Genomic DNA, 57671 nt, shown 5'->3' with positions numbered 1-57671 from the left:
TTTCGATACCAATCTGCTGGTGTGCCATTTCACGCCCACGGAAACGCAGGGTGATTTTAGCTTTATCGCCATCTTCCAGAAAACGAATCAGGTTGCGTAGTTTGACCTGATAGTCGCCTTCATCTGTACCAGGACGGAATTTAATTTCCTTAACCTGAATAACCTTTTGTTTCTTTTTCTGTTCTTTGACTGACTTACTCTTCTCATAGAGGAACTTGCCGTAATCCATAATACGACAAACCGGCGGTTCGGCATTTGGGCTGATTTCAACTAAATCAACACCAGCTTCCTCAGCTTTCTCAAGAGCTTCTCTCAGATTGACAATACCAATCTGCTCGCCATCTAATCCAGTTAAACGAACTTCAGAGGCGCGAATCTCTTCATTAATGCGATTTGGGCGCGCCGGTTGAATTCTTTTTCCGCCTTTAATACCTTATTCCTCCAATTGATGAAGATTACGATTGCGTATTTCTGTCAGCAGTTTTTCTGTAAATTCACTGACATTAATGCTACCTAAATCTTTGCCGCGGCGAGTACGAACAGATACTTTTCCTGATTCGACTTCTTTATCACCACAAACAAGCATGTAAGGTACACGACGCAGAGTGTGTTCACGGATTTTAAAACCAATCTTCTCATTTCTCAAGTCTGCTTTTGCACGAATACCTGCATCTTGAAGTTTTTTAACCAATTCCTGTACATAATCTGACTGACCGTCAGTGATATTCATGACAACTACCTGCTGAGGAGCCAACCATGTTGGGAAAAACCCAGCGTATTCTTCTGTCAGAATACCGATAAACCGCTCCAAAGAACCTAGAACAGCACGGTGAATCATTACAGGAACCTTACGTTCATTATTTTCACCTACATATGACGCATTCAGACGTGCTGGCAGTGAAAAATCGAGTTGCACAGTACCACATTGCCACGCACGATCCAAACAATCATACAGAGTAAATTCAATTTTAGGGCCATAAAATGCCCCTTCACCCGGTTGGTATTCAAATTCAATACTATTTTGGTTCAATGCTTCAGCAAGATCTGCTTCTGCTTTATCCCATTGTTTTTCCGTACCAATGCGTTTTTCTGGACGAGTTGATAATTTAACAACAATCTTCTCAAAGCCGAATGTGCCATACACATCATAAATCATTTTGATGCAGCTACTGACTTCTTGAAGAATCTGATCTTCAGTACAGAAGATATGTGCATCATCTTGAGTAAAGCCACGTACACGCATCAAACCATGTAAAGCACCAGATGGTTCATTACGGTGGCAGCTACCAAATTCAGCCATACGCAAAGGTAAGTCACGGTAGGATTTCAACCCTTGGTTGAAGATCTGGACATGGCCCGGACAGTTCATCGGTTTTACACAATATTCACGACTTTCCGATGAAGTTGTAAACATATGCTCTTTATAGTTTTCCCAATGCCCTGTTTTTTCCCACAGGATACGGTCCATCATGAATGGGCCTTTTACTTCCTGATATTGGTATTCTTTGAGCTTCATACGGGCAAAAGTTTCCAACTCGCGGAAAATTGTCCAGCCATCATTATGCCAAAACGCCATGCCTGGCGCTTCTTCCTGCATATGGTACAGGTCAAGCTGCTTACCAATTTTACGGTGATCGCGTTTCGCAGCTTCTTCCAAACGTTGTAAATAGGCATTAAGCTGCTTTTTATCAGCCCACGCAGTACCATAAATACGCTGCAACATTTTGTTGTCGCTATTGCCGCGCCAGTATGCACCGGCAACTTTTTGCAGTTTAAAGTGATGGCAAAAGCGCATGTTAGGGACATGTGGCCCACGGCACATATCAACATATTCTTCATGGTGGTACAGGCCTGGACGATCATCATGGCTGATATTTTCATCCAAAATCTGAATCTTATACTCTTCGCCACGAGTCGCAAATGCGTCGCGTGCTTCCTGCCAGCTGACTTTTTTCTTTATGACATCGTAATCTTTTTTGGCAAGTTCTAACATGCGTTTTTCAAGTAGCTCGATATCTTCCTGCGTCAAAGAGCGATCCAAATCGACATCGTAATAGAAACCATTGTCAATGATAGGGCCGATAGCCATTTTCGTATCAGGCCACAACTGCTTAATTGCATGACCCAATAAATGTGCACATGAATGACGGATAATTTCCAAGCCTTCTTCATTCTTGCTGGTAATAATAGCAAGATTGGCATCGGTTTCTATTAATTCACAGGCGTCAACTAATTCACCATTAACACGACCAGCAATACATGCTTTTGCCAAACCAGCACCGATATCACTAGCTACATCCATTACGGAAACAGCATGGTCAAATTGACGTTGACTACCGTCAGGAAGAGTAATTACAGGCATTTAAAATCCTTATATACAGTGGTGACCCACACGAAAGATCACTTGCATTAAATCAAATTAATTATTAGCACGTTAGAAACAAATTCTTGCTTCACTCCGCAAGATGTGTACACATTTAAGGACACAATTTCAAAAGCATCCGGTACATTTGCCCTAACTCGCCCGACATACTATCACACAGATTAGGTGTTAAAATAGTTCATCTTGACATTAAATCAGCTTCATCAATTGCTTGATGATTATTCTGCTGCGAAATCAAAAATTATATTTTCGAAATGTATACCATCAGGAAATAAGAAAAATCTGTAGATACAGCGATATGCCCAATGGATTTCAAGATACGTCGCGGCGGCAAGGAAGCAAATCCCGGGGAGCATAAATAACTATATGGCTGAGGTGAGTGCAGCCAACAAAGAGGTAATTTGAAAGACGAAGGGTATAGTTCTGGATATTTATAGAAAATATAAACATCAGTCACTATGTAATTTTCAGCTAGTCAATAATAGCTAAAGAACGGTAAGCATTTTTCACTTTCCATAAATAACGCGGAGCCTGTGGTGCAGGATGGTTATTTTGAACATATTGATAAAACTCATTTGACGTCATTCGATTGATTTTATTAATTGCCAAAGCCCGGTTTGAATCAAACGTTCGCAATAAGGCTCCTGTGCCATTTACATAAGCAACTATTGTTGCATAGTACAACGTTTCTGGATTGGAAATACCTTCCAAATGCTGTTTTTTCAGGATACTGATATAAGCAGTTCCAAGATCAATGTTAGTTTCAGGATCTTTTAACTCACGCATCGTTGGCTGCCCTGATTTTCCTTTCATTCTATAAGCATCTCGCCCAGCTGTAGATGCTTTAATTTGCATTAAGCCAACCGCATTAGATTTACTAACAATCTCTGGACGAAATCCAGATTCCACCTGAATAATTGCTTTGATAAGTGTTACATCAACACCATAACGTTTTGCCGCTCGTTCAATAAAACTATCAAACGGTGTGGGAACAGATCTATTGGTTAATTTGTGGAAAGCAGAATCAGGCTTGTTGTTATTAAGAATACGTTTTGCCACTGTTTGTCTATTGATGTCTGATTGATGTACTTGTTGGCCTGCACACCCTGTCAACAATAATATGAACGCAATGTAGCCGAGTTTAAATTTCACGCTGCTTCCTCTAAATAAAATAAACCCTATAAAGAATATATAATTTTACCGATAAGCCAAAAATATTTTTCTATTATTTATCAAAATAAATTTCTTAATTGATCAGAGTTAACTCTGGACAAGATGCTGTTTTTTTGTTCGCATGAAGTTTATCACTACTATCTCAAGCAACAGAAACTTAAGGAGTGGTTATCAAGTCTATTGTCAATTTCATTCGTTATCATCTTGACTTTACCAAGGTGATACTGATAATCATTATCAATAATCATATATAACAAGTAAGGTTTATCATAATGAACAAAAAACGTTTGCTTTATGCTTTTCCGATATTCAATCTGGTGATTGCCTTATTCACAATAACGCTATTCAGTCAACAAGCTCACGCTGACAAAAAATTTAAGGTAGTTACGACATTTACTATTATTCAAGATATGGCTCAAAATGTCGCAGGGGATGTTGCAATTGTAGAATCAATCACAAAGCCAGGTGCAGAAATCCACGATTATCAACCAACTCCCAAAGATATCATCAAAGCACAGCGTGCAGAGCTTATCCTCTGGAATGGCTTAAATTTAGAACGCTGGTTCGAGCGCTTTTTTGAAAATATGAAAGACATACCTGCTGCTATTATAACCGAAGGTATTATTCCTTTACCTATTCGTGAAGGACGTTACGATAAAAATTCTAATCCCCATGCTTGGATGTCACCCAAAAATGCACTGATTTATATCGAAAATATCCGTAAAGCTTTTGTCAAATACGATCCAGAGAATGCCGAAGTTTACAATCGCAATGCCAAAGCTTACGCAGAAAAAATAGCTCAACTGGATGGACCTCTCAGAGAACGTCTTTCTCGTATTCCAGAAGAGCAACGCTGGCTGGTAACCAGTGAAGGAGCTTTCAGCTATCTCACACAAGATTATGGTTTCAAAGAAGTATACTTATGGCCAATCAATGCTGAGGAACAAGGTTCACCTCAACAGGTTCGCCGTGTTATTGATACAGTAAGGGCTAATAAAATCCCAGTTGTCTTCAGTGAAAGTACTGTTTCAGATAAGCCAGCAAAACAAGTCAGTAAAGAAACAGGAGCCCGTTACGGCGGAGTGCTTTATGTAGATTCTCTTTCCGTTCAAAAAGGGCCAGTACCAACTTATATTGATCTACTGAATACCACTGTAGAAACGATTGCAAAAGGATTTAATCAATGAATCGCTCATCATTAAACCGACAACCATTATTTGAGCAACCTCATTTAATTGTGGATAACGCCACCGTCACTTACAACAACGGGCACACTGCTATTTATGACGCCAGTTTTGATATTACCGGCGGCACAATTTGCGCGCTAGTTGGCATGAACGGCAGCGGAAAATCCACATTATTCAAAACAATCATGGGATTAGTAATACCTTCACAAGGAAAAGTTACCCTCAACGATCAACCTATCAAAGCCGCATTAAAGCAAAATATCATCGCATATGTTCCTCAAACCGAAGATGTAGATTGGAATTTTCCAGTTTTGGTTTCCGATGTCGTAATGATGGGGCGCTATGGAAAAATGGGGTTCTTGCGCCGTCCCAGCAAGCGTGATTACGAAATCGCCAATGAAGCACTTGAACGTGTCGGGTTAGCAGGATTACGTGATCGCCAAATCGGTGAACTTTCAGGTGGCCAGAAAAAACGAGCATTTCTAGCTCGTGCATTGGCTCAGGAAGGGAAAGTTTTGCTGCTGGATGAACCTTTTACCGGAGTAGATGTTAAAACAGAAAATGCCATTGTTGATTTACTCCGTAATTTACGTGACGAAGGACATTTGATCTTAGTATCAACCCATAACCTCGGCAGTGTCCCTGAATTTTGTGATCATGTTATTTTGATCAACCGCACTGTGCTCGCAAGTGGTCAAACAGAAAATACTTTTACTCAAAAAAATCTGGAAATCACCTTCGGTGGTATCTTACGCCATATTAATCTTTCCGGCTCTGAATTACATAAAGATGATGATCCACGCTCACTAACAGTCATTACTGATGACGAACGTGCTGCCGTCTTTTACGGACATGATCATCATGTTCCACCGCGACAAAGCCCGAAACAAAAGGACAATCAACCATGATGGAACTACTTTTACAACCATTCAGTTACAACTACATGGTAAAAGCCATGTGGGTAAGTGCCATTGTTGGGGCTGTTTGTGCTTTCTTATCCGCTTACCTGATGCTAAAAGGTTGGTCGTTGATGGGGGATGCCCTCTCTCACTCTGTTGTACCTGGCGTGGCAGGAGCTTATGCTCTTGGTTTACCTTATGCTGGCGGCGCTTTTTTTACGGGGATGCTCGCCGCACTATCAATGACACTGGTTCGTCATATCACTCGGTTACGTGAAGATGCGGTGATCGGTTTTATCTTCTCTACTTTTTTTGCCGTCGGGTTATTGATCGTTTCTTTAAACCCTACATCCGTAAATGTACAAACTATTATTATGGGCAATATTCTGGGAATCGCCGATGAAGATGTTTTACAGGTTGAAATTATTATCGCAATTTCCTTTATTATCTTAATGGTACTTTGGAAAGATTTATTGGTTGTTTTCTTTGATGAAACTCATGCACGCTCTATCGGATTATCACCGTTACGATTAAAAATCATTTTCTTCACTTTATTAAGCGCCTGTACAGTTGCTGCATTACAAACAGTAGGTGCTATTTTAGTTATCGCAATGGTAGTAACTCCGGGTGCAACAGCTTATTTATTAACAGATAGGTTTAAGCACTTGTTGATCATTGCTGTCACCATCGGTTCATTCACAAGTGGTATAGGCACATATCTGAGTTATTTCCTCAATGGAGCAACCGGAGGAGTCATTGTCACAATGCAAACAGTGATTTTCTTACTCACATTCTTCTTTGCCCCAAAACATGGCATGTTGGCCTCCCGCAGACGAGCTAAAAAAGAATCTCTGTCATTGATTCAGGAACGACGCTCATGAACACATTTATTGAATTAATTACTGAACCCTTCATGCATGAGTTTATGCGACGAGCCATCTTTGCTGCCATCATTATGGGAGCTGTCTGTGCGGTGCTTTCCTGTTTTTTGGTTTTAAAAGGCTGGTCATTGATGGGAGATGCTATTTCCCATGCTGTTTTGCCAGGTATCGTACTTGCTTTTGTCGCAGGCATACCACTTGCAGTAGGTGCGTTCCTCTCCGGTATATTTTGTGCATTTACCACTGGGTATCTCAAAGAACACAGCAGAATCAAAGAAGATACTGTTATGGGTATTGTTTTCTCAGGCATGTTTGCATTTGGGTTGGTGCTGTTTACTCGTATAGGTACGGATCAACACCTGACACACATTCTATTCGGCAGCATACTTGGCATTACCCAGCATGAATTAATTCAAACTCTGTGCTTTGCAGGGATCACTCTGGCTATTGTGTTGCTAAAGAGAAAAGATTTCATGCTCTACTGCTTCGATCCTAATCAGGCACGAGTGGTTGGTCTTCCTGTGAAATTACTTCATTATGGATTGTTATCTCTGTTGGCCTTAACAATTGTCGCATCCTTGCAGGCCGTTGGCATCATCCTAGTCATTGCAATGTTAATCTCACCGGGCATTATTGCTTTTATGCTTTGCCGGAGTTTTGATCATATGCTCATTGTAGCAATGATAACTTCTGTATCATCCAGCGTACTTGGAACAATCATCAGCTTCCATATTGATGCCGAAACAGGCCCCTGTATCGTAATCATTCAAGCCATTTTCTTCACTATTGCACTTATTTATGACCAAATAAAATTGACCCGTAAAAAAGCAAATAAAGGAACATTTGAAAAAATGCCATCTCGAGTATCATCAACTCCCGAAAAATCAAATTAAAAAATAGAGCGCCATATCAAATTTGAGATATGGCCTTATTAATTTCCATTAAAATCCCTTTTAACCTGTTCAAATGTTACATCTGTCTGTAATATAAGCATAGCAATTGTCAACTTAATGAGGTGAACCATGTGGCAAGCAGTGAACCATCTATTAAGTGAGCATTTTGGTGACGCTGAAATTCACAATAAAATGGAATTGGCAGGAGGAGATATCCACCGTGCCTGGTACATTGAATATGGTGAACAACATATCTTTATCAAATCCAACGTGAAAGAAATGTTGCCAATTTTTAAAGCAGAGGCCGAACAACTGGAGTTGTTAGCTCGCAGCAAAACAACCCATGTTCCCGATGTTTATGGTGTCGGTCACGACCGAAACTATAGCTTCCTGTTGCTGGAACATTTGCCTATAAAACCATTTAACGCGCATAGCGCATATCTTTTTGGTCAACACCTTGCAAAGCTGCATCAATGGAGTGAACAACCTAAATTTGGTTTTGATTTTGATAACATGCTGGCGACTACCATACAACCAAACGGGTGGCAAAAGCGCTGGAATCATTTTTATGCCGAAAAACGCATCGGGTGGCAATTGCAACTTGCCGCAGATAACGGAATGATATTTGGAGATATTAACCAAATTGTCCAAATAATCAGTGAGAAATTACATAATCATCACCCTCAACCCTCTCTTCTGCATGGCGATCTATGGCCTATGAACTGTGCCTCATTGAACAATGATTGTGCAGTTATTTTTGATCCTGCTTGCTATTGGGGAGATCGTGAATGTGATCTGGCAATGCTGCCACTTTACCCGGAGCTTCCTTTGCAAGTATTTGATGGTTACCAAAGTGTCTGGCCATTACCTCAAGATTTCCTTGAGCGCCAATCTATTTACCAACTCTATTATCTGTTAAATAGATGCAATCTTTTCGGAGGAGATAATTTTATTGTAGTACAAAATATGATTGATAAGCTTTTATCTGAATAGACATGAAAAAACTTTATTAAACTATCTTTGAAAAAGAAAAATATTATCTTTGAAATTAATAATTATTATTGTTGTTAGCTCTGAGTTCTATTCATTAACTCTGAGTTAACACTTTACTTTTTAACAAAATAGATATTATCTTGGTATTAAAAATATTAATTTACTTTAACAAAAATACTGAACGGAGCATCCTTGCACAGTGATTAACTATTATTTAATTACATTGTCATTCCAAAAAGTTACATAAAAAATTAGGCAATTATACCAATAATGATTGGTAATATATAAAGGATAAAAATCTGACTGAATTAAGGAATGACGGGGAAATTTAATTTTGGCCTCTAATTGTTCTTTGGTTCTTTCACTTTCCTTTGCATGTTCAAGGATCATTTGATCTTCAATGCGTTCTTTGATGAATCTAAATTGACGATACATTCTTAAATCCGACGCATTCATTGCCAGACCAACAAACATCAAAATATAAATTACCAGAAAACTAATATTTCCCCCCTGTAATTCCAACAATATGATCAGGGGTTGGAGAATGCTTCCAAAAAAATCCAAAAATGGTGTATTAAATTTAATCATTTCTGTCATCATCTTGAGAAAATCATTCAATACCGCGTTAATACTATCACATTTAACACCACCACCTTTAACACCATGTTGCCATGCTAGATTAATAACGGAGGCAAACGTTGACAAAAAGGCCGATACAAAAATAATCCAGCCCAAGATTCGTTTAGCAAGAGCTACATATCCGGCTTGTTGATACGTCATTACACTCTCCATTAATATAAATCATTTTATTTTTACTCAATAATAGCTCATAAGGAACCAACTTTAACCCTATTTTTAGGGTAATTATCTTATTTTTCCTATAAAACTATTTCTTTCTTTGTTATTACTCATAATGAGATTTAATTTATTGGAATTGTTACAATCAAAGCTCATTAATCATTATTATCATTGCGGAGAGATATGAAATGTCATTTTGTTTACCTATAGAAGCCGCCATTTTTGATATGGATGGTTTGCTGATTGATTCTGAACCTTACTGGGAACAAGGCGAAAAAAGTGTATTCAGTGAATTAGGGCTAGATTTGAATTTGGCGGCAGTATTACCTGATACATTGGGATTACGAATCGATCACGTTGTTGAACTATGGTATCAAGCATCACCTTGGCAAGGTGTCTCCAAAAGTGAAGTTGAGCAACGCATCATCAATTACGTTGTTCAGTCAGTTAAAGAAAACCGTCCTTTACTACCTGGGGTAGAATATGCGTTAAATCTCTGCCGCGAACGTGGATTGAAAATCGGTCTGGCCTCTGCCTCACCCTATAAGATGCTCGAACAAGTCCTCGAATTATTTAACCTCCGACATTACTTTGATACTGTAGTTTCTGCCGCACACTTACCTTACAGCAAACCACATCCCGAAGTGTATTTGTTGGCAGCTAGTCAACTTGGAGTCAACCCAATTAACTGTCTCATATTAGAAGATTCATTTAACGGCATGATAGCAACCAAAGCAGCAAGAATGCGCTCGATTGTCGTTCCTGCTGCCAGCCATTTCGATGATCCCCGTTGGTCAATAGCTGATATTAAGCTGAATTCACTGGAAAAATTAACAATAGAAGATATTACTTAATAACCACCGCGCTGCCATTATCCAATATCTATTTCTCTGTATCTGGCAGCGCAAATATTAACCTCTTAAAAAATAAAGGGGATATATTAATAAATAAAATATTTTTCTTATTTACCCTCTATTATCCTTATGAAAAACCCTCTATACTGCTTCACTGTATGTTTAAACAGCAATCAGCATAAATAATTAGTATAAATCGTTATGACAGCAGAAGGACATCTTCTTTTTTCCGTTGCCAGCCTTGTATTGGCTCACCAGCTAGAAATCACACCAGAAATAGCACAGGGAGACTGGTTACATATGCTTCCCGGTGTGCTTCTGGCTTCATTGTTACCAGATATCGACCACCCAAGCTCAACTTTAGGTAGACTATTCCGCTTTATATCCATTCCAATTGCGCGTTTATGTGGACATCGTGGATTTACACATAGTTTATTAGCGCTGCTCGTAGGGGTTACGTTATTCCAGACTGAAATCCCTTCTGATTGGCCTATTCCGACTGACTTTGTCCATGCAATGATTATCGGTTACATCAGCCATCTTATTGCTGATATGCTTACTCCTGCCGGTATCCCACTCTTATGGCCTCTGAGAATACGTTTTTGTATTCCTATTCTCAGAGGTAAGGAGCGCAAAAAAGCTGAACGCTTCATTGCTGTATTGGTAGTAGTGATCGCGATTATCCTTCCACAACATATCAATTTTTCATTTTCTCACTATTTTGACAAAGTGCAATTTGACAAAATACAGCTCGATAAATTGCATGATAAGCTACAGAATTTCTACAAGTAGCTAATCAATCCATAACAAACTATCGTAACCCCCATTTAAAAGTGGGGTTACCTGAAAAAATAAATAATTCTTCTTAGTTACCTCTTGTTTTTTCCCTAAAGAACTCTTAACTCACCTAACTATAACGTTAACGATCTAGCGAGAACAAAAAAACAAACAACCATACATTAATATATATAACCAATTAAACTAGTTAGTAAAAAATAATTATATTACATTCCATTTAATTATAAGTAAGAGACTTCTGATACTGATAACATTCTACCTTCAGCATTTCATGGTATGTATTCGATAGATTTCAAATTGAGATACAGTTTATAAATCAACAGATTGGGAAAAGATATAGAGTATTTTTCTCATCATCCAGAACGATTATATATCATGCAAAAAATATATATCATATACAGATACACTTATATCCATATATTGCAAGCTGCATACTGCAACTCGAAATATAAAGAGTATATAAGTTTTGGAGACTAGGGATGAATTTACCACTCATCATTAACGTGCTCGTTTTTGTAGCACTACTTATTTTATTAGCAAAAACGAGTTCAAATAATTGGAGCTTGTCCAAAAAAGTTCTTGTGGCTCTAGTCGTAGGTGTTGTTTTTGGGCTGGCATTAAACATCATTTATGGAACAGACAATATTACCGTGAAAGAATCAATTAAATGGTTCAATATCGTCGGTAATGGTTATGTACAATTACTACAAATGGTTATCATGCCGTTGGTTTTTGCTTCTATCCTAAGTGCCGTTGCGCGCTTACATAAAGCATCCTCCTTAGGAAAAATCAGCTTTTTTACCATTGGCACTTTGCTGTTCACTACAGCGATTTCCGCTCTAATCGGCATTGTAATCGCCAATTTATTTGGCTTAAGTGCAGCCGGGCTAATTCAAGGCACTCAAGAAACTGCTCGTTTATCAGCAATTGAAAGCAATTATATTGGCAAAGTTTCAGATATGAGTGTACCTCAGATTATTCTTTCTTTTATCCCTAAAAATCCCTTTGCTGATCTGACGGGTGCACGCCCAACCTCTATTATTAGCGTTGTAATTTTTGCGGCATTTTTAGGCGTCGCTGCACTACAAATGCTTAAAGATGATCATGAACGTGGTGAACGAGCTCTCTCTGCCATTGATACTATGCAAGCATGGGCAATGAAACTGGTTAGATTGGTTATGCGCCTTACCCCATACGGCGTAATGGCTTTAATGACTAAAGTTGTTGCCAGTTCCAATATTCATGATATCACTCAATTAGGCAATTTTGTCGTTGCTTCCTATATCGCCCTTGGCCTGATGTTTGTAGTACATGGCGGACTTTTGGCATTGACTGGGATTAATCCCCTGAAATTCTTTAAAAAAGCAGGCCCTGTATTGACATTTGCATTTACCAGTCGTTCAAGCGCTGCGAGTATTCCCTTGAATGTTGAAACACAAACTCGTCGCCTCGGTGTTCCTGAGTCTATCGCCAGCTTCTCTGCTTCTTTTGGCGCGACTATTGGGCAAAATGGCTGTGCTGGTATCTATCCAGCCATGTTGGCAGTGATGGTTGCTCCAACCGTTGGTATTAATCCTTTTGATCCATTGTGGATTGCAACTCTTGTGGGAATTGTGACTATCAGTTCTGCTGGTGTCGCTGGCGTTGGTGGTGGAGCAACATTTGCAGCATTAATTGTTTTACCTGCTATGGGGCTACCCGTCACTTTAGTAGCACTGCTGATTTCTGTTGAGCCTCTTATTGATATGGGACGCACAGCATTAAATGTTAATGGCGCTATGGCTGCTGGTACAATCACAAGCCAATTGATGAGAAAAACCAACAAAGAAGTGTTTGAGCAAGACGAAGAAGCGACGTTAAGCCAATTTTAATTCTAATCCAATTAAATAGAATTTAAATTTAGGCTAGATAAAACTTAGCCCCTTTTGAGCATTACAGCCAAAGGGGGCATTTTTACAATTTTCTTCCCTCTTGTTTACACCTTTTTCCCTTTAATTCCCACTGAGAAGCATACTGTCATGTCACCAAAATACATTTTCTCTCCGGAGAAAAGAGACTAAAAAGAAAATTAAAAAAAGCCAAGCTTCATCATGACGCTCGGCTTTGTGGCTACTAACCTACTAAATATTTGCTATAGATTAAGTATCTTTCTTATTCATACCAAGAAAAAACTTATCGTATTATTTTATATATTCACCGCTACGAAGAGCTTCAATACGCTTATCCAACGGAGGATGGGACAAGAACAACTCACTGAAACTCTTAGATTTACCATTAATACAGAATGCCTTCATAGACCCCTCTTCCTGAGGTTCATAGCTGGTCTTCAGACGTTGCAATGCAGCAATCATCTTTTCACGTCCAACCAATTTCGCTGATCCTGCATCCGCATGGAATTCACGATAACGGGAGAACCACATAGTAATAATACTTGCCAGAATACCAAATACGATCTCCAACACCATGGAAATCACCATGTAGACGATTGGATTGCCATTACTGCTGCTTTCACTTTCATCATCATTACTAGAAAGGAAGCTCGCAGCTGCTTGTGCAATAATACGTGAGATAAAGATAACGAATGTATTCACAATACCTTGCAACAATGTCATCGTCACCATGTCACCATTAGCAATATGGCTAATCTCATGTGCAATGACGGCTTCAGCTTCATCACGGCTCATGTTGTCCAGTAACCCTGTACTAACAGCAACCAGAGAAGCATTACGGCGCGCTCCTGTAGCAAATGCGTTAATATCTAAAGCATCATAAATAGCCACTTGTGGCATAGTAATTCCAACCTGATTTGCTTGACGACGCACAGTTTCCATCAACCAAGCTTCAGTTTCGTTGGAAGGTTTTTCAATAATCTGACCACCAACAGAACGCAGAGCCATCCATTTCGATATTAACAATGAAATAAATGCACCACCAAAGCCAAATAAACCAGCCATAATCATGAGACCAGAAACACTACTCCGCTGAATTCCAGTAAGTGAAAGTATTATCCCAAACACCATCATCACAGCGAGGTTCGTGAGAAGGAACAAGACTATTCTCATCATATAAATTTGCTTCCTTTAATTATCAAACAGTTCAACTAAGAGCTAAGCTATTAAGATGGGGGCTTCCCCGTATTATTCAAATTTTTTCAAATGCTAATCGATAGAAACAACATAACTTTACAATATAATAAAAAGGCCAGCTATCAAGCCGACCTTTTATTTATAACGAATTTTAAATTACTCGTTACAGCTACTTCAAAGGCTGGTGCGCCAAATCCAGTGCAATTTTTACAGATTCATCTAAGTAAGGATCTGGCCCTTCATAATCTTTTGGTAAATCATCAAGTGATTTAAGCGGTTTTTTACCTTCTCGTTTAAAGCGTTCATTAATACGATTCAACTTGTTTGTTTCGTATTCCTTGTTTTCTTTCTCTCTTTGAGCATAGTTCAAGGAATAAACACCATTACGTTCTTTGATGACTTTGTAGTAAGCAATGTCCTGTTTGATATATCTAAATTCAGGATCATTAGCAATCCGTCGGTTATGCAGTTTAGTCAGTAGCGGCGTTAACTCTGAAATTACTTTTGAGGAAATATAATGTGCGGGCGGGATACTATCCCAAGGTAACGCATTGTCCTCTTTGCTTTCCCCTATATCAGAAGGTTCTTCCCCAGTTGGCATAATTAAATCAGGTGTTACACCTTTAAGCTGAGTACTACCGCCATTTATCCGATAAAATTTCTGGATCGTGTATTGTACGGAGCCAATCTCTGGCCACTCAGGTCGTAGCATCTGGTCATAAATACGATTCAAAGGACGGTATTGCTGAACAGTTCCTTTACCAAAAGTAGGCTCTCCTACAATTAATCCACGCCCATAATCTTGTATCGCGGCCGCGAAAATTTCAGACGCAGAAGCACTTCTATTGTCAATAAGAACAACCAGCGGGCCTTTATAATATATTGCCTCATCCATATCTGATTCTTCTTTAATTCGACCTGTGTTATCCCGAATCTGAACCACAGGGCCAGTAGAAATAAACAAACCAGATAACGATACAGCTTCTGTCAATGCGCCACCACCATTGCCACGCAAATCAATTATGATTGAGGAAGCACCCTCTTTAGTGAGCTTCTGCAACTGTACTTTTACATCATGAGTCAAGCCGACATAGAAACTTGGTATATCCAAAACACCAACTTTCTCCTTTCCTACCGTTTTCATCGACATCTTGACAGCATTATCTTCAAGACGGATATTTTCACGAGTCAAGGTAACAATGTGGTTTTTTGCCCCCTTTGCACTTGGAGTGATTTCAAGGCGGACTTTACTCCCCTTCGGCCCTTTGATAAGGGCAACAACATCTTCCAGACGCCATCCAACAACATCTACAATAGGCTTGCCAACCGGCCCAACACCAATAATTTTATCCCCAATTTTCAATGAATTACTTTTAGCCGCAGGGCCTCCAGCAAGTAATGAACGAATGGAAATATATTCATCGTCATATTGTAAAACAGCACCGATGCCTTCAAGAGATAAACTCATCTCTGAATTAAACTGTTCTGTATCACGAGGTGAAAGATAACTAGTATGTGGATCTATTTCACGGGCAAAAGCCATCATGATATTTTGAAAAACATCTTCACTCTTGGTTTGTGTGAGGCGTTTCAACAACGTCCGATAACGTTTGGTCAGAGTTTCTTTGATTTCTTTATCATTTTTGCCGGATAATTTAAGATTTATCCAATCAAATTTGATTTTATCATCCCAAAGTTTATTCAGTTCCTCAACACTCTTTGGCCACAGAGCTTTAGTTCGGTCAGTTTCAATTTTATCATGACCGTTTAAATCAATAGGCTGCTCTAAACGAGAGAGCACATATTGATAGCGTTCAAAGCGGCGCTTTTGCATCAGATTAAATAGGTCATAAGGAAGTTTTAGCTCTCCCTTTTCGAGTTCTTCCCCTAATTTTCCCTTTTGAGTCGCAAACTGCGTGATATCAGATACCAAAAAAACATTGTGCCAATAATCCAGTTGATTCAGGTAACGATCAAAAATTTTTCCTGAAAAATCCGCATCCAAATAAAATTGGCGATAATGAGAGCGAAGAAAGCGGGTAACAATCCGCGAGCTTACCGTAAGATGCTGCGGTTCCGGTTTTAAATCCGGCAACTGACTCAGACTAATAACAGCTGTGTTGTGACTATTAATGACATTGGCGTTGGTAGCATTGCCACCATTAGTCGCATTGCCATTAGTAGTATCTGCATAACCTATACTAAAAAATGATAGACCTAAAACGAAAGCCAAAGTAATGAGTTTGTTCATGCCCAAGTTGGCCTCCGTATCAGAACTTTAAGTGTTCTGCGCGTACAATCATTGCTAAACCTGTAGGTAACTGCACTCTTACACCATCTTTTGCAATTTCAAGCACAGATGCATCCACTAAACTTGTTCCTACATTTATTTTGATTGTCTGCCCGACTTTCAAAGAGGATACATCAGTAACTGAGATCAACTCTGGTTGTGCAATTTTCTTTGTGGTTTTATCTGCAGGTTTACGCGATTGCTGCATACGATTTTGCGAACGGGCCGGACGTTTTTCACCATCACCCAATGTCTTCTGACGGCGAGAAGCCGGCTTTTTATTCACAGGGCGTTCACTTTTCTTATCAGATACATTTTCAGTTTCACGTTTCTTGGCGCGCTGTTCAGCACGTTGAGCTTGTACTCGCGCTTTCGCTTCTATCAGTTGCTGATGCGCATGTTCAATATGTTCAACTTCCAACTCACCACACGCATTCCCATCAAGATCAACACGTTGAACCCCCTCTTTAACACCATATAAATAGCGCCAACTGGAAGTATACAAACGCAGAGCAGAACGGAGCTGTGTTTTACTTAAACACTCTTCGCCCTGAATACGTTCAACAATGTCCTGAAAGATCCCGATCTTCAAGGGACGTGCTTCACCTTCTGCCACGAAACAAAGCGGGAAACGCTCAGCCAAGAAAACAATGACTTCTTTACTACTATTCAACTTAGGTTGCTTTTCCATGAAATTTCCTGATTACAACGGTTTTGCCAACCAGCGCAGGCACGAACAGGCGACATTATAATGGCGTTGCTGATAAATGCTAGGTGATACATATGTTAAGTTAGGCTCTGTTGTAGATATTTTGAAACAATACATTGTTCCAAATGCTCACAAAGCCTGATAACTAAAGCTTTCAAGCCATTTTCATCATTCTCGTCAAACTGACCAAAAACCGTGCTATCAATATCCAAAACTCCAATAATTTGTCCATTGATTTCTAAAGGAAGTACAATTTCAGCATTACTGGCGACATCACAGGCTATATGGCCAGGGAAAGCATGCACATCAGAAATACGCTGTATGCTCTTATTCGCTACAGCCGTTCCGCATACCCCCTTTCCTATAGGGATGCGAACACAGGCATTTTTGCCCTGAAATGGCCCTAATACTAGGGTATCACCATCCACTAAATAAAAGCCAACCCAATTAACATTATCCAAACGTTCGTATAACAATGCGCTTGTGTTAGCAAGAGAAGCGATAAAGTCGTACTCACCAGATAGCAGTGCTATCAAACCATCTGCTAACTCTTGATAAAATTCATTCCTATCCATAAGCTCCCATACAACCGATAAATATTTAACAAAATGAACACAATAATTTCATGTAAGATTTTTACCATATTTAATAGGCTATTTCTAAGAATAAACTATCTCTATAACTTTAAATTTTTTCAAAATGCCACCTGTCTTACTAAATTTAAATTTCCTTTAATTATTTTTACCAGCATTCACTTATAAAATTTAGGGATATATCACAGCTTATATTAAAAGATAAGCTGACTTGCATTCAGAACCGTGCTCTTATTCATATTCTTATTATAAAACACGCTGCCATTACTATAAGTAGTTGTTTTATTATAATTTATTTATTATACATATAATAAAATAAGATAATTTATTGAAAAGAGAGTAAAAATACTCACTCTTTATGATAAACAAAAAAAGGCCGAGTTTACTCCTCTACTCGGCCTAGGAAAAATGGCTCTGTTAAAGAGCCTTGCACAAAAGTTGCCATTGAGACGTAGAACAACTTATCATCTAAAGCGTAGTTGACATGCAATAATTTACCAAATTTTAATCATTATCGGTTAGATGAAGTGATGGTTTTTTCCGAAAACATCAATTAGCCATTACCTTACTTTTTATCACCTATTTATCACCTGAATGATCACATAAAGCCAACGCCGCTTTCTGGAATGGCTCAATGCTCATTTTTTGGTTGGGATGTTCAGGATTATTTAAGAGGATCATATCTAATGATGATGCAATAACTTTATTAGATTTCATAAGTTGTGTTGCATGTTCGTTCAACGGATACTGCATCAATGTGCTGGGATTTATCACAAATAACGCGCCGCCTGATCGACAATCAAGCATAACTTCTTCGCGAGTAAATGCCCATTGTTTACCAAACTGTAGCTTGCTAATGGTTTTTATCGGTGCTGCTGTCCCCTGAAAAGAAAGAAGCAAAAAAGGCAAAGCCCAGAATAGTCGTTTCATTATCATTCTCCTGATAGATACATATCATGATTTTATGGCTAATTTTTCTATTTATGTACCTGTTATGTACCTGGATTTGCACCCATCATTCAAGAATCATGCAGGAGGTTGTGTTGTAAAAATAGCCACACATAACAGTGCAGTTGTACCCAGAATAATTTCCAGCCAACTATTGATTATCAATTGTTGATAGCATCTTTTCTGTTTTAATTTTGGAACTAAAATATAACGATTTATCAAGGCCAAAAGTACCATTCCAATAACCAGAACTATTTTTAGCCATAGCATGGATTGATATTCAGAAAGAGCTTGACTGAAAATGGGCCAACCCGGAATCAGAATTACACTACTTACAATTCCCGTCACAATTACCAGAAAAACAGCAAAATGCCCATAAAGAGAAAATTTTCTCATGGCTGATACGCTGTCTGAATATAGATTAATCGCAATATTTTCACTATTATCCAGATTGTTACTTATATCATTGTTTGTTTTCCCCCCCATATTTTTTGCATATACTCCATTACCTAAACATACATTATTAGGGGATAAATTTATTTCTGATGTTCGCCTTAAACGCAGAAATTGTAGACACAGTAAAAATGGCCACAATCCCCCAAACCAATAACCTGCGCTCAGTAAATGAATAACCTGATTGGCTTGAAGTAATAGCCCTATGCTTCCTTCATGCATGGCCGCATGTCCAATGAAAGCATGACTGGAGAGTAAAATGATTGAGCAACCCAATAACAGAAAATTCCTGACTCTAACGTTGGGAAGGAACAAACCACCAACAGCAAGAGCAGCAATCAATAACTGCCATTTCCATACTTGCCCAAATGAGGTTCCCAACACAGCTAGCCAGATATCTGGCGCATAAACATCGTACCAGCCATCCCCCATTAATCCAGCTTGTACGATGAACCAGACTATCGAGGTTATAAAAGCCAGTACAGTACTAATTAAAATTCCAACTCTCAACCGTTCTCTCATTAGTATCGATAACGGACCAGAAATCAGCATTACCGTGAATAAGCTAAGGCCGAACATCAACATAACGACCACAAAATGAGAGAAACGACAGAATACGTATAGTGCCTCTAGAGAGATCATTATCTTACAGTAAAGCTATAAACGCCTTTTGTCTTATGACCGTCGACAGAGAGTACACTCCAGTCAACACTGTATTTACCCGCAGCAAGCAGTCCTTCAACTGGCAGGATTAACTTAGTTTTAGTTTCAGGATCGAGTTCCAACTTACCAGTTTTAATCGCAGTCTTTTCTGGGCCAATCAATTTTACCTTACTGAATCCAAGTTCAATGCGTTCTGAAAAGATCAGAGTAATGGCTTGTGGGGCAGCTTCAACTGTTGTGTTTTCTGTAGGAGTCTGATCTTTCAAATGTGCATGCGCCAAAGCCTGCTGACAAGACATACCAACAAACAGAACCACAAGAGTAGATAATTTGGTCCAGAATGAACGTATGTTAAGAATAAACATATAGATAACCCTTTAATATGCAGTTGAATTTTTTATGACTGAGCGAGGATTCTATATCAAAAAATTTGTTTAATCTGCGGCAATCGGCAAGTAATGTCTGGACCTGTGAAGTACTACGCAAAAATGAAGATAAAAAAAAGAACCGTAACTCCGATTTCACAATACATGAAAAAAACACGTGAAAAACAGGAAGTACGGTGGAAAAACAGATCAAATTGGTCTATCTGGCTATCTCTACCCTGTCGATTCCAAGTAGCAGAGTAGCCAGCAAAACAGCAAATTGAAAGATGAAGAATATATATCAGGCGTGTGCTGGTGCCATAGACAGTCCCTTAAGTTCTTTATCCAACAAGAACAGCGCTTTTCCACTTTCACCCACCATACCCAATTTATCCAGAATAGATTTGAACAGTTTTTCTTCTTCATGCTGTTCAGCAACATACCACTGCAAGAAATTAAAAGTAGAGTAGTCTTGTGTCGTCATCGCTACATGAGCAAGTTTGTTGATCTCTTCTGTGATCAATTTTTCATGCTCATAAGTCTGATTAAACACATCAGAAATAGAATTGAACTTAACAGGAGGAGCCTGAATAGCACCCAATACAGGCATTGAACCAGTATCACCCAAATAATCAAACAGGCGTTGCATATGCTGCATTTCTTCCTGCGAATGCGTTCTCAAAAATGCTGCTGCGCCTTCATAACCGTTATCACTACACCATGCACTCATCTGCAGGTATAAATTCGCAGAATAAAACTCTAAATTTAATTGCTCATTTAATTTTTTGATCATTTCTTGTTTTAACATCGGCCAACTCTCCTAATAATTCATTAAACTCAGCGTATTATGCCAATTAAAATCACATAAAACAAAAATAAAATTAAAATAATTAACCAATTGATAAATAATCATTTATTTACATTAGTCAACAAGAATAAATCTCATTAAATATAAGAAAATAAGAATCAATTTTATTTAATTATATTTTTATTCAAAAAACACTTTTAATATAAATGAGAATTGATATTATTTATATTTACAGGGCGTTTTTTTGACCTTATTTAAACAATTTGATAAACAAAAAAGAATCGATTAATTTTCTTACCAGAGAAATAAAAAATAAATTTTCAGAGAGGTCGTAATGGAACATAACTTAGCCAAATTATCTAAAGATGAGATGGATAAGATCAATGTTGATTTAGCAGCATCCGGTGTTGCTTTTAAAGAGCGCTATAATATGCCTGTCATTCCTGACACCATTGAGCAAGTACAACCACCACATCTACGAGAATATTTCCAACAACGCTTGCACCACTACCGCCAGCAATCAAGATTTCTGTCACGTTTACCTTACGAGCCAAAAAGTCGTTAAGAGGATGATAAAAGGATAACCACCTCTTTGCGGGTGGTTATCTCAGCTATTTTCCAACAAACTTATCAGTCGCTTTGATTAGCTGGTGCAAAATACCCGCCTCATCAAAAGAGTGGCCAGCGCCTTCCACAATGCACAACTCAGCCTCCGGCCATGCCTTTGCCAAATCCCATGCATTTTGTACCTGACACGCCATATCATAGCGTCCATGTATAATTACGGCGGGGATATGCCTGATTACATCAATATGATCCAGCAATTGCTGACTTTCATCTATAAAACCATTATTGATAAAGTAATGATTTTCAATGCGTGCAAATGCCAAAGCAAAATTATTTTCTGAGAAAGAATCTGAGCTTTCAGAAGGCAATAATGTTACCGTTTCGCCTTCCCAGAGGCTCCATAAACGTGCTGCTTCCAGCTGTACTTGCAGATTTTCACTTGTCAGCCGTTTATTATAGGCAGCTATCACATCTTTGCGCTCTTCTTCCGATAAGATAGATAAAGTGCGTTCCCATTTTTCTGGGAAAAAACGAGAAGCGCCTTCTTGATAATACCAATTCAACTCTTGTGGACGGAGTAGAAAAATTCCCCTCAGCACCAATTCTGACACACTACCCGGATGTTTTTCAGCATAAGCCAAAGACAGTGTTGATCCCCATGACCCACCAAAAACCAACCATTTTTCAGCTCCCATCAAGTTACGTAGCCGTTCAAGATCCTCAATCAAGTGCCAGGTTGTATTATTTTCCAGACTAGCATGGGGTTTAGAACGCCCACAGCCACGCTGATCAAATAACATAATATGGTAGCGTTCGGGATCAAATAACTGGCGATGATAGTCTGCAATTCCACCACCAGGGCCACCATGAATGAATACTGCGGGTTTACCTTTTGGGTCCCCACATAATTCCCAATAAATCTGGTGTCCATCTCCTGTATCTAAATACCCTGTTTGATACGCATCATAAGCAGGATAGAGTTTTCGTTGTTCCGTCATAAAGCCCTCTTAGCAGTTTAAACAAAACGGGATACCTTCCCAGTATCCCGCACATATTTAAAAGATAGCATGACAAATTATTTACTTTACTTCACTATAACTAATAGTCTTTTTTTGACAATCAATTGTGACATTATAACTTTTGTCCTTTTTTGTGCCCCGGACAATAAGTGGAACCTGCAAAACGCTTGTATCACCAATAATATCATTGACATTTACCCATGCAATCGGTTTTGCAGTGCCTAATTGCTTTCTGTCTTTATCCCAGTGATGAATACGATTTTGTAAAAAATCTTGCTTAACCTGTGCCGCTACTTGATCTTTGGTTAAATTTTTACAAGAAATAAACTTCGCCACACGTTCATTCTCAGCAGCTGTTGCAGTGAACGAAACAGAAAACAGAACACCTGCACTCAATAAACCAATACGACGAATAAATTGATTTGCCTTCATTATTACCTCCTATTACCATCCAAATAATATGGATTAAAAGTTTCGGTAAATTAACATGTAGTAGAAAGTAATTATGTGATTTTTGTTAAAAATGCGTTGCGACTATTTTTCATCATCCTCAAATACAACATGGATCTGCTCATTATCTTGATACTTTTCACGTAATTTCTGAGCTACGATGGCAATAGCTTCCCCGCTGCTCATCCCTTCTGAAATGAGCTGATGGATCCTTTCTACAGCAACTTGCTGCTCTTCATGGGATAATGCTGGCATATCTGAAAACATAACTATAACCTCAAACAAAACATAACGATTAATGGCAAATGGCGATTATAGCCTTTTTTATCCCAAGTCAGGAGTAAGATTCTATGATAATCTCCGCGGGTTAATATGTTATTTCTTGTGAATTTGCCAAATACCAACACTGATTCCGTCATGAAAATTGCATTACAAAAACGACAATTACCTTATTCTCCTGATCTTGCTATTCACTATTTTGCTCCCCTTTCTGTATTACCTTGGGCCATGCTGCTACATTCTGGAACGGCGGAACATCCACATAATCGATTTGATATTCTCGTCGCCGAACCTATGACAACACTTGTCACCCAAAGGGAATCGACCGAAATTAATCATCATGGTAAGGTTTCTCTTTCTCAGGAAGATCCCTTCCTGCTATTAAAAAACCATCTTCGTACCTATGATATTAACGCTCAGTTTGATCCTGACCTCCCTTTTCAAGGAGGAGCATTAGGAATATGGGGATACGATCTTGGGCGCCGCATCGAAAAATTACCCGAATTAGCCGTCAATGAACTGAATTTTCCCGATATGGCCATAGGTATCTACAATTGGGGTTTGATTATTGATCATCAGCTACAGAGAGCAACATTACTGAGCTACCACAATATTGACGAACGGCTGACATGGTTAGAGTCTCTGCGGGAAAATAGAAAAGAAGACTTTACTCTGACAAGTCAATGGCAATCCAACATGGCAGCACAGCAATACCAAGAAAAAATTGCTCAAATCCATCGCTATCTACGAGATGGAGATTGCTATCAAGTCAATTTATCACAGCGGTTCCATGCCAATTATAAGGGAGATGAATGGCAAGCATTTATCCAGCTCAATAAAAGTAACCGTGCCCCCTTCTCTGCCTTTATCCGTTTACCTAAGCACTGCGTTATTAGTGTTTCACCTGAACGCTTTATTCTTCTGGAAGACAATCATATTCAGACCCGCCCAATAAAAGGAACATTGCCACGATTGGAAGATCCCGCAGAAGATCAGCTGCAAGCAGGGAAATTAGCCCATTCACGAAAAGATCGCGCTGAAAACCTGATGATTGTTGACCTACTGAGAAATGACATTGGGCGGGTTGCGGCACCAGGCTCTGTCAAAGTACCTGAGTTATTTGTTGTTGAGCCTTTTCCGGCCGTACACCATCTGGTCAGCACCATAACAGCAGTTTTGCCTGATATCTATCATGCTACTGACTTACTCCGTGCTTGTTTTCCTGGTGGTTCAATTACTGGTGCCCCTAAAATTCGAGCCATGGAAATCATTGAAGAGTTAGAACCGCATCGCAGACATGGATATTGCGGTGCTATTGGCTATATTAGTTTCTGCGGTACAATGGACAGCAATATTACCATCCGTACCTTACTGACAGAAAAAAGAAAAATTTATTGTTGGGCTGGTGGTGGTATAGTTGCAGACAGCATCGCTGAAAAAGAATATCAGGAAACATTTGATAAACTCGGACGAATCTTACCTCAATTAGGGAAACTCTATATACCATGATATCGATTTCTGACTTCATCCATCGGTTTCAATTACAACTTCCTACACACCCAGCACATTTACCGAGCAACCAACGGAATGCCGCAGTGTTATTGCCGATTATATGTAAGCCAGAACCAACGTTGTTATTCACCCAACGTTCTGCAAATCTTCGCTCTCACGCAGGACAAATTGCTTTTCCAGGCGGAACAGCAGATCCTGAAGACTCTTCCCTTATTGCCACCGCCTTGCGTGAAGCAGAAGAAGAAGTTAGTTTACCGCAAGATAAAGTTCAAATATTGGGGCAATTAGCCCCTTTAGATAGTATTGGAGGTTATTGTGTCACTCCAGTAATCGGACTAATTTCCGAGCCCATTTCTTTTCAGATAAACCCCGTAGAAGTAGCAAACATTTTTGAAATTCCACTGTTTGATGCGCTTTCCCTTCCTCATTATCGGTACCTGGATATAAAACGCCGTAACCGACAGCACCGAGTCTATTTTTATTGGCACCAAAAGCATATGATTTGGGGATTAACTGCCGCCATTATTTATCGCTTAGCACTACAAGTTCAAAAAACACCCTGAATTGGACACAAAATGCCATAAAACTGTGCATTACTTATCCATAATCATATCAATTGCTATTATAATTAAAAAAAAACTGTAAACTCCTTTATCAACACTACTAAATAACAGTAAAGTAGCGCGCTTTAATATATATAACTATATCTCTTTCTTCTTAAAGGAGTCTGGCGTGATTAGCGTTTTCGACATGTTTAAGGTGGGTATTGGCCCATCCAGCTCTCATACTGTTGGTCCTATGAAAGCAGGCAAACAATTTGTCGATGATCTTGTAAACTTGGGGGTAATGTCCTCTATCACGCGTGTAGCTGTTGATGTATACGGCTCACTTTCATTAACCGGGAAAGGTCACCATACGGATATCGCTATCATCATGGGTCTGGCGGGGAATATGCCAGCAACCGTTGATATTGATTCAATTCCAGGTTTTATTTGTGATGTTGAGCGAACTCAACGTTTGCCACTGGCAAACGGTTTACAGGAAGTCGATTTTCCTCGCGATGGCGGTATGAACTTCCGTAGCGATAACCTATCACTGCACGAAAACGGCATGCAAATTCATGCGTTTGCTGGTGATAAAAAAATCTACAGCAAAACCTACTACTCCATCGGTGGTGGTTTCATTGTTGATGAAGAACACTTTAGCAAGCCATCCCAAGATACCAGACCTGTTTCTTACCCATACAGTTCCGCGGCAGAGCTGCTGATGAACTGTAGCAAAACAGGTTTGTCCGTTTCTGGCTTGATGATGAAAAATGAATTGGATTTACACAGCAAAGAAGAAATCGCTGAGTATTTCGCGGATGTATGGGCAACCATGCAAGCCTGTATCGATCGTGGCCTGAACACAGAAGGGGTTTTACCAGGCCCATTGCGTGTTCCTCGCCGCGCAGCGGCATTACACCGTATGCTGACATCATCGAACAAATTGTCTAATGACCCAATGAATGTTGTTGATTTAATCAACATGTATGCATTGGCTGTCAATGAAGAAAATGCCGCTGGTGGCCGTGTTGTTACAGCACCAACCAATGGCGCATGTGGGATAGTCCCTGCTGTTTTAGCCTATTACAACCACTGTATTGAGCCAGTAACACCGGAATTGTATACCCGCTATTTCCTGGCTTCTGGTGCAGTCGGTATCTTATATAAGATGAATGCCTCTATTTCTGGCGCTGAAGTTGGCTGTCAGGGTGAAGTTGGTGTTGCTTGCTCTATGGCAGCAGCCGGCATTGCAGAATTACTTGGAGCCAGCCCTGAGCAGGTTTGCATCGCAGCAGAAATTGGCATGGAACATAACCTTGGCCTGACTTGTGACCCTGTTGCAGGCCAAGTGCAAGTTCCTTGTATTGAGCGTAATGCTATTGCGTCAGTCAAGGCAATCAATGCTGCACGTATGGCACTGCGCCGTACCAGTGAACCACGTGTTTCACTCGATAAAGTCATTGAAACTATGTATGAAACGGGTAAAGATATGAACGCGAAATACCGTGAAACTTCACGCGGTGGCTTGGCAATAAAAGTTCAGTGTGACTAATATAAGATATCACTCATTCATCCTGTAATGAGTGATATTGTTACCTATCTTTGCTACATCTACAGTCTATCTAAAATAATATCTCTGCTATTTAGTAGGGATATTTTTTTGGCTGAAACGAATTACTAAAGTACATTATTTTCCATTTTATGATAAAAACATCACAATTTTTTTATCATAAAATTAATAAAATGTTACCAGAAACAGATAAAAATACCTTTATATTGAAAATATACGACATTAAAAAATAAAATTTACGATTAATTGGAATAAAATATTTTTTTAACCTATCAAAACAGTCTATCTTAATTTTTCTGACTGATAGCAATTTTCTTTAAACCTTCAAATGATAATCTAGCGACATATTTTCTTATGTAACGAAATATAAAACCATGCGAAATGAAATTTTGAGATAGATTTTCGATACAGTTTCATATTTACAACTATCCTATTCATTAATAGGAGATTCAATGTATTAGAAATATTGAGTATGTGTTTGCAGTAGGTCTGAATTCAATTGTTAAAGAAAGGGGAAAACAAGTGAGTATAGCCATTATGATTGGCACACACGGGGCTGCGGCTGAACAGCTGCTTCATACCACAGAGATGTTGATAGGAGAGCAAGGAAATGTTTCTTATATCGACTTTGTGCCCGGTGAAAATGCTGATACATTATTCGATAAATACAATAAAAAGCTGGAATCGCTTGATACAGAACAAGGAGTTCTGTTTTTCGTCGATACCTGGGGGGGCAGCCCGTTCAATGCCGCAAACCGTATCGTTGTTGATAAAGACAACTACGAAATCATAACCGGTGTAAACATTCCGATGCTTGTTGAAGCTTTCATGTGTCGTGACGATGATCCATCCATGGAAGAGCTGGTTTCTGTTGCATTGGAAGCTGGGAAAGAAGGCATTCGAGCCCTTAAAACAGAGCAAGCCGAAGAGCCAGCAAAATCAGAACCTGTCAAACCAACCATTGTACCTGCCTCAGCACCTGCTGTTTCAACAGCCACGATTTCAGCAACTACTGTGTCATCAACTACTACTGTGTCACCAACTACTGCTGCGGGCGGTCATATGAAGATTGCTCTCGCCCGTATTGATGATCGCCTTATTCACGGTCAAGTTGCCACTCGCTGGACTAAAGAAACTAATGTCAAGCGTATCATTGTGGTTAGTGATGAAGTTGCTCAAGATACTGTTCGTTCGACCTTGTTGAAACAAGTCGCACCTCCCGGTGTCAGCGCCCACGTCATAGACGTTGCCAAATGCGTCCGGGTTTACAACAACCCAAAATATGCTGGTGAACGTGTCATGCTGCTATTCACCAATCCAACAGATGTCCTGCGTATTGTAGAAGGTGGCGTAAATATCGAATCCATAAACATTGGTGGTATGGCTTTCCGTCAAGGAAAAAACCAGATCAATAATGCAATTTCCGTTGACGGGACAGACATTGAAGCCTTTGAAAAACTGAACTCTCGTGGCATAGAACTTGAAGCCCGCAAAGTTGCCAGTGATACCCGTTTAAACATGATGGATCTGCTGAAAAAAGCTTAAAAATAAAAACAGATGTCATTTTGATAACCATTACTCAATAACAAAATTCTTACCAAATTACATTTGGTTACAGGAGAAAAACAATGGAAATTACCGTTGTTCAACTTGTGTTGATATTCATCATTGCTTGTATCGCAGGCATGGGATCAATTCTTGATGAATTTCAATTTCACCGTCCATTGGTTGCTTGTACATTAGTCGGCTTAGTGCTTGGCGATATAAAAACAGGCATCATCATCGGCGGTACACTGGAAATGATTGCTCTTGGCTGGATGAATATCGGTGCAGCAGTCGCTCCCGATGCAGCATTGGCCTCCATAATTTCAACTATTCTGGTTATCGCGGGCGGACAAAATGTGGGTGCAGGTATCGCACTGGCTATTCCTCTGGCAGCAGCAGGCCAAGTTCTGACTATCATTGTCCGTACTCTGACTGTTGGCTTCCAACACGCTGCAGATAAAGCAGCGGAAAATGGCAATCTGCGGGCAATAAGCGTCATCCACATTTCAGCATTAGTACTTCAGGCCATGCGTATCGCCCTACCTTCACTGGCTGTAACATTGTCCGTAGGAACATCTGGCGTCCAAGATATGCTGCATTCCATTCCGGAAGTTGTCACCACTGGCCTCAATATCGCTGGTGGAATGATTGTTGTTGTTGGTTACGCAATGGTAATTAACATGATGCGTGCGGGTTATCTAATGCCATTCTTCTACTTAGGTTTCGTAGCCGCTGTATATATACAAAACCTCGTTATACTTGGTATCGCTGGTGCTGTTCTGGCGATCTTGTATATCCAGCTTAACCCTAAATACAATCAATCACAGGTAGCCGCGTCTGCTGGTAATACTCCGAATGACCTTGATAACGAATTAGATTAAGAGGATGAACAACATGTCAGAGGCAACAAACATGGGTCAGAAAAAACTGACACAAAGCGATATCCGTGGCGTCTTCCTTCGCTCTAGTCTATTTCAGGGTTCATGGAACTTTGAACGTATGCAAGCACTGGGATTTTGCTTCTCAATGGTCCCCGCCATTCGCCGCCTATATCCCGAAAATACGGAAGAACGAAGACTGGCTATTAAACGTCATTTAGAATTCTTTAATACTCATCCTTATGTGGCAGCACCTATTCTTGGTGTCACTATGGCGATGGAAGAACAGCGTGCTAATGGTGCCGATATTGATGACAGTGCTATTAACGGGATCAAAGTTGGCTTGATGGGACCATTGGCTGGTGTTGGTGACCCCATTTTCTGGGGCACTGTTCGCCCTGTTTTTGCTGCACTTGGTGCAGGTATTGCAATGAGTGGTAGTTTATTGGGACCACTACTGTTCTTCTGTTTATTTAACTTAGTACGTTTGCTGACCCGTTATTACGGCGTCGCCTATGGCTATAAAAAAGGAATGGATATCGTCAAAGATATGGGTGGTGGTTTCCTGCAAAAAATGACAGAAGGAGCATCAATTTTAGGTCTGTTTGTGATGGGGGCCTTAGTTAATAGTTGGACTAAAATCAATATCCCTCTTGTTATTTCCAAAGTACCTGATCCAACGACAGGTGAGATTAATATAACAACTGTTCAAATCATTCTGGATAAATTACTGCCTGGTATTGCCCCACTACTACTGACATTTGGCTGTATGTGGCTATTAAGGAAAAAAGTAAACCCTTTATGGATCATCATAGGTTTCTTTGTTATAGGCATTATAGGTTACTATTTTGGTTTTCTGGGCTTGGTCAAATAATCTGATTAGCAGATATTATTAATTAAAAACATTAGGGAGGAAAAAATCCCTCCCTAATTTATTAAAAATTTGTATTTTTGATTATAAAATCAGAGGATAAAATGGGCTTGAATGATATCATCTTGATAGTTTTGATTGTGTTAATGCTCGCTTTTGCGATTTATGATGAATTTGTCATCAATCAGCTCAAAGGCAAGACGTTGTTAAACATAAAACTTAAAAGAAAACATCGGATTGACGCCTTAATCTTCATCATTTTGATTACCATTATTATTTATAATAATGTTATGTCGCACGGCAACCAATTCACGACTTATTTGTTATCATTTATCATACTGGTGACACTATATTTAGGTTATATTCGCTCACCAAAACTAATTTTTAAAAAATACGGCTTTTATCATATCAACCGCTTTTTTTCTTATGAAAGTATTAAAGAAATGAATTTATCTGAAGATGGCATTCTCATGATGGATTTAGAGCAAAACAAAATATATATTTTCGTAACAAAACTAGATGACTTAGAAAAAATTTATCAATTCCTTGTCAACAACAAATAACTTTACTTATTTTAACGCCAAGAGATTAAATAAGATCAATGTAATTTATTGATCTTATTTACTTCCTAAAACAAACCCCATAACGATAATAATTATCATTTGCATATTTGAAATATAGCAAAATATTTTTTGCCTTTTATTCTGAATATGATATTGTCCGCTGCAGTCATTGGGGAGTAGCCTGTTCCAGAAAATCTCTGGAAAATTTGTATCAACATACTCGTTTAAAATAAAACGTGGTACGAATACCCAAATAACCTAATAAAATCTAGGTTTTTATGCTCTATAAATTTCAAGTTTCAGCTAACAAAGTAGAAACTTGGAAAATGACGAGTATAAATCGGTTGGCAAGACCATAGACACATAACAGCACCATTGGTTGGGGGGTGTGTTGTGTGTATATGGAATCACCCAACCGAGGTTATTTTGATGAATCTCTATGCAACACTTATTCTCGCACTCGCCCTTTCCATGGATGCTTTTGCCGCTGCCGTAGGAAAAGGAGCCGCCCTTCACCGACCTCATTTTTTCGAAGCTATCCGCACAGGCATCATCTTTGGTTTGGTTGAAACCTGTACTCCTTTAATTGGTTGGTCATTGGGCCTGTATGCCAGCCAATACATTATGGAATGGGATCATTGGATTGCCTTTTCATTACTGTTAATTCTTGGCTGCCGAATGATAATTGACAGTTTCAAGCATGAACCTGAAACATATACCAAAGCCCCTCAACGTCATAGTTCAGTGACATTAATTCTCACTGCTATTGCAACCAGTCTGGACGCGATGGCAATTGGTGTCGGCCTTGCCTTCCTGCAAGTTGATATTCTACACACAGCCATGACAATTGGCCTCATGACTATGATTATGGCTACCATAGGCATGTTAATTGGTCGCTATATTGGTCCGCTACTAGGTAAAAAAGCCGAATTAGTTGGAGGATTAGTGTTAATTGCCATTGGCTTCAATATATTATTCGAGCATCTTAAATTATTTATGTACGCAGAATAAGCTATTATTTCCAATAATCTGGAGTAATATATGCTTTCGTCTTTCTAGTCGCAGCTTTGTTGGCTAAAAATTAAAACCCATTGGGTATAGTACGAACATAATTACGCCAGATCTACAGTCTAATAAAAGTGACAGTAATCTTCTTAATATCAAATACGCCGATATACTTTCAACGTAAAATCGGCTTCACAATTAAACTGTTCTTTCGAGATCAAATGAGTTTTAACTTCTTCTGACGCCCGCCAAGCAAAAGGAGTCATCTGCAATAAATTATGAGCTTGATCACTATCCAATGACATTGCATAAGCCAATGTTTCAGTTGAAATTAATTCAAATTCATCCCAGTGTTCATCATTTTCAGGATGTAAATGCACTTCCTGATAAATTAATTCCTTCAATTGGTACAAATGACGAGGGCCTGGCGTCACCGTCAGAACGATACCATCAGTTTTCACTACTCGAGCCAATTCTGCCGCCTTACAGGGAGCGTAAATACGTAAAATACTATCCAGTGAGCTATCTGCAAATGGCAACCGATGGCTGGATGCTACGCAGAAATTAACCTCAGGATAACGTTTAGCACCATAACGGACAGCAACTTTCGCCACATCCAATCCATATACCACCAAATCTCGATGAATATTCAACTTCTCCTGAACCGCGGCTGTGTAATAACCTTCTCCACAACCAATATCCAATAAAGATTCAGCGCATTCTGGTAAATATTCGTTAAGTAACTCAATAGTTTTTTGTTGCAGCGCCTGATAATGGCTAGAATGCAAAAATGCCCTTCTCGCTTGCATCATCTCTACACTATCCCCCGGCTCTTTTGAACGTTTATGCTGAACGGGCAGCAAATTGACGTACCCTTCTTTTGCACAATCAAACTGATGATTGTTTCCGCAACGCCATTGATGGTTAGCAAACAGTAATGGTAAGTGGCATAAAGGACATTGATAAGACATAACATTCCGGTGGATAGGAAAAATCGGGGAAGTACTATACCATGTTTTTAAAATCCAAATCTTGCATCCTATTATTTTACTAAGGTGAAAAAATTGAATTGACTATTTTTAACGCTAAATTTATTGTTTTTCATTACCATTAAATAACATTTTATTTATAAGACGAGGGCAAGATGCCACTCGATGATCTGGAGACCAAGCGGCTTTTGTTAAAAAAACTGGCTTATGGCGATGCTATTCAAATTCAGCCAAAATTTCCTCACTGGGATATAGTCAAATACTTAGATAGCCGTGCAGTCTCTTGGCCTTATCCCGCCGATGGGGCAGAATATTTTGTCAAAAAAGTGGCTTTTCCTGCAATTCAATCAGGAAAAGCATGGATATGGTCTATCAGAGTAAAAAATCACCCTGATGAGCTAATCGGTATGATCGGGTTATATGATAAACCAGATAATAACAGAGGTTTCTGGCTGTCTCTGGAATACCAGGGTCAAGGATTGATGGGCGAAGCCTGTGAAAAAGTGACTGATTATTGGTTTCACATACTGGAACAACCCGTTCTCAGAACACAAAAAGCCAGTATTAATCAAGGCTCGAAAAAAATCTCATTGGCACAAGGGGCCAGCCTAATAAAAATAGAAGAAAAAGAATATGTTTCAGGAAAATATGACTGTGAATTTTGGGAAATAACCAAAGACGAATGGTGTAATAGAAATAGACAATAAGCCCATACTAAATTTGCATATTTCCCTCCATCCATTGGATATAGGCTCATAACTCCTGTTCTTTCTGCCGAGGAAACTGGGCTTGCAGGAATGGAAGTAATAATAATCCTATCATTACAGCACAAGCAGAAATGGTAATAAACAATCCCGTCCAATGGTAATGTTCTAAAATAACAGCAAAAGGATAACCAGCAAGTGCAGCGCCTGTATAGGCAAAAAGACCAACAAATCCCGTGGCTGCTCCCGCAGAATCTTTATGGGAACACTCTGCAGCAGCCATCCCAATCAGTAATTGGGGACCAAAAACGAAAAAGCCAATGGTAAAAAATCCAATTGACTGAAAAATCAAATTTGTCATAGGCATTAACCATAAGGCTGCCACTGATAAGAAAATACCCGTCGCAAATATCAAGTTCATCGGCCCACGATTGCCGCCAAATACTTTATCAGATCCCCATCCCGCAACCAGTGACCCCATAAATCCACCGACTTCAAAAAGTGATAATACCGCATTTGCACTCACTAAATCATAATGATGATATTCTGTCAGATAGACATTTCCCCAATCGTTAATAACAGTACGAACGAGATATACCAGAACGTAACTAAATGAAAGCAGCCAAATATACTTATTGCAAAAAACGTAAGTTTTCAGGATTTCTCTGGTAGTTAGCCCCTGCCCTTGATTTTCATGCACTTTTTCCAAATGATCATTACGAAATTGACCAATAGTCGGTAACCCCATTGTGGTAGGCTTGTCACGTAATCGCCAACATAAAAATACTCCGGCCAAAATACCTAAACAGCCCGGCACAATAAACCCTTCTCGCCAGCTAAAATGTAACGTCAAGAAACTGACAAATAATGCAATCAATGCACTACCTACATGATGTGAAGTATTCCATAGAGACCACCAAAAACCACGCTCTGAGCGAGAATACCAACTGGTAAGTAATTTAGTACATGACGGAGAACCCCATCCCTGAAACCACGCATTTAAAATCTACAGAAAGGCAAACATCACAATTGAACTGGACAAACCAAAAAAGATATTAATAATCCCCGTGGCAATTAATCCTATTCCCATAAAATAACGCGGATTGGAGCGGTCAGAAATAATGCCGGAAAGGAATTTAGAGCAACCATATGTGATATAAAACAGCGTGCCAATAAGACCAATCTCCGCTTTTTCAAGGCCGAGATCAGTTATCATGGCAGGCACTGCATAGTTAAAATTTTTACGGGTAAAGTAAAATAATGCATATCCTGCATAAAGGTTCAACATAATATGCAAGCGCCAGTAACGATACTGTTCTCCGATTTCTCCATCAGATAAATACTTGTCATTTAATGGCTTGGATTGCGAAGAAACTGTCATGTTTCTACCTTAAAATTTAGGCAAAATAATAGACAAATTCGTTCCCGAAGATGTCGAATCACCTTGTCGTTTTTCACCGTGAATAGAGAATTTTCCACCGAGAGCCTGCACACGTTCTCGCATACCGCGTAAACCAAATCCTTTCATATGATCTTCGGCTATACAGCCAATACCATTATCTTGAATCAATAAATGGATCATATCTTTGACAGAAAAATGCAGTTCAATACGATCCGCTTGAGAATATTTCATGGCATTATTCAACGCTTCCTGACAAAGGCGATATAACGTAATTTTGGTTGTATCACTTAGTTGCTCAATTGCCATAACTGAATCTGTCGTCCAATGAATTTTTACTGATATGCCATGAGATTCAAATTTCATATCCCGCAATAATTGTTCTATAGCTTCTTTCAAACCGAGATCATCAAGAATTTTAGGCCGCAGCCGACTCAGCAATCCTTTAGTCGTATCATAAATATTGAGGGATAATGACTCGATCGTTTTAGCACAATTAACACTAATCGGTGCCACTTCTACCCGCCGGATAATATTGGCTTGTGTACGAATAGCCGTAATATTCTGACCAATTTCATCATGCAATTCACGTGCAATCTCCCGCCTCACCGATTCTTCCGCTTTCACCAATTGACGGGACAGACTGTGATTACAATGGAGTTGACGCTTTAACTGTGCATTGAGATCACGCTGACGCTGCACAGCCATACCCAACATAATCCCAGTAACCGTTTGAACCAACAGCGATAACAAAAGATCTGTGATCTCCATATTTGATACACCACTGCGCGCAGCAATCAATGCAATACTGTTCAGCAAAGTACCGACTACAGCACCTTGCCAGCCATAACGAAAAGCCAATAAGATAATTGGAATGACCAGACAAAATGGAGCAAAATAACGCAACTCATTCGGGAGGTTAACCTGAAGAAAAATATTCAGTATAAATAATAAAATATAAAGAAAAACATGTTTCAGATGAAACTGAATTCGATGTGATACAAGATTAGCAGTCAAAGGCAGCCAAATATTTTGGAATAGGTAGTGCCATACTAAATAACACAAAGGAACCAGCATGACACCGCCAGTTAAACTCACCAAGAATGCAATACTCAAAGCAGAATGATGATTGCTTATCGCCAAAACATTAATAATGGAAGTTACTAGAATTACACCTGCCATAACTGCAAATCGCTGCCATTGACTTTGATTGCCACAATAATAATAGCAGGCAAACCAAACAAGAGGGAAACTGGCTATGCTGGCCGTTAATACAGTAAACCATTGCGGTTGACCCATTAAAAGCGCCAAACAAATAGTAAGTTTCCATTCTGCACCGTAAATAGTCATCCAATAACGTTTAGGAGTATGAAGTGCAATACCGAGACGTAAGGCAAAAGGAAAAAATAAGATAGCTAATTCAGAATCATTAACAAAATAGTACGCGATGACCCATAAGCAAAACCACCAACAAGAAAACAATAACCAGCCGCAAAATGAATTGATCAGATATCGATTAAATATAAAGAAAGATTTCCCAGATAACACGCTAACTCCCTGCCATTCCTTGCTATTATGCTGAATCCTTTGGATTTCTATTTTTGCTAATTTTCGTGCATTTAAGGGTATTTTAGGCTATTTGGGGATTATCAGCACCCCATTAATATAGGGACCTGAATAGGAGAGTATCAAAGATGGCCTACTATAACATAGAAAAGCGCCCACGCGCAGACGGCATCCCCCGTTATCGTTGCACCGTTGGCGTTAAATCTGGTGGTAAATATATTTACAGAGAGAACCGCACATTCGGAAAACAGTCCCACGCCAAAAACATGGGCCACTACTCGTTTCAGGCAGGGTTCCCAAGCATACCAAAGCCAGAGTTGATTTTTTGTTCCCCACAAATGACCCTTGCTCATCTATTTCACAGATAAGCTGAATGTTATTTCCATTAAGGGGCAGTGTCGTTACGTTTCGGGGCGTGAGGTTTTTAACGTTTTCATAACGGTGGCTGTGGCGACTTTCAGGACTCGAGCGGTGTCACGAATTCCCCCGTTATTCATTGCCATGTCAACAATCTGCTCTTTCATGCTGGGTTTGCAGGCTTGGTAGGTGTATTCCAACTGAAAAACCTTACAGCAGGTATAGCAGCGATAACGAGGATTCCCGCCATTCCCTTTTCCATGTCCTTTGACATGTTCTGATTTATGACAATAACGGCAATAGACGTCAACTTTGGCCATGCTTCCCCCTTAAAAAGCTGGGAGCATATCACAACAACTAACCATTTAATACATGACCCAAAAGCATCAGAATACTAAATTAACGCCTTGGCGTCATGACCCAATATGCAGCATCAGATAATTGCAAGAAAGATCACGTTTAATTAATATTTTATTAAAAAATTTGTGATCACTTCGCTTTTTCCTTTCATTTTCTTCGACATTTCATGGATGACTATTATCATTTATTAATACAAAATTAATCAAATAATGATAATAAACAAAAAATAAGGCCGTTTAATAATCAATACTCAACGCGCATTTTTTGCATCGGAGAAATAATTATGTTCAGCATCATCGGGATTATACTTTCGTTACTCATGATGATGTATTTCGCCTACAAAGGCGTAAGTGTACTGCTACTTGCACCCATACTGGCGTTGTTCGCTGTATTGTTAAGCGGTGAGATATCACAACTATTTGGTTTTTATACACAGATATTTATGAGTGGCTTGGGTGATTACGTGGTGAAATATTTTCCACTGTTTCTACTCGGTGCTGTATTTGGCAAATTAATGGAAGATTCTGGTTCCGCACAGTCTATCGCTTATTCTTTAGTGCAAAAATTGAACGGAAATAACGCCTTACTTGCAGTTGTAATTACTTGCAGCATTCTCACGTATGGTGGCGTTTCTCTTTTCGTCGTTGGCTTTGCCGTTTTTCCTATTGCAGCCGCTATTTTCCATACTGCCAATATTCCTAAGAGGTTGATCCCCGGTGCCATTTCATTAGGTTCATTAAGTTTCACCATGACCGCTCTCCCCGGAACACCAGCAATTCAAAATATGATCCCAATGCCCTTTTTCGGTACTAATGCATTTGCCGCGCCCGGCTTGGGGCTTATTGGCTCTGTTGTGATGTTTACTGTTGGTTATGGATGGTTAATGTATCGGGTACGCAAAGCTAAAATAGCAGGCGAAAGCTATGGGGAAAACTATCATACACAAGAAAAAGATACTGAAGAGCATTTCCCCGCTTTATGGAAAGCATTATTGCCCATTATTCTAGTCGTTGTTTGCAATTATATTTTTAGCAAACTGATCCCCTTGATGAATACCGAATATTTATCGGAGGCTAAATACGGAAAAACAAAACTCAATAACGTCTTGGGATTATGGGCAATTATCGGGGCGTTAGTTATTTCCTGTCTGAGCATAATAATGCTTAATTGGTCACGCTGGAAAAACCTAAAAGAGACACTGAACAAAGGCACTATGGGTTCTTTACTTCCCATTTTTAATACTGCCTCAGAGGTGGGTTATGGTGCTGTGATCGCTTCTTTAGCGGCATTTTCAGCAATAAGCCATTTTCTGCTTAACATCTCAGCCAGTAATGTGTTGATTTCAGAATCCATCGTGATCAGCATGTTGGTAGGATCAACGGGATCAGCTTCTGGCGGTCTGAGTATCGCACTCAGTATGATGGGGCAATATTTTTTACAACTGGCTGAAGCATCAGGGATTCACCCCGAATTACTCCATCGTGTCGCTGCAATGGCTTCAGGTGGATTGGATACTTTACCCCACAACGGAGCAGTAATTTCATTACTGGCGATCTGCGGATTAACTCATAAAAGTTCTTATTTCGATATTTTCATGGTCACCGTATTAGCCGGGTTACTGGGACTCGTTGTAGTCATTATTCTCGGTTCGTTACTCGGCTCATTTTGATAAACGCGTATTTCATTTAAATAAGGATCTCTATATGTCCCCTATCGTGTTGCCCCGTATTATGGAAGTCGGTGGCGGGACTATCATTCGTCTTCCACAGGTTCTGCAAAGTATTGGCAGTAAAAAAGTCCTGATTGTGACAGACAAAGTGATGGTTCAGCTCGGTTATCTCGATAAACTGCAATCTATTCTGCAAGGTGCGGGCATTGAAAGTGATGTCTATGCTGACACTGTACCAGAGCCAACGGCTGCCTCTATTCAGGCAGGCATCAAGAAAGTGAAAAGTGATCGGTTTGATGCTGTTATTGCACTTGGTGGCGGAAGCCCGATTGACAGCGCAAAAGCTATCGCCGTGATGGGCCAATTTGGCGGCACTGTCAACGAATACCGTTTCCCTCGCCAATTCAATGAACAAGGGCTTCCTATCATAGCCATTCCCACGACTGCGGGAACAGGATCAGAATGTACTCGCGTCACAATCATTACTGATGAAAAAACCGATGAAAAATTACTTTGTATGGGGACGGGATTCATGCCGATTGCCGCTATTATCGATTATGAACTGACAATCAGCGTTCCGGCACGGACTACAGCAGATACGGGTATTGATGCGATGACTCACGCCATCGAAGCTTTTGTCAGCCGCAAAGCAAACTCCTATTCAGACAGTCAGGCTATTGCCGCCATGAAACTTATCGGGCCCAACTTACGCAAGGTATATCACGATGGCAAGAATAAAGCTGCCCGTGAGGCCATGATATTGGGTTCAACTCTCGCAGGTATTGCATTCTCTAACTCATCTGTTGCACTAGTACACGGTATGAGCCGCCCTATCGGCGCTTTCTTCCATGTTCCACATGGATTATCCAACGCCATGTTGCTTCCCGCCGTCACCCGTTTTTCTTTAGATGCAGCCAAAGAACGCTATGCCGAATGTGCACGCACACTAACCTTTGCAAAATCAACAGACAGTGACAGTGTAGCCTGTGAAAAACTACTAACGACTTTGACCGATTTAAACAAAGAACTTTCCGTGCCAACACCAGAACAATTTGGCATCGACATAATGCGCTTTTTTGAGGTTGTAGAAACAATGGCAAAGCAAGCGGAAGCATCCGGATCACCGGGTAATAATCCACGGATCCCAACCATTGCAGAAATGATAACCATTTATAAGCAATTGTGGATTTACTGACTGATTTACTGGAGAAAATGGCATGAGTATCGTAGGACATTTTATTAACGGCAAGGTTACTGATACCCACTCACGTTTACAGGATGTTTATAATCCTGCAACTGGCAAAGCCATCCGTCAGGTAGCCATTGCCCCTAAGGCTGTCTCTGAAGAAGCCGTGGCGGTAGCACAAGCAGCATTCCCTGAATGGCGTGATACTCCGCCAATAAAGCGGGCACGTATTATGTTCCGTTATAAGCAACTGCTTGAAGAGCATGCCGATGAAATTTGCCGCTTGATTGGTCAGGAACATGGCAAAATTGTGCATGATGCAGCAGGTGAGCTCCAACGTGGTATCGAAAACGTTGAGTATGCCTGTGGAGCACCTGAAATCTTGAAGGGCGAATTTAGTAAAAATATAGGGCCGGGAATCAACGCCTGGAGCGACTTCCAGCCGTTGGGTGTTGTTGCAGGGATTACCCCATTTAACTTCCCGGCAATGGTTCCTCTGTGGATGTACCCTCTCGCATTGGTTTGCGGTAATACATTTGTACTGAAACCATCAGAACGCGATCCAAGTGCTACCTTATATATTGGCCAATTATTAAAAAAAGCAGGGCTACCCGATGGGGTATTTAATGTTGTCAATGGTGATAAAGAAGTCGTGGATACACTGCTGACTGACAAACGGGTAAAAGCCGTCAGTTTTGTGGGGTCAACTCCTGTCGCACAATATGTCTACACGACGGCTACAGCCAACGGCAAACGTTGCCAGGCACTTGGCGGAGCTAAAAATCACGCCATCGTGATGCCAGACGCCGATATGGAGAATGTGGTAACTTCACTTCTGGGGGCTGCATTGGGTTCATCAGGTGAACGTTGTATGGCGCTGTCTGTCGCGGTTGCAATCGGTGATGAATTCGCTGATCAATTGGTCACTAAGCTGCAAGAACGCATGAAATCCCTGACTATAGGGGTTCATAGTGATAAGAATAATGATTTTGGTCCTGTCATTACCCGTGAACATCAGCAAAGAATATGCAGTTATATTACAAGTGCGGAACAGCAAGGTGCCAAAATTTTGGTTGATGGCCGTAACATGCAAGTTCCTGGTTATGAAAATGGCTTCTTTATCGGTGCCACATTGATTGATCATGTGACTACAGCCATGGATAGCTACAAAGCAGAAATTTTTGGCCCCGTTTTACAAGTTGTTCGCGTTAAAACCATGCAGGAAGGGATGGAAATTATCGATGAACACGAATATGGCAACGGCACTTGTATCTACACGCGTGATGGAGAGGCAGCCAACTATTTTACCGATCGCATTCAGGTCGGTATGGTTGGGATCAATATCCCGCTGCCTGTACCTGTTTCTTATCACAGCTTTGGTGGCTGGAAAAATTCACTATTTGGTGATCTCCACGCCTATGGTCCTGATGGTGTACGGTTCTATACTCGCCGCAAAACTATCACACAACGCTGGCCATCTGCTAACCTGCGTGAAGGTGTAGCGTTCTCAATGCCAACAATGGAGTAATCATAGTTTGCTCCACAATGCTCTGTTAATTCAGGGCATTTTTCCCCTACCTCGTTCTATTTTGTTTTTTACTCAGTCAGTCATATTGGAGTACATCAGCATTGATTCATTTCAAAGTTAATGTCAACATGCATATTATTTCTTTGCAATGGATAAACAGAGCGTTGAATAATCATCGTGATAAAAGCTCCGCTGCGTCGCGAGTGCTGAAAATTATCGAACATATTTCACACTCAGATGCCCCTTTATCGCCATCAGATATTGCACGTGATTTAGCGATCCCCCAGCCCACAGTGCATCGCTTGTTAGCCCAACTTAAACAAGAGGGGTATCTACAAATGAGTCTGGGGGGCCTTTGGGAACCGGGTAATCGGTTATTCTGTATTTCACAAGGAATTTGGAACAGCCCCCGTTTTAAGTCTGGCAGGACGATGATATTAAAAACACTCGCTAATGAAGTAAATGAAACCTGTGGTATCTCTGTCCCTAACGGTTTGGAAATGCTCTACTACGAGCGTGTTCAAACCAATTGGCCCCTACAGATTAACCTGCCAGAAGGTAGTCAAACCCCCCTGTGGTGTACAGCTAGCGGTAAGCTTTATCTGGCCAACCTGCCTATGGCAAAACGTGAAAGCCTGCTTAAGGCACTTCCCATCCATAAAATGACTCGCAATACAATTACCGATCTTTTCGATCTAAATTATGAATTAGACAAAATAGTGCAAACGCAGCTCAGTATTGATAATGAAGAGTTCATTGATGGTATGGTTGCCTGTTCCGTTCCCGTTAAAGATCAAAAAAATCGATTGATTGCTTGTATTTATATTCACGCTCCTTCTATCCGTACTTCATTAAAATCTTTATTGCAGTTTGTTACTCCTATGCGTCAGGCGGCACAAGCGCTCAGTCAACTTGAACGTTGTTAATTGTTATTAGCAGAATTTTACATGACCTCGTTTGCGTCACTCAAAAAGAAGTAATGTTGAGTAAGACATTAATGTTTAGGCAAAGAGACTGGCGAATATAAGATCTAGCGGGCATTTTTTAAAAAAATAAATAAATGCCTTGGGAAATTATTAAATGGTAAGTGATATTGGCGCTCTTAGACTCAGGGCAGTCCGGGGTGATTTGTTCAAGGGTCATCAGGGACATTCCATTTATTGCCAGCTGAGCAAAACTGGGATTAGTTCCGTTACCGGAATTCCGGTATCGAATGAATATCAAATGGTTAGGATTGCAAAACAAAAAAGGCCGCGCCATGCGCAGCCTTCTGTATCATTTAATAAACTTTAAATCGTCTTTCCTGTGTCGCTTTTGTTCCTGATAGAAATTTTCATGAGAACCAAAATTCAACAGGTATAGCTCTATCTTTTCTTCAACCCAGTGATAACCAAGCAATGTTAGCTGATTATTTAATTGAAACTTGTGAACACGAAGAAAACTCAAATTGCCTCTTTTCTGCTCACCAATTTCAGGGTTGTCGATAACTTTTTCTATTTCATCTTCCACGATAGCAAGAAGATTTTCAGGTAACTTAGATAATACCTTAGAGAAACGCCTTGTTTCATAAACATCAATCTTGGGACTTTTTTGTCCTTCTGACATAACGCGACACCTTACCATTATCAACTTCGCTTTTCGCCAGTAAGACATCAAGGATAAAAGAGTATGGCAAATCCGGGTTATCTTCGGCAATGCGGCCTATTTTCGCCCAATGTTCTATCTGCTTTGGCACACTCCTGCTTGATGCTTCTGCGTGAATTTTTACCTCATTCACAAAGTCATCATCTAAACGGATACTAATAGCCATTTGCGTGCTCTCTCTCGGGATTTGTATTACATGCGGTCAGACGCATACGCCTTCGGAGGCGCACTTATAATATGCAATATTTTATCGAGTTATGCAATCTTCTGTCGCCTTAAATAAATGCTATGTCAGCCATTAGTCAGATGGTAACTATTGTCTGAGAAAGGGGATATGGGCTTCACAATACCGCCATCCAGACGGTAGCCTGAGTGGACGCACCTTAAACAGGTCTTAATGCCTCTCAAAGAGAAGCTGGAATTACAGTAGTGAGAAATATTTACCGCTCAGAAGAGCAGCATTAAATTTCCTCACCCGCTCTTCCTGTTCTTCAGTACGAGTTGGATATTTAGAAGTGTTCATATTTATCACACCATTCAAATTCGTCTTTCATGAATGTTCTCTTTTTCGCTGAAAACCAGATTAACATATTGATTTATCTTGCATGTAGGGTGCTATTCGACCCCGATCAAATTGAGTTGTAAATTCAAAGATTTCACTAACCGTATAATTTTTAAAAATCAATTTTATTTATATTTTATTAATGTGTTATCCGAAATAAATCGGTTTTGGTTTTAATTCCGTTTAGTTGAATATTTATATAATTCCTCATATTACACCAGAGTTATTCTAATTCTGTTGTCAGAATACTTTAAAACCAACTTACTTATATTGAAGATATTCATATGAAACGACTTGCAAAGGTTTTATTTAGCTTTGTATTGGTGTCACTTCCTTTTTCTGGGCAACAGCCCATTGTTGGCAGAATTACGAAGGGACATAGAGCCAGGAAAATGGTATAAAGTTTATAAAGATGGATTAGTACTAGAGCCGTAATTGGTCTGTAAGCACAGGATTAGCACGACGACGATAATGACATTGCTATCACCTTATCACAATTTTGATGCAACATGGAATGATAGAGTAACTCCGGCAGGAGTGGCGAAAATAATTATGGAGAACGGTTATCAGAAAGGAGGGGGAAAGTGAAAATGAATACAGTTTTTTATTAATGGCAGAGTTTGAAACATCTCAAATCCCATTATCAGTTATAGCTGAGAAATATCTTAAGCTAAGTCCAACAACGGCAGAACGTAAGGCTAACGAGGGCAAACTAAAAATCCCAACCTACAAAATGAACGATAGCCAAAAGTCACCATGAATCGTTCATGTGCATGATCTCGCCGAATATATTGACGAACAAAGAGAACTTGCCGTGAAAGAAGTGGAGAGGATGATGCAGCTTAAAAGAAAATAATCTTGCAATACCCCCTCAAGAACCACCGGGTGCTACGTTCATTACAGCACCCCAATAGCACTCCTTTATAAAATATCATATTGATTAATAAGATAATTGCACCTATCAGATTCGACGCATTAGAGATCACTAGTGGCAAAATAATTCGCTAAACCAACGTTATTCGTTACCCCTAATTTACTCATCGCATTGGCTCGATGGACATGTACTGTTTTATGGCTTAATCCTAGTTCAGCCGCTACAGCTTTAACATCCATACCACTGGCCAGCATCTCTCCAACTTGTCGCTCTCTTTTAGTTAGCTGTTCCGATAAAGCCGGATGACTCTTTGATGACGTTAAATTAAGCATAATGTCCGGTGTGAGATAACAACCATTATTGGCTGTAGTGCGCACTGCTTGAACCAATTCATCCGGGCTACAACGTTTACTGAGATAACCACGTGCACCAGCCTTCAGAGCATTTTCCACCATAGTGGCAGAATCATGAACACTCAGCATAATGCAGGTAATGCCTGAAGGGATATCTTTCAGTAGAGACAACCCACTTTCATCTTTCATCGAAATATCGAGAATGCAAACCGTTGCGCCCGATCCTGGTAACCCTTGCCTGGCTTCGACGCACGAACTGAACTCACCCACAACTTCAATATCGGGTTCTAAATTCAGCAATTGAGCGAATCCCGAACGCACAACAACATGATCATCAACTAATGCTACTTTAATCATCATTATTTATTATCGAATTACGAATCGGGCTAAATTACTCTTATTGATATAGCTTCACAATAGATAATGGCTTGCGATAAATAGCAAGATAGAACATCAGGGTAAAAAGTGATGAAAAGATGCTGCTGTGGATATACAACAGCATCAATATGTTTTTTCAGTATGGCTTAATGTACTTTCTTCGTTTTTCGAATTTTTCGCTCTTCCGCAATAGCTACGCAAACAAGTAAGCTGAGACATATAAAAGCTGAAGTATCAAGGGCAACAAACGTTCCTTTCCAGCCAGTCAAACCAAAAATAGGCACTCCATCAGCAATCATCCCCAAACCAAGCTTAGCAAAGCTGTCACCGATTAAGTAGGCAAAAGTTCCTTTGACACCATCAGCTACACTGATTGCTTTTTTCGGTACAAAACCAACAGCAGCCACACCAATCAACAATTGTGGGCCAAATACCAAGAAACCAAGTACAAACAAAGATCCCAAGTACATGTATTCACTGGTTGCGTGTTGATAGAATTCAAGACAGACAATAATCAAACTTAACGAAACACAGGCAACCAGAGCACGGCGACCATTCGCTAAATCTGACAGATACCCCCACATTAACGTACCTACCAACGCCCCTATTTCGAACATGGTAAAACCCGTGATGGCGGTTTCTTTTGACTGCCCCAATACTTGATACGCATATACCGTTGACCACTGGTCGATACCAATGCGCACGATGTAAAGGAATATATTGGCAAAACAAAGTAGCCAAATGACTTTGTTTTTTAATACATATTCAACAAAAATTTCACGTTTGGTCATTTGATTTTCTTCTGCGGCGATATCTTCTTCGCTGACAGCTTCACCAAATAACTCTTCTACCTTACCCAAACCGTAACTTTCTGGAGAATCACTACCATAACGTAACCCAATGAAGCCAATGATCAACGCGATAATAGAAGGAAAAATAAACATCCCTATCACATGACCATTAAAGAAATAGTGAGCACCAAAGAGAGCAACCCCAGCCGCAGCAGCGCCACCTACATTATGTGACAGATTCCATAAACCCAGATAGGTTCCACGCTTATTACGGGGAGTCCATTTCGTAATGGTAGAATAGCTGGCAGGCCCACCTATACTTTGGAAAAATCCACTCAACGCATAAAATGCCACCATCAGGAAAACACTGATGCTAGAACTTCCCATACTCATGCTAAAACCTAACATGGCCAGGCCGGATAGGATTAACATAAACGGCAGAAATTGTTTGGTGTTTTTGCCATCTGCATAGTAAGCAACGACGGTTTTACCAATACCGTAAGTAATAGAAAAACCTAACCCTATCAACCCCAACTGCGTCATCGACAGACCATAAGTCGAGATCATATCGTTTTGGGCTATGTTAAAGTTTTTACGTACCAAATACATAGCCATATAACCGATAAAAACCACCAAATACGACTGTATAAAGGGTTTGAACCACATTTTACGGCGAACTTCCACTGGAAGATCCAGTGTTGGCTTACGAATTTGTTCTAAAATCTTAAGCATTTTAAATCCTTAGGTGATCACGAGAAAAAGCCTTTTTGAAGCAGGTGAAAATAAAAAGGCAAATCGCAAGAAAGAGAAAGTTTTCGTAGATATAGTTTTTTTGGATATAGTTTTTATAGGTATGGTTATTACGGGACAGTTTAAAAAACCGGAGGAAAATTGGCTTGAGCTATGCTCTTAGTTGAACTAAGAATATTTCCTAATTTTGCCCTATTCGAGCATAAAGCGTGAAAGGAATCACACTCTTTTCTTTTGTTAAGAAAACAAAGAACAAGATATTCAATTCTTATCCGACCATTGCTGTACAGGTTCAATGGAAAGTAAAAGACCCTGAAATCAGGGTCTTACTTAGAAAATCATGATGATTTGGTGAGGCTTGGAAAGGCTTTAAATCATTCCCACTCAATTGTCGCTGGTGGTTTACCGCTAATGTCATAGACTACCCGCGAAATACCATCCACTTCATTAATGATTCTGTTCGATACTCGCCCCAAGAAATCATATGGCAGATGCGCCCAATGAGCGGTCATAAAGTCAATAGTTTCTACCGCACGCAGAGACACAACCCAGTCATATTTACGACCATCGCCCATAACACCGACAGAACGAACTGGCAGGAATACGGTAAATGCCTGGCTGACTTTATGGTATAGATCTGCTTTATGCAGTTCTTCAATAAAGATAGCATCAGCACGGCGCAGCAAGTCACAATACTCTTTCTTCACCTCACCCAATACGCGAACACCAAGGCCCGGACCTGGGAATGGGTGGCGATACAGCATGTTATATGGCAGACCCAGTTCCAAACCGATACGGCGAACTTCATCTTTGAACAACTCTTTCAGCGGTTCAACCAGACCCAGTTTCATATCTTCTGGCAAGCCACCTACATTGTGGTGAGATTTAATAACATGAGCATTACCCGTTGCAGATGCCGCAGATTCGATAACGTCTGGGTAAATCGTACCCTGTGCCAGCCACTTAACCTGAGTTTGTTTCGAGGCTTCTTCATCAAATACATCAATAAAGGCGTGACCAATAGCTTTACGTTTAGCTTCTGGATCATCAATTCCTGCCAGTGCAGACAGGAAGCGATCTTCCGCTTTAACATGGATGATGTTCAGGTCAAATTTGCCTGCAAACATCTCCATCACCTGATCCGCTTCGTTCAAACGCAACAAGCCATTATCTACGAAAACACAAGTCAGACGCTTACCAATCGCACGATTCAACAGTAGTGCAGTGACGGAAGAATCCACACCGCCAGACAGTGCCAGAATAACGTGATCATCACCAATCTGCGCACGCAGACGTTCGACGATATCGCCGATGATAGAAGCAGGTGTCCACAATGCTTCACATTGACAAATATCCAACACGAAACGTTTCAGAATATTCAAGCCTTGATGAGTATGAGTCACTTCCGGGTGGAATTGTACACCATAAAAACGTTTTTCATCGTTAGCCATAATAGCAAACGGACAAGTATCCGTGCTGGCAATGGTTGTGAAATCAGCTGGAATAGCCGACACTTTATCACCATGACTCATCCATACATCCAGCAACGGTTTGCCGGCTTCGCTCAGAGCATCTTGAATATCGCGGAATAGTTCACAATCATTTTTGATTTCAACCTGCGCATAACCAAATTCACGCTCATCAGAGTTAGAAACTTGACCACCCAATTGCGTAGACATGGTTTGCATGCCATAACAGATACCCAGCACTGGTACACCCGCATTGAAAACATATTCCGGCGCACGTGGGCTATTGTGCTCAGTCGTGCTTTCTGGCCCACCAGAAAGGATAATACCATTCGGATTAAATTCACGGATTTGCTCTTCAGTGACACGCCATGTCCAAAGTTCACAATAAACACCAAGTTCACGAATGCGGCGAGCAATAAGCTGAGTATATTGCGAGCCAAAATCAAGGATCAGAATGCGATGCTGATGGATATTAGTTGTCATTTGAGGTGAGTTCCAAAAACAAGTGGCAATTAAAAAATAAAAAAGTCAGTGGCCCGATTATGGGCCACTCTAAATAAATTACAGACCTAAACGATAGTTTGGTGATTCTTTGGTGATCGTCACGTCATGAACATGGCTTTCCTGAATACCTGCACCACTGATACGAACAAATTCTGCTTTAGTTCTCAGTTCATCAATGGTTGCACAACCAGTCAGCCCCATACAGGAACGCAAACCACCCATTTGTTGGTGAACAATGCTTTTCAGCAGGCCCTTGTAAGCCACACGACCTTCGATACCTTCAGGAACCAGTTTGTCAGCTGCATTATCAGTCTGGAAGTAACGATCAGAAGAACCTTTGGACATCGCGCCCAAAGAACCCATACCGCGGTAAGATTTGAATGAACGGCCTTGGTAAAGTTCGATTTCACCCGGAGATTCTTCTGTTCCTGCCAGCATGGAACCAACCATCACACATGATGCACCTGCGGCAATCGCTTTGGCGATGTCACCAGAGAAACGGATGCCACCATCCGCAATAACAGGAATGCCAGTCCCTTCCAGAGCTTCAACCGCATCTGCAATGGCAGTGATTTGAGGAACACCAACACCGGTAACAATACGGGTCGTACAAATGGAACCAGGACCGATACCCACTTTAACTGCGTTCACACCTGCTTCCATCAGTGCTTTGGCACCTTCACCCGTTGCTACGTTACCGCCGATGATTTGCAGATCAGGATATTTAGCGCGAGTCTCACGAATACGCTGCAAAACACCTTCAGAATGACCGTGGGAAGAGTCAATCAGTAATACATCGACACCTGCAGCAACCAATGCATCAACACGTTCTTCGTTGCCAGCACCTGCACCAACCGCAGCACCAACACGCAGACGGCCTTGTTCGTCTTTACATGCGTTTGGTTTACGCTCTGCTTTCTGAAAATCTTTCACTGTAATCATGCCGAGCAGATGGAAGCTGTCATCAACAACCAGTGCTTTCTCAACACGTTTCTCGTGCATTTTCTGCAAAACAACTTCACGGGCTTCGCCTTCTTTTACCGTCACCAAACGTTCTTTAGGTGTCATTACCGCAGTCACAGGCTGATCCAAATCGGTAACGAAACGTACATCACGGCCAGTAATAATACCTACCAATTCGTTTGCTTCTGTTACCACTGGGTAACCTGCAAAACCATTACGTTCCGTCAGTTCATGGACTTCACGCAGAGTCGTCTGTGGTGTAACAGTAACAGGATCGGTCACGACACCGCTTTCATGCTTTTTCACGCGGCTGACTTCTTCAGCCTGATGTTCAATCGACATATTTTTATGAATGAAGCCAACGCCCCCTTCCTGTGCCAGTGCGATTGCCAGTGAGGATTCCGTCACGGTATCCATAGCTGCGGAAAGCATAGGTACGTTTAGGCGAATGGTGGAAGTTAATTGAGTGGACAGATCTGCTGTGTTAGGCAAGACTGTTGAGTGGGCAGGAACCAACAATACATCGTCAAAGGTTAATGCTTCTTTTTTAATTCGTAACATGGGCAATATCTCACCAGGCTATGGGCAATAAGAGGGATAAAATATTGCCGCGGCATTATACAGGCCGAAATTGGTTGCCTCCAGCATTTTTTGAAAAAAATTCTTGATTAGTAATGCAATGAGATTAATATCAATTAATTAAGCCCTTGTTTTAAAATTTGATCTAGCTCACATGTCACTACCAACCAATACCGGAATCTTTTCTGTTAGCCGTCTGAATCAGACGGTTCGTCAGCTATTGGAGCTGGAAATGGGCAGAATTTGGTTATCTGCCGAAATGTCCAATTTTTCTCAGCCATCATCAGGGCATTGGTACTTCACATTAAAAGATGAACGAGCACAAATTCGTGCCGCTATGTTTCGAAGTCACAATCTTAGGGCAACGTTTCGTCCACAAAATGGTCAGCAGGTATTAGTTCGGGCGCAGATTACACTGTATGAACCTCGGGGTGACTATCAGCTGATTGTGGAAAGTATTCAACCTGCCGGAGATGGTTTGCTGCAACAGCAATTTGAGATGTTGAAACAAAAACTCACCGCAGAAGGCTTGTTTGATCAAATTCATAAAAAACTGCTACCCTCTCCGGCCAAAAGACTCGGTGTCATTACTTCCGCCAGTGGCGCAGCTCTGCACGATATTCTAAATATCTTGAAGCGCCGTGATCCTTCCTTGCCAATTATTATTTATCCCACCGCTGTTCAGGGAACCGAAGCGCCATTACAGATTATTCGGGCGATCGAACTGGCAAATGCGCGGCAAGAGTGTGATATCCTGATTGTCGGTCGTGGCGGAGGATCGCTGGAAGATTTATGGTGTTTCAATGATGAGTACGTTGCACGAGCAATATTCCAAAGCCGTATTCCTATTGTTAGCGCTGTCGGACATGAAACTGATGTGACAATTGCGGATTTTGTCGCTGATTTACGCGCTCCAACACCTTCTGCGGCGGCAGAATTGGTTAGCCGTAATCAGATCGAGTTATTGCGGCAAATTCAATCTCTGCAACAACGTCAGGAAATGGCGATGGATTATTTCTTTGCCCAAAAACAACAGGTGTTTAATTTATTACAGCACCGTCTCCAGCAACAACGTCCTGATTTGCGCTTGGTACGTCAGCAAAATTACTTAGCTGAATTACGACAAAAATTGGCTGATAGCTTTTTACATTGTTTAAAACAGAACTCAATTTCATATGAGAAGTTAAATCAGCGATTGTTACAAATCCATCCTGAGCGGAAGATTCAGCGTTATAGTCAATCTATTCAACAAGTTGATTTCCGCTTAAAACAGGCTATCGAACGGCAGTTAGGACGTTATCGGGAAAAATTTGCCGTTTCCTGTTCACGAATGGAAGCGGTTAGCCCATTGGCAACGTTAAGCCGTGGTTACAGCATTAGTGAAATATCTGACGGAAAATTGTTGAAGCAAGTTAAGCAGGTAAAAACTGGTGATATGCTGAAAACACGGTTGCAGGATGGCTGGGTTGAGAGTCAGGTGACGCAGGTTACAAAAATAAACAAGAGAAAGAAATTAAAATAGATTTGATAAGATAGCGGTGAAGATTCACCGCTATTTTTATATGGTGATTTGAGCTCTATTTTCCATTAGAAAATCAAAAGCGAATTTCGGCTCCCATAACGTAAGTTCGGCCGCGGGCAGTTTGGGTTTTAGCATCTTGATCTGCCATCATAGGTGATGTGTTCATACGGTTCAATGCATCAGAATAGTTTCGGTTGGTTAAGTTCTGAACAGAGAATTTAATCAAAATATTTTTATTTATCTGATAATCACTGTATAGATCAATAATGGTCGGAATTTTGTTCTCTTCCTTCATCTTAATCCAATTGTTGTTATTTTCATCTGTTTCTGCATCAGGATCTTGGCGATAGGATTTTCCTGTATATTTTACGATTGCCCCAAAGCGGAGTTTCTCATCAAAGAATCTAACTCCTGTGTCTAATGTAAAATAACTCTCCGGTAACTGAGAAGCAGGGCTAGCGCCAAAATATGTTGTTGCAACTGAGGTAGGTTGCTGTGTTTTTTGCTGGCTATATGCCAATGAACTATAGAATACTCCTGCATCATAATTAGCAGAAATTTCATAACCATGCATATTTACCGGTGTCCAGCTATTTGAGTAAATATTTAAATTGAAGTTAGGGTTAACTCCTTTCCAATCTTCATCAGTCAGAGTTCCATCATTTTTACAGATTTTTCCTGTTTCACAAATTAAATAAGACTCATTGATGATAAGATTTTTAATCTTTGTATGGAAATACATAGCCTTCAAGCGGAATGCATCTCCGTCAATAATTAAATTTGGGCGGTAACTATTAAAACCAATTTGGTAAGTATCAGCTTTTTCCCCTCTCAAGAATGGATTCATAGAAGCACCACCTTCATTAGAGAAAAATATTTCCTGAATATTTGGTGCTCTCATTGAATGGCTATAGCTTACAAATGGCTGAAATTCAGGAACAATCTCTGCAGATAATAAAATACTCGGATTAAACCCACGTTCTTTCAAATCTAACTCAGTTTCCCATTGTGGGAAACAATTTATCCTGATATCACAGGCTGGCTTAATTCCTTTTACACTGTAATCCAAATAATTCACTCCTAATTCGGCTGTATAAATACTACGTTCAATTTTTAACTTACTATAAAAGCTAAAAATATTCTGTTTTCCACTCGGAGCAAAAGGATTATTTTGCTTTGCATCATAATCATCTTTTTCATTAGTTAGATTAGTTGTGCTTTTTTTACTATATTCAGTGCTCATCAACTTACTGCCTAACGTGAAAGAAAAATCAGTATCGCTATAATTGAATCTACTGGTATTGTTGACATCAATAGCATTAGATTTATTCTTTGCTTGGCTTTCAGTCAAAGTACCCAAAGCATCTCCTGCATAATCTTGACGCCCATAACTAGAACTAAGGACAATCTTAGTATCCACTAATTCATTAAATGGGGTATAGTGATATTTCATATAATAATCATAGCTATCAATATGGCGTTTATTAAACTTATTATGGTAAAAACGACTGCTTAGTTCCAAGTCATGAAATTCATTGGGTTTAATATTTAGTTTCATTAATTGAGAATTTGGTTTTTGTTTGAATGTATCTCTCGTACCAAATTCCTCACTGCTAAAACCCATAGCATTTTTATAATGAGCATCAATACTATGTCCGCTAATAGCAAACATAGCGCCAAGAGAACCTTCTGAGCTGAATGCTTGTGTGCTTCCTGCAAAAGCCATCATGCCACTTTTGCCAATACCATTATTGCCGTATGTCCATTTTGTACGTAAACCCAATTGATTACCTTCCAAAAGAACATCATTAACACCAAGAGTACGGAAATTGGCGCTTCCTATAAGAGCATTGACAGAATCTGAACCATCAGACTGCCCTCGGGAAACATCGACACGAACAATAAAATTGGGATCAATCAATGCCCCAAACTGGCTATAAGGCTGAGTCCCATGCGCAAATTCACTAGGTGAAGTACCATAAAAACTCTGACTGATACCATCAACCATCATATTGACGCGACCAAACCCACTTAAGCCGCGAATATTAACACTTACAGCTCCTTGACTTGCATCCATCTGGGTATAAGTACCCGGTAAGCTACGCAATACGCTATCCACAGATTCCAATTTATTATCTTCACCCACAGAACTATAAGCACCCGGTTTTTCCATTGCTTCAATCTGAGGAGCGTTATTATTATCCTGAATACCTGAAACTTTCAGGCTGCTGAACCGTATGACTTTTTCTTTTTTATTGTCATTTGTGTTTTCAGCATAAGCGATCCCCTGAAGCCCAATCAGCATTGCGCTGGCTCCAGCTATTTTTGCCACAGTTTTCATTATTATTACCCTAAATTAAAAAATATTTATTGCTGCTCACATTGCTTCGCAAATTTGCGTATAAAATACCTATAACACCGATAAAAAAATTATCAGTGCTATAGGTAATAACTATATATTTTTTATTAGTCTTTTAATTCTGGAAAATATGTTTTAGCGTCATCTAACATTAATAAGAAACTATAATCAAAAGCAATGTCATTCAGACGATTAAAACGACCTGATTTTCCACCATGCCCAGTATCCATATTAGTCTCTAATAATAATAGACTATCGCCTTGTTTCATTTCTCTTAATTTTGCTACCCATTTTGCCGGCTCCCAATATTGCACTTGAGAGTCATGCAAACCTGTTGTAACCAACAAATGAGGATAACGTTGATGTTTAATATTGTCATAAGGGCTGTAAGATTTAATACGGAAGTAATCTTCTTTGTTATTTGGATTCCCCCATTCTTCATATTCACCCGTTGTCAATGGAATGGATGCATCGAGCATGGTTGTCAAAGCATCCACAAAAGGTACTTTTGCAATTACGCCGCAGTATAATTCTGGAGCCTGGTTAATAACCGTTCCCATTAATAAACCGCCAGCACTGCCACCTTCAGCATAAACGCGTTTACTATCACCATAACCATCAGCAATCAGGGTCTTGGTTGCATCAATAAAATCGTGAAAACTGTTCATCTTGTTTTCGATTTTACCTTGCAGATACCAGTTCTTGCCTAAATCGCCCCCACCACGCACATGCACCAATGCATATACAAAACCGCGATCCAACAAGCTCAGCAGGGCTGAACTAAAATAAGGGTCCATGCTGATGCCATAAGAACCATAGCCATAAATCAGGATCGGATTTTCCCCTTGTTTAAACAAGGACTTACGGTATACCAGAGAAACAGGGACTTCTACGCCATCACGGGCTTTTACCCAAATACGCTGGCTTTCATAGTTTTCTTTGTTGAACCCTTTAACTTCTTGTTGCTTCAACAATTCACGCTCACCCGTTTGCATATTCCATTGGAATACTGAACTTGGTGTTGTCATGGATGAATAGCTATAGCGCAAGAAATGGGTATTTGGTTCAGGGTTATAGCTCAATGATGCCATATAGGCCGGATCATCGAATTGAACACGCTTTTCCTGCTTGGTTTTCCAATCAATCTGGCGAATTGATGACAATCCTTTTGTACGTTCCTGCACAACCAGCCAATTGTCGAACAACTCAAAATTTTCCAGATCCGTATTTTCCTGTGGAGCAATCACGGTTTCCCACGATTTATTAATGGCATCTGCTCGATACAGACCAAACAATGGGCTTTCATGATTAGAACGAATGTAGAATTGCCCACGGAAGTGGTCTAAATCATATTCACGCCCCCCTTCACGAGCAGAAAAAACCTGCGGTTCTGATTTTGGGTTGTTGGCATCAATCAGTCGATATTCTGAACTCGAATAACTAGAACTCGAAATCAAAATGTAATTAAGTGAGGTACTTTCCGAAATCGACAGATAGAAACGCTCATCTTTTTCTTGATAGATCTTTTGATCCTGCTTGCTATCAGTTCCATATTGATGGCGGAATAGCTGATAAGGCAGCAAAGTTTGTGGATCTCTGCGCACATAAAACAATGTCTCGCCATCATTTGCCCACAAAATATTGCCAGAAGTGTTTTCTATTACATTATTTTGCCAGTTAGAATCATCGAAATTTTTAAATGAGATTTTGTAGTTACGACGCCCTTGAGTATCTTCCGCTACAGCGAAGCGCTTGTTATCCAAGGTAACCGCAAATCCACCCAGTTGATAAAACTTATGGCCCTTTGCCCGCTCGTTACCGTCAACCATGACCTGCCAATCGGTTGAATTATCGGCTGGCTTGCGCTGATAGATCGGGAAATCTTTTCCTGCCTCGTAAACGGTACGATAAATATACCCATTATAGGTATAAGGAACTGACTGATCTTCTTTACTCATTCTATCAGCCATTTCTTTATAAAGGGTTTCACGCAATTCCTGACCCGATTTCAGCATCTGCTCGGTATATTGATTCTCAGCCGTTAAATAATCAATAACGTTTTTATCCTGACGGTTGTCATCGCGCAGCCAATAATAGTTATCAACACGGACATCTCCGTGGGTTTCCATTGTATGCGGCTGTTTTGTGGCTATAGGTGGCACCATATTTTCCTCCATTGCGGTAGTAGCAAGACTGTGACCGAATAAACTATAACCGAGCAAACCACCACCGAGCAAAAAGCCAAGCATTATTCTATTACTGCGCATAACCTTACCGCACGCTATCTTTTTTTTATTCTGTGACATGCCATCAGTCCTGTATTTTTATTGAGATAAATAAAAATCTATCGGCAGTTCAACCGTGATCCTGCCATTAGTTAAAATGACGTCGGGCGGCTTAGGTAAAGGCTGTGACCTTTCCAGCACCATCCTTGCTTCCCTGTCTAGTGAGTTAGTTCCTGAACGTCGAGTTAATTCACTGTCAAGCACAGCTCCCAATTGGTTAACCGTAAATTTCACTATCGGACGCCCTGTCCGTTTTCTTCTCTGAGCATCTTCTGGATATTTTTTATAACGATTTAAGTGCCCGGTAACCTCTGCTTGCCAAACCGCTTTGGCATCAGCAACAGCATCAGAGTTACTTTCATAGGATGCAGCGGTACGAACCGTCACGTTATTAGCTGTCGCACTACTTGTAGTTGGTGCGGAACTACTGCGGGATTTTTCACTTTCTTGTTCTTCTGCTTTCACTCGCTTAACAGGCTGTGTTTTCTTCGGAGCATCTTGTTCTTTCTGCTTTTTCTTCTGCTTATCTACCAAAAGCAGAGCATTTTCATTTATATCCAATTTTGGCATGTTAATTTCGTCAACTTTGCTTTCCTGCTGCTTACTGGCGACGGATAGCTGTTGCTCAATGCCAATTGGCTGTTTTGGGATTGTATGTATTGCTTCTGTCTGCGTTGACAGTTCCACCATTACCGCTGGCGGAGGAAGAAGTTCCTCGATATCCACATCCTTGGGTTTGTAGATCAACCATCCTACGAACAAAACATGAAGAGTGATCGCAACGAGAAAGGATTTTGTCACATGACTAGTGTGAGCATTTTGATACGTGGTGTACGTCAACATCTCTATAGCACATTATGTCAATAATAAATTGATATGAATGATAATCAATTCAATATATAAATGAAAACTATTTTTATTTATTAAATATTCACATCCTTGTGATGATTACCGTTATTTGGTTACATTTTCACTTACTTTTGGTGTAAACCAGACGAAATCGGCATATTCGTTATTTAATGAAACCTCTTCTTCCGCAATAACAAATACGACCACTTTTTCATTTGGCATTAATTTTTTCACATGCTGAGGAACACCCATTGCTTTTACCGCGTGATACCCCCCTGCAAATAGCAAAGCAGGTGATGGTGCTTTAATCAATTGTTCAGCCATTCGCTGATCACGCATCTGCTGAATTTTGCTCATAGCAGAAAGATGTAGTTCATCTATATTTCCACCATGAGAATTTTTGATGGTTGCATCAATGCGTTTTTTAACATCATCAGAAACCAGTGAAGTTCT

51 protein-coding genes, 3 pseudogenes and 1 riboswitch (2 of these 55 cut by a window edge) are annotated in these 57671 nt (G+C 40.1%); of the genes and pseudogenes, 25 read left to right on the top strand and 29 right to left on the bottom strand.

Annotation, left to right across the window (positions count from 1 at the left end):
- From infC to BM135_RS02410, 3 genes are all read right to left on the bottom strand, one after another.
- A protein-coding gene (gene infC, locus BM135_RS02420) for a translation initiation factor IF-3 (protein ID WP_092517440.1) crosses the window boundary here: on the bottom strand, window positions 1-430 show its 5' portion. The gene continues 110 nt to the left of window position 1, outside the view; 430 of the gene's 540 nt are visible here — the first part of the coding sequence; the start codon lies at window positions 428-430; the stop codon falls past the left edge of the window.
- 3 nt (window positions 431-433) lie between these two features.
- Window positions 434-2362: a threonine--tRNA ligase gene (gene thrS / locus BM135_RS02415; protein ID WP_092517438.1), complete on the bottom strand. Its 1929-nt coding sequence runs from the start codon at window positions 2360-2362 to the stop codon at window positions 434-436.
- 492 nt (window positions 2363-2854) lie between these two features.
- Window positions 2855-3535, bottom strand: a complete 681-nt coding sequence (locus tag BM135_RS02410; RefSeq protein ID WP_175485907.1) for a transglycosylase SLT domain-containing protein — start codon at window positions 3533-3535, stop codon at window positions 2855-2857.
- A 293-nt stretch (window positions 3536-3828) separates the two neighbouring features.
- On the opposite strand from BM135_RS02410, the gene BM135_RS02405 reads away from it, so the two are divergent.
- The 5 genes from BM135_RS02405 to BM135_RS02385 all read left to right on the top strand — a co-directional run bounded on the left by BM135_RS02405 (window position 3829) and on the right by BM135_RS02385 (window position 8409).
- On the top strand, window positions 3829-4743 hold the full coding sequence (locus BM135_RS02405) for a metal ABC transporter substrate-binding protein (RefSeq protein ID WP_092517436.1): 915 nt from the start codon (window positions 3829-3831) through the stop codon (window positions 4741-4743).
- Entirely contained in the window at window positions 4740-5651 is a 912-nt protein-coding gene (locus tag BM135_RS02400; RefSeq protein ID WP_092517434.1) for a manganese/iron ABC transporter ATP-binding protein, read from the top strand. The genes BM135_RS02405 and BM135_RS02400 overlap by 4 nt, the downstream gene beginning before the upstream one ends.
- A complete protein-coding gene (locus BM135_RS02395) occupies window positions 5648-6523 on the top strand; it encodes a metal ABC transporter permease (RefSeq protein WP_092517432.1) in 876 nt (291 codons plus the stop codon). The genes BM135_RS02400 and BM135_RS02395 overlap by 4 nt, the downstream gene beginning before the upstream one ends.
- Window positions 6520-7416, top strand: coding sequence for a metal ABC transporter permease (locus BM135_RS02390; RefSeq protein ID WP_092517430.1), 897 nt, complete (start codon window positions 6520-6522; stop codon window positions 7414-7416). Before BM135_RS02395 ends, BM135_RS02390 begins: the two co-directional genes overlap by 4 nt.
- 129 nt (window positions 7417-7545) lie before the next feature.
- Window positions 7546-8409, top strand: coding sequence for a fructosamine kinase family protein (locus tag BM135_RS02385; RefSeq protein WP_092517428.1), 864 nt, complete (start codon window positions 7546-7548; stop codon window positions 8407-8409).
- Between the two features lie 210 nt (window positions 8410-8619).
- Here the strand turns inward: BM135_RS02385 and BM135_RS02380 are convergent, their stop codons facing one another.
- Complete coding sequence (locus BM135_RS02380) at window positions 8620-9189, bottom strand: YniB family protein (RefSeq protein ID WP_422646129.1); 570 nt, start codon at window positions 9187-9189, stop codon at window positions 8620-8622.
- Window positions 9190-9395: 206 nt separating this feature from the next.
- On the opposite strand from BM135_RS02380, the gene hxpB reads away from it, so the two are divergent.
- From hxpB to BM135_RS02365, 3 genes are all read left to right on the top strand, one after another.
- Window positions 9396-10061: a hexitol phosphatase HxpB gene (gene hxpB / locus BM135_RS02375; protein ID WP_092517426.1), complete on the top strand. Its 666-nt coding sequence runs from the start codon at window positions 9396-9398 to the stop codon at window positions 10059-10061.
- 201 nt (window positions 10062-10262) lie between these two features.
- Window positions 10263-10853 carry a metal-dependent hydrolase gene (locus BM135_RS02370; RefSeq protein WP_092517425.1) on the top strand — a complete coding sequence of 197 codons (591 nt, stop codon included), beginning with the start codon at window positions 10263-10265 and terminating at the stop codon, window positions 10851-10853.
- 485 nt (window positions 10854-11338) lie between these two features.
- Entirely contained in the window at window positions 11339-12730 is a 1392-nt protein-coding gene (locus BM135_RS02365; protein ID WP_092517424.1) for an L-cystine transporter, read from the top strand.
- Window positions 12731-13039: 309 nt separating this feature from the next.
- Here BM135_RS02365 and htpX read toward each other — a convergent pair whose 3' ends face one another.
- The 8 genes from htpX to ftnA all read right to left on the bottom strand — a co-directional run bounded on the left by htpX (window position 13040) and on the right by ftnA (window position 20774).
- Window positions 13040-13924 (bottom strand): protease HtpX, encoded by an 885-nt coding sequence (htpX, locus tag BM135_RS02360; protein WP_092517423.1) that lies wholly within the window; start codon window positions 13922-13924, stop codon window positions 13040-13042.
- Between the two features lie 190 nt (window positions 13925-14114).
- Window positions 14115-16196 carry a carboxy terminal-processing peptidase gene (gene prc, locus BM135_RS02355; protein ID WP_092517422.1) on the bottom strand — a complete coding sequence of 694 codons (2082 nt, stop codon included), beginning with the start codon at window positions 16194-16196 and terminating at the stop codon, window positions 14115-14117.
- Window positions 16197-16215: 19 nt separating this feature from the next.
- The gene (gene proQ, locus BM135_RS02350; RefSeq protein WP_092517421.1) at window positions 16216-16926 is read right to left on the bottom strand and encodes an RNA chaperone ProQ; all 711 of its coding nucleotides are present in this window, start codon (window positions 16924-16926) and stop codon (window positions 16216-16218) included.
- A 95-nt stretch (window positions 16927-17021) separates the two neighbouring features.
- Window positions 17022-17519 (bottom strand): GAF domain-containing protein, encoded by a 498-nt coding sequence (locus tag BM135_RS02345; RefSeq protein WP_092517420.1) that lies wholly within the window; start codon window positions 17517-17519, stop codon window positions 17022-17024.
- Between the two features lie 597 nt (window positions 17520-18116).
- Window positions 18117-18467 (bottom strand): YebY family protein, encoded by a 351-nt coding sequence (locus BM135_RS02340; protein ID WP_092517419.1) that lies wholly within the window; start codon window positions 18465-18467, stop codon window positions 18117-18119.
- Window positions 18468-18563: 96 nt separating this feature from the next.
- On the bottom strand, window positions 18564-19580 hold the full coding sequence (locus tag BM135_RS02335; protein WP_092517418.1) for a CopD family protein: 1017 nt from the start codon (window positions 19578-19580) through the stop codon (window positions 18564-18566).
- Window positions 19580-19966, bottom strand: coding sequence for a copper homeostasis periplasmic binding protein CopC (gene copC / locus BM135_RS02330; protein ID WP_092517417.1), 387 nt, complete (start codon window positions 19964-19966; stop codon window positions 19580-19582). The genes BM135_RS02335 and copC overlap by 1 nt, the downstream gene beginning before the upstream one ends.
- Window positions 19967-20267: 301 nt before the next feature.
- Window positions 20268-20774 carry a non-heme ferritin gene (ftnA, locus tag BM135_RS02325; protein ID WP_092517416.1) on the bottom strand — a complete coding sequence of 169 codons (507 nt, stop codon included), beginning with the start codon at window positions 20772-20774 and terminating at the stop codon, window positions 20268-20270.
- A gap of 334 nt (window positions 20775-21108) precedes the next feature.
- On the opposite strand from ftnA, the gene BM135_RS02320 reads away from it, so the two are divergent.
- Window positions 21109-21339: a DNA polymerase III subunit theta gene (locus BM135_RS02320; RefSeq protein WP_092517414.1), complete on the top strand. Its 231-nt coding sequence runs from the start codon at window positions 21109-21111 to the stop codon at window positions 21337-21339.
- A gap of 46 nt (window positions 21340-21385) precedes the next feature.
- On the opposite strand, the gene pip is transcribed toward BM135_RS02320, so the two are convergent.
- The 3 genes from pip to BM135_RS02305 form a co-directional block, all read right to left on the bottom strand.
- Window positions 21386-22339: a prolyl aminopeptidase gene (gene pip, locus BM135_RS02315; protein WP_092517413.1), complete on the bottom strand. Its 954-nt coding sequence runs from the start codon at window positions 22337-22339 to the stop codon at window positions 21386-21388.
- Between the two features lie 81 nt (window positions 22340-22420).
- On the bottom strand, window positions 22421-22792 hold the full coding sequence (gene yebF / locus BM135_RS02310; RefSeq protein ID WP_092517412.1) for a protein YebF: 372 nt from the start codon (window positions 22790-22792) through the stop codon (window positions 22421-22423).
- Window positions 22793-22894: 102 nt separating this feature from the next.
- Complete coding sequence (locus BM135_RS02305; RefSeq protein ID WP_092517411.1) at window positions 22895-23077, bottom strand: YoaH family protein; 183 nt, start codon at window positions 23075-23077, stop codon at window positions 22895-22897.
- 150 nt (window positions 23078-23227) lie between these two features.
- Here BM135_RS02305 and pabB point away from each other — a divergent pair, with 150 nt between their 5' ends.
- From pabB to mntP, 8 genes are all read left to right on the top strand, one after another.
- Window positions 23228-24598, top strand: a complete 1371-nt coding sequence (pabB, locus tag BM135_RS02300) for an aminodeoxychorismate synthase component 1 (RefSeq protein WP_092517521.1) — start codon at window positions 23228-23230, stop codon at window positions 24596-24598.
- Complete coding sequence (locus BM135_RS02295) at window positions 24595-25164, top strand: CoA pyrophosphatase (RefSeq protein WP_092517410.1); 570 nt, start codon at window positions 24595-24597, stop codon at window positions 25162-25164. The genes pabB and BM135_RS02295 overlap by 4 nt, the downstream gene beginning before the upstream one ends.
- A 169-nt stretch (window positions 25165-25333) precedes the next feature.
- Window positions 25334-26698: an L-serine ammonia-lyase gene (locus BM135_RS02290; protein ID WP_092517409.1), complete on the top strand. Its 1365-nt coding sequence runs from the start codon at window positions 25334-25336 to the stop codon at window positions 26696-26698.
- 540 nt (window positions 26699-27238) lie between these two features.
- On the top strand, window positions 27239-28261 hold the full coding sequence (gene manX / locus BM135_RS02285) for a PTS mannose transporter subunit IIAB (RefSeq protein WP_092517519.1): 1023 nt from the start codon (window positions 27239-27241) through the stop codon (window positions 28259-28261).
- Window positions 28262-28344: 83 nt separating this feature from the next.
- A complete protein-coding gene (locus tag BM135_RS02280) occupies window positions 28345-29142 on the top strand; it encodes a PTS mannose/fructose/sorbose transporter subunit IIC (protein WP_092517407.1) in 798 nt (265 codons plus the stop codon).
- 13 nt (window positions 29143-29155) lie between these two features.
- Window positions 29156-30013, top strand: a complete 858-nt coding sequence (locus tag BM135_RS02275) for a PTS mannose transporter subunit IID (protein WP_092517404.1) — start codon at window positions 29156-29158, stop codon at window positions 30011-30013.
- A gap of 101 nt (window positions 30014-30114) precedes the next feature.
- Entirely contained in the window at window positions 30115-30573 is a 459-nt protein-coding gene (locus BM135_RS02270) for a DUF986 family protein (RefSeq protein ID WP_092517402.1), read from the top strand.
- Between the two features lie 157 nt (window positions 30574-30730).
- Window positions 30731-30848: riboswitch (yybP-ykoY riboswitch) on the top strand.
- 154 nt (window positions 30849-31002) lie between these two features.
- A complete protein-coding gene (gene mntP / locus BM135_RS02265; protein WP_139204068.1) occupies window positions 31003-31584 on the top strand; it encodes a manganese efflux pump MntP in 582 nt (193 codons plus the stop codon).
- Window positions 31585-31733: 149 nt separating this feature from the next.
- On the opposite strand, the gene rlmA is transcribed toward mntP, so the two are convergent.
- Window positions 31734-32549, bottom strand: a complete 816-nt coding sequence (gene rlmA / locus BM135_RS02260) for a 23S rRNA (guanine(745)-N(1))-methyltransferase (RefSeq protein ID WP_092517398.1) — start codon at window positions 32547-32549, stop codon at window positions 31734-31736.
- 173 nt (window positions 32550-32722) lie between these two features.
- Here rlmA and BM135_RS02255 point away from each other — a divergent pair, with 173 nt between their 5' ends.
- Window positions 32723-33274: a GNAT family N-acetyltransferase gene (locus BM135_RS02255; RefSeq protein ID WP_092517397.1), complete on the top strand. Its 552-nt coding sequence runs from the start codon at window positions 32723-32725 to the stop codon at window positions 33272-33274.
- A 46-nt stretch (window positions 33275-33320) separates the two neighbouring features.
- Here the strand turns inward: BM135_RS02255 and uhpC are convergent.
- Together uhpC and uhpB are read right to left on the bottom strand one after the other, a co-directional pair.
- Window positions 33321-34652: pseudogene (uhpC, locus tag BM135_RS02250) on the bottom strand (MFS transporter family glucose-6-phosphate receptor UhpC).
- Between the two features lie 9 nt (window positions 34653-34661).
- A complete protein-coding gene (gene uhpB, locus BM135_RS02245; RefSeq protein WP_245737270.1) occupies window positions 34662-36218 on the bottom strand; it encodes a signal transduction histidine-protein kinase/phosphatase UhpB in 1557 nt (518 codons plus the stop codon).
- Between the two features lie 146 nt (window positions 36219-36364).
- On the opposite strand from uhpB, the pseudogene BM135_RS17275 reads away from it, so the two are divergent.
- Window positions 36365-36508 (top strand): annotated as a pseudogene (locus BM135_RS17275) (site-specific integrase); the annotation flags it as partial.
- Here BM135_RS17275 and BM135_RS02235 read toward each other — a convergent pair.
- A pseudogene (locus BM135_RS02235) lies at window positions 36494-36913 on the bottom strand (IS1 family transposase); the annotation flags it as partial. The pseudogenes BM135_RS17275 and BM135_RS02235 overlap by 15 nt on opposite strands.
- A 323-nt stretch (window positions 36914-37236) precedes the next feature.
- Between BM135_RS02235 and BM135_RS02230 the strand changes: the two are divergent.
- The 4 genes from BM135_RS02230 (at window position 37237) to BM135_RS02215 (ending at window position 42262) form a co-directional block, all read left to right on the top strand.
- Window positions 37237-38622, top strand: a complete 1386-nt coding sequence (locus BM135_RS02230; RefSeq protein WP_092517390.1) for a GntP family permease — start codon at window positions 37237-37239, stop codon at window positions 38620-38622.
- A 34-nt stretch (window positions 38623-38656) separates the two neighbouring features.
- Window positions 38657-39817, top strand: coding sequence for an iron-containing alcohol dehydrogenase (locus BM135_RS02225; RefSeq protein WP_092517388.1), 1161 nt, complete (start codon window positions 38657-38659; stop codon window positions 39815-39817).
- Between the two features lie 22 nt (window positions 39818-39839).
- A complete protein-coding gene (locus BM135_RS02220; protein WP_092517386.1) occupies window positions 39840-41336 on the top strand; it encodes a CoA-acylating methylmalonate-semialdehyde dehydrogenase in 1497 nt (498 codons plus the stop codon).
- Window positions 41337-41464: 128 nt separating this feature from the next.
- The gene (locus BM135_RS02215; protein WP_175485905.1) at window positions 41465-42262 is read left to right on the top strand and encodes an IclR family transcriptional regulator; all 798 of its coding nucleotides are present in this window, start codon (window positions 41465-41467) and stop codon (window positions 42260-42262) included.
- Window positions 42263-42611: 349 nt separating this feature from the next.
- Here BM135_RS02215 and BM135_RS02205 read toward each other — a convergent pair whose 3' ends face one another.
- Together BM135_RS02205 and BM135_RS02200 are read right to left on the bottom strand one after the other, a co-directional pair.
- The gene (locus BM135_RS02205; RefSeq protein WP_092517382.1) at window positions 42612-42941 is read right to left on the bottom strand and encodes a type II toxin-antitoxin system RelE/ParE family toxin; all 330 of its coding nucleotides are present in this window, start codon (window positions 42939-42941) and stop codon (window positions 42612-42614) included.
- The gene (locus BM135_RS02200) at window positions 42910-43146 is read right to left on the bottom strand and encodes a TA system antitoxin ParD family protein (protein WP_092517380.1); all 237 of its coding nucleotides are present in this window, start codon (window positions 43144-43146) and stop codon (window positions 42910-42912) included. The genes BM135_RS02205 and BM135_RS02200 overlap by 32 nt, the downstream gene beginning before the upstream one ends.
- 1006 nt (window positions 43147-44152) lie before the next feature.
- On the opposite strand from BM135_RS02200, the gene BM135_RS17860 reads away from it, so the two are divergent.
- Window positions 44153-44302 (top strand): pyocin activator PrtN family protein, encoded by a 150-nt coding sequence (locus BM135_RS17860; protein ID WP_422646128.1) that lies wholly within the window; start codon window positions 44153-44155, stop codon window positions 44300-44302.
- 215 nt (window positions 44303-44517) lie between these two features.
- Here the strand turns inward: BM135_RS17860 and uhpA are convergent, their stop codons facing one another.
- The 4 genes from uhpA to guaB form a co-directional block, all read right to left on the bottom strand.
- Complete coding sequence (gene uhpA, locus BM135_RS02190; RefSeq protein WP_092517513.1) at window positions 44518-45126, bottom strand: response regulator transcription factor UhpA; 609 nt, start codon at window positions 45124-45126, stop codon at window positions 44518-44520.
- A gap of 167 nt (window positions 45127-45293) precedes the next feature.
- On the bottom strand, window positions 45294-46670 hold the full coding sequence (gene uhpT / locus BM135_RS02185) for a hexose-6-phosphate:phosphate antiporter (RefSeq protein ID WP_092517378.1): 1377 nt from the start codon (window positions 46668-46670) through the stop codon (window positions 45294-45296).
- A 392-nt stretch (window positions 46671-47062) separates the two neighbouring features.
- Window positions 47063-48640, bottom strand: a complete 1578-nt coding sequence (gene guaA / locus BM135_RS02180) for a glutamine-hydrolyzing GMP synthase (RefSeq protein WP_092517376.1) — start codon at window positions 48638-48640, stop codon at window positions 47063-47065.
- 78 nt (window positions 48641-48718) lie between these two features.
- Window positions 48719-50185 carry an IMP dehydrogenase gene (gene guaB / locus BM135_RS02175; RefSeq protein ID WP_092517374.1) on the bottom strand — a complete coding sequence of 489 codons (1467 nt, stop codon included), beginning with the start codon at window positions 50183-50185 and terminating at the stop codon, window positions 48719-48721.
- A 172-nt stretch (window positions 50186-50357) separates the two neighbouring features.
- On the opposite strand from guaB, the gene xseA reads away from it, so the two are divergent.
- A complete protein-coding gene (xseA, locus tag BM135_RS02170) occupies window positions 50358-51725 on the top strand; it encodes an exodeoxyribonuclease VII large subunit (protein WP_092517372.1) in 1368 nt (455 codons plus the stop codon).
- Between the two features lie 73 nt (window positions 51726-51798).
- Here xseA and BM135_RS02165 read toward each other — a convergent pair whose 3' ends face one another.
- From BM135_RS02165 to BM135_RS02150, 4 genes are all read right to left on the bottom strand, one after another.
- A complete protein-coding gene (locus BM135_RS02165; RefSeq protein ID WP_092517370.1) occupies window positions 51799-54066 on the bottom strand; it encodes a TonB-dependent receptor domain-containing protein in 2268 nt (755 codons plus the stop codon).
- A 125-nt stretch (window positions 54067-54191) separates the two neighbouring features.
- Complete coding sequence (locus BM135_RS02160; RefSeq protein WP_245737274.1) at window positions 54192-56249, bottom strand: S9 family peptidase; 2058 nt, start codon at window positions 56247-56249, stop codon at window positions 54192-54194.
- Window positions 56250-56408: 159 nt separating this feature from the next.
- Window positions 56409-57212: an energy transducer TonB family protein gene (locus BM135_RS02155; RefSeq protein WP_092517368.1), complete on the bottom strand. Its 804-nt coding sequence runs from the start codon at window positions 57210-57212 to the stop codon at window positions 56409-56411.
- Window positions 57213-57323: 111 nt separating this feature from the next.
- Window positions 57324-57671 carry the 3' portion of a ChaN family lipoprotein gene (locus BM135_RS02150; RefSeq protein WP_092517367.1) on the bottom strand. The gene runs 555 nt beyond the window's last position, so only the last 348 of its 903 coding nucleotides appear in the window; its start codon lies off the right edge, out of view; its stop codon occupies window positions 57324-57326.

This window comes from Xenorhabdus japonica, from assembly GCF_900115195.1.
GTDB classification, from domain to species: Bacteria; Pseudomonadota; Gammaproteobacteria; order Enterobacterales; family Enterobacteriaceae; genus Xenorhabdus; species Xenorhabdus japonica.
Note: the sequence above shows the minus strand (reverse complement) of the source record. Positions and strands in the feature narration are given on the sequence as shown.

What these genes read in the sequence shown, in the direction of transcription:
- BM135_RS02365 (WP_092517424.1), top strand. Translation starts at nt 11,339, where the DNA reads ATGAATTTACCACTCATCATTAACGTGCTCGTTTTTGTAGCACTACTT.
- BM135_RS02215 (WP_175485905.1), top strand. Translation starts at nt 41,465, where the DNA reads ATGCATATTATTTCTTTGCAATGGATAAACAGAGCGTTGAATAATCAT.
- BM135_RS02275 (WP_092517404.1), top strand. Translation starts at nt 29,156, where the DNA reads ATGTCAGAGGCAACAAACATGGGTCAGAAAAAACTGACACAAAGCGAT.
- BM135_RS02385 (WP_092517428.1), top strand. Translation starts at nt 7,546, where the DNA reads ATGTGGCAAGCAGTGAACCATCTATTAAGTGAGCATTTTGGTGACGCT.
- BM135_RS02205 (WP_092517382.1), bottom strand. Translation starts at nt 42,941, where the DNA reads ATGTCAGAAGGACAAAAAAGTCCCAAGATTGATGTTTATGAAACAAGG.
- BM135_RS02370 (WP_092517425.1), top strand. Translation starts at nt 10,263, where the DNA reads ATGACAGCAGAAGGACATCTTCTTTTTTCCGTTGCCAGCCTTGTATTG.
- BM135_RS02230 (WP_092517390.1), top strand. Translation starts at nt 37,237, where the DNA reads ATGTTCAGCATCATCGGGATTATACTTTCGTTACTCATGATGATGTAT.
- pip (WP_092517413.1), bottom strand. Translation starts at nt 22,339, where the DNA reads ATGACGGAACAACGAAAACTCTATCCTGCTTATGATGCGTATCAAACA.
- BM135_RS02340 (WP_092517419.1), bottom strand. Translation starts at nt 18,467, where the DNA reads ATGAAACGACTATTCTGGGCTTTGCCTTTTTTGCTTCTTTCTTTTCAG.
- guaB (WP_092517374.1), bottom strand. Translation starts at nt 50,185, where the DNA reads ATGTTACGAATTAAAAAAGAAGCATTAACCTTTGACGATGTATTGTTG.
- BM135_RS02280 (WP_092517407.1), top strand. Translation starts at nt 28,345, where the DNA reads ATGGAAATTACCGTTGTTCAACTTGTGTTGATATTCATCATTGCTTGT.
- BM135_RS17860 (WP_422646128.1), top strand. Translation starts at nt 44,153, where the DNA reads ATGGCAGAGTTTGAAACATCTCAAATCCCATTATCAGTTATAGCTGAG.
- mntP (WP_139204068.1), top strand. Translation starts at nt 31,003, where the DNA reads ATGAATCTCTATGCAACACTTATTCTCGCACTCGCCCTTTCCATGGAT.
- copC (WP_092517417.1), bottom strand. Translation starts at nt 19,966, where the DNA reads ATGTTTATTCTTAACATACGTTCATTCTGGACCAAATTATCTACTCTT.
- BM135_RS02380 (WP_422646129.1), bottom strand. Translation starts at nt 9,189, where the DNA reads ATGACGTATCAACAAGCCGGATATGTAGCTCTTGCTAAACGAATCTTG.
- BM135_RS02405 (WP_092517436.1), top strand. Translation starts at nt 3,829, where the DNA reads ATGAACAAAAAACGTTTGCTTTATGCTTTTCCGATATTCAATCTGGTG.
- BM135_RS02200 (WP_092517380.1), bottom strand. Translation starts at nt 43,146, where the DNA reads ATGGCTATTAGTATCCGTTTAGATGATGACTTTGTGAATGAGGTAAAA.
- BM135_RS02395 (WP_092517432.1), top strand. Translation starts at nt 5,648, where the DNA reads ATGATGGAACTACTTTTACAACCATTCAGTTACAACTACATGGTAAAA.
- BM135_RS02160 (WP_245737274.1), bottom strand. Translation starts at nt 56,249, where the DNA reads ATGGTGCCACCTATAGCCACAAAACAGCCGCATACAATGGAAACCCAC.
- BM135_RS02155 (WP_092517368.1), bottom strand. Translation starts at nt 57,212, where the DNA reads ATGTTGACGTACACCACGTATCAAAATGCTCACACTAGTCATGTGACA.
- htpX (WP_092517423.1), bottom strand. Translation starts at nt 13,924, where the DNA reads ATGATGAGAATAGTCTTGTTCCTTCTCACGAACCTCGCTGTGATGATG.
- uhpA (WP_092517513.1), bottom strand. Translation starts at nt 45,126, where the DNA reads ATGATTAAAGTAGCATTAGTTGATGATCATGTTGTTGTGCGTTCGGGA.
- BM135_RS02165 (WP_092517370.1), bottom strand. Translation starts at nt 54,066, where the DNA reads ATGAAAACTGTGGCAAAAATAGCTGGAGCCAGCGCAATGCTGATTGGG.
- BM135_RS02270 (WP_092517402.1), top strand. Translation starts at nt 30,115, where the DNA reads ATGGGCTTGAATGATATCATCTTGATAGTTTTGATTGTGTTAATGCTC.
- BM135_RS02335 (WP_092517418.1), bottom strand. Translation starts at nt 19,580, where the DNA reads ATGATCTCTCTAGAGGCACTATACGTATTCTGTCGTTTCTCTCATTTT.
- BM135_RS02295 (WP_092517410.1), top strand. Translation starts at nt 24,595, where the DNA reads ATGATATCGATTTCTGACTTCATCCATCGGTTTCAATTACAACTTCCT.
- thrS (WP_092517438.1), bottom strand. Translation starts at nt 2,362, where the DNA reads ATGCCTGTAATTACTCTTCCTGACGGTAGTCAACGTCAATTTGACCAT.
- uhpT (WP_092517378.1), bottom strand. Translation starts at nt 46,670, where the DNA reads ATGCTTAAGATTTTAGAACAAATTCGTAAGCCAACACTGGATCTTCCA.
- prc (WP_092517422.1), bottom strand. Translation starts at nt 16,196, where the DNA reads ATGAACAAACTCATTACTTTGGCTTTCGTTTTAGGTCTATCATTTTTT.
- hxpB (WP_092517426.1), top strand. Translation starts at nt 9,396, where the DNA reads ATGTCATTTTGTTTACCTATAGAAGCCGCCATTTTTGATATGGATGGT.
- ftnA (WP_092517416.1), bottom strand. Translation starts at nt 20,774, where the DNA reads ATGTTAAAACAAGAAATGATCAAAAAATTAAATGAGCAATTAAATTTA.
- xseA (WP_092517372.1), top strand. Translation starts at nt 50,358, where the DNA reads ATGTCACTACCAACCAATACCGGAATCTTTTCTGTTAGCCGTCTGAAT.
- BM135_RS02255 (WP_092517397.1), top strand. Translation starts at nt 32,723, where the DNA reads ATGCCACTCGATGATCTGGAGACCAAGCGGCTTTTGTTAAAAAAACTG.
- BM135_RS02390 (WP_092517430.1), top strand. Translation starts at nt 6,520, where the DNA reads ATGAACACATTTATTGAATTAATTACTGAACCCTTCATGCATGAGTTT.
- yebF (WP_092517412.1), bottom strand. Translation starts at nt 22,792, where the DNA reads ATGAAGGCAAATCAATTTATTCGTCGTATTGGTTTATTGAGTGCAGGT.
- guaA (WP_092517376.1), bottom strand. Translation starts at nt 48,640, where the DNA reads ATGACAACTAATATCCATCAGCATCGCATTCTGATCCTTGATTTTGGC.
- BM135_RS02305 (WP_092517411.1), bottom strand. Translation starts at nt 23,077, where the DNA reads ATGTTTTCAGATATGCCAGCATTATCCCATGAAGAGCAGCAAGTTGCT.
- proQ (WP_092517421.1), bottom strand. Translation starts at nt 16,926, where the DNA reads ATGGAAAAGCAACCTAAGTTGAATAGTAGTAAAGAAGTCATTGTTTTC.
- pabB (WP_092517521.1), top strand. Translation starts at nt 23,228, where the DNA reads ATGAAAATTGCATTACAAAAACGACAATTACCTTATTCTCCTGATCTT.
- BM135_RS02220 (WP_092517386.1), top strand. Translation starts at nt 39,840, where the DNA reads ATGAGTATCGTAGGACATTTTATTAACGGCAAGGTTACTGATACCCAC.
- BM135_RS02400 (WP_092517434.1), top strand. Translation starts at nt 4,740, where the DNA reads ATGAATCGCTCATCATTAAACCGACAACCATTATTTGAGCAACCTCAT.
- BM135_RS02225 (WP_092517388.1), top strand. Translation starts at nt 38,657, where the DNA reads ATGTCCCCTATCGTGTTGCCCCGTATTATGGAAGTCGGTGGCGGGACT.
- BM135_RS02320 (WP_092517414.1), top strand. Translation starts at nt 21,109, where the DNA reads ATGGAACATAACTTAGCCAAATTATCTAAAGATGAGATGGATAAGATC.
- rlmA (WP_092517398.1), bottom strand. Translation starts at nt 32,549, where the DNA reads ATGTCTTATCAATGTCCTTTATGCCACTTACCATTACTGTTTGCTAAC.
- BM135_RS02345 (WP_092517420.1), bottom strand. Translation starts at nt 17,519, where the DNA reads ATGGATAGGAATGAATTTTATCAAGAGTTAGCAGATGGTTTGATAGCA.